Origin of the sequence: Pseudundibacterium arcticum (genome assembly GCF_042646465.1) — a bacterium.
Classification (GTDB): Bacteria; Pseudomonadota; Gammaproteobacteria; order Burkholderiales; family Burkholderiaceae_D; genus Undibacterium_A; species Undibacterium_A arcticum.
In genome coordinates this window covers 1-55651 of record NZ_JBHRTP010000055.1, presented here as the reverse complement: position 1 = coordinate 55651, position 55651 = coordinate 1, and the positions used below count along the sequence as shown (strand labels likewise).

Annotated in this window: 53 protein-coding genes and 3 pseudogenes (1 of these 56 cut by a window edge); 25 read left to right on the top strand and 31 right to left on the bottom strand. The window is 60.2% G+C overall.

Annotation, left to right across the window (positions count from 1 at the left end; translation table 11 throughout):
• On the top strand, positions 1 to 594 hold the 3' portion of the coding sequence (gene recG, locus ACFOFO_RS18020) for an ATP-dependent DNA helicase RecG (RefSeq protein ID WP_390322359.1). It extends 1644 nt beyond the left edge of the window; 594 of the gene's 2238 nt are visible here — the last part of the coding sequence; its start codon lies off the left edge, out of view; it ends in the stop codon at positions 592 to 594.
• A 341-nt stretch (positions 595 to 935) separates the two neighbouring features.
• Here the strand turns inward: recG and ACFOFO_RS18015 are convergent, their stop codons facing one another.
• The 3 genes from ACFOFO_RS18015 to ACFOFO_RS18005 form a co-directional block, all read right to left on the bottom strand.
• Positions 936 to 2072, bottom strand: a complete 1137-nt coding sequence (locus ACFOFO_RS18015; RefSeq protein WP_390322358.1) for an ABC transporter permease — start codon at positions 2070 to 2072, stop codon at positions 936 to 938.
• A complete protein-coding gene (locus ACFOFO_RS18010) occupies positions 2065 to 3048 on the bottom strand; it encodes an ABC transporter ATP-binding protein (RefSeq protein WP_390322357.1) in 984 nt (327 codons plus the stop codon). The genes ACFOFO_RS18015 and ACFOFO_RS18010 overlap by 8 nt, the downstream gene beginning before the upstream one ends.
• A gap of 83 nt (positions 3049 to 3131) precedes the next feature.
• On the bottom strand, positions 3132 to 4109 hold the full coding sequence (locus tag ACFOFO_RS18005) for an HlyD family secretion protein (protein WP_390322356.1): 978 nt from the start codon (positions 4107 to 4109) through the stop codon (positions 3132 to 3134).
• A gap of 338 nt (positions 4110 to 4447) precedes the next feature.
• Between ACFOFO_RS18005 and ACFOFO_RS18000 the strand changes: the two genes are divergently transcribed.
• From ACFOFO_RS18000 to ACFOFO_RS17980, 5 genes are all read left to right on the top strand, one after another.
• Complete coding sequence (locus ACFOFO_RS18000; RefSeq protein ID WP_390322355.1) at positions 4448 to 5401, top strand: LysR substrate-binding domain-containing protein; 954 nt, start codon at positions 4448 to 4450, stop codon at positions 5399 to 5401.
• Between the two features lie 88 nt (positions 5402 to 5489).
• Complete coding sequence (gene ubiA, locus ACFOFO_RS17995) at positions 5490 to 6344, top strand: 4-hydroxybenzoate octaprenyltransferase (RefSeq protein WP_390322354.1); 855 nt, start codon at positions 5490 to 5492, stop codon at positions 6342 to 6344.
• A 254-nt stretch (positions 6345 to 6598) separates the two neighbouring features.
• Complete coding sequence (locus ACFOFO_RS17990; RefSeq protein WP_390332263.1) at positions 6599 to 6916, top strand: ElaB/YgaM/YqjD family protein; 318 nt, start codon at positions 6599 to 6601, stop codon at positions 6914 to 6916.
• Positions 6917 to 6920: 4 nt separating this feature from the next.
• Complete coding sequence (locus ACFOFO_RS17985) at positions 6921 to 7283, top strand: phage holin family protein (RefSeq protein WP_390322351.1); 363 nt, start codon at positions 6921 to 6923, stop codon at positions 7281 to 7283.
• Between the two features lie 20 nt (positions 7284 to 7303).
• A complete protein-coding gene (locus ACFOFO_RS17980; protein ID WP_390322349.1) occupies positions 7304 to 7615 on the top strand; it encodes a YqjK family protein in 312 nt (103 codons plus the stop codon).
• Positions 7616 to 7840: 225 nt separating this feature from the next.
• Here the strand turns inward: ACFOFO_RS17980 and ACFOFO_RS17975 are convergent, their stop codons facing one another.
• The 4 genes from ACFOFO_RS17975 to ACFOFO_RS17960 all read right to left on the bottom strand — a co-directional run bounded on the left by ACFOFO_RS17975 (position 7841) and on the right by ACFOFO_RS17960 (position 10968).
• Positions 7841 to 8209, bottom strand: coding sequence for a YrdB family protein (locus ACFOFO_RS17975; protein ID WP_390332261.1), 369 nt, complete (start codon positions 8207 to 8209; stop codon positions 7841 to 7843).
• A 185-nt stretch (positions 8210 to 8394) separates the two neighbouring features.
• Positions 8395 to 9246, bottom strand: a complete 852-nt coding sequence (locus ACFOFO_RS17970) for an aldo/keto reductase (protein WP_390322347.1) — start codon at positions 9244 to 9246, stop codon at positions 8395 to 8397.
• 179 nt (positions 9247 to 9425) lie between these two features.
• The gene (gene proC, locus ACFOFO_RS17965) at positions 9426 to 10274 is read right to left on the bottom strand and encodes a pyrroline-5-carboxylate reductase (RefSeq protein ID WP_390322346.1); all 849 of its coding nucleotides are present in this window, start codon (positions 10272 to 10274) and stop codon (positions 9426 to 9428) included.
• A complete protein-coding gene (locus ACFOFO_RS17960) occupies positions 10264 to 10968 on the bottom strand; it encodes a YggS family pyridoxal phosphate-dependent enzyme (protein ID WP_390322345.1) in 705 nt (234 codons plus the stop codon). The genes proC and ACFOFO_RS17960 overlap by 11 nt, the downstream gene beginning before the upstream one ends.
• Before the next feature lie 69 nt (positions 10969 to 11037).
• Here ACFOFO_RS17960 and ACFOFO_RS17955 point away from each other — a divergent pair, with 69 nt between their 5' ends.
• The 4 genes from ACFOFO_RS17955 (at position 11038) to ACFOFO_RS17940 (ending at position 14945) form a co-directional block, all read left to right on the top strand.
• Positions 11038 to 12081, top strand: coding sequence for a type IV pilus twitching motility protein PilT (locus ACFOFO_RS17955; protein ID WP_390322343.1), 1044 nt, complete (start codon positions 11038 to 11040; stop codon positions 12079 to 12081).
• Positions 12082 to 12142: 61 nt separating this feature from the next.
• A complete protein-coding gene (locus tag ACFOFO_RS17950) occupies positions 12143 to 13279 on the top strand; it encodes a PilT/PilU family type 4a pilus ATPase (protein WP_390332259.1) in 1137 nt (378 codons plus the stop codon).
• Between the two features lie 18 nt (positions 13280 to 13297).
• Positions 13298 to 13783, top strand: coding sequence for a glutathione peroxidase (locus ACFOFO_RS17945; RefSeq protein WP_390322342.1), 486 nt, complete (start codon positions 13298 to 13300; stop codon positions 13781 to 13783).
• A 136-nt stretch (positions 13784 to 13919) separates the two neighbouring features.
• Positions 13920 to 14945: a LacI family DNA-binding transcriptional regulator gene (locus tag ACFOFO_RS17940; protein ID WP_390332256.1), complete on the top strand. Its 1026-nt coding sequence runs from the start codon at positions 13920 to 13922 to the stop codon at positions 14943 to 14945.
• A 19-nt stretch (positions 14946 to 14964) separates the two neighbouring features.
• Here ACFOFO_RS17940 and ACFOFO_RS17935 read toward each other — a convergent pair whose 3' ends face one another.
• From ACFOFO_RS17935 to ACFOFO_RS17920, 4 genes are all read right to left on the bottom strand, one after another.
• Positions 14965 to 15651, bottom strand: a complete 687-nt coding sequence (locus ACFOFO_RS17935; RefSeq protein WP_390327862.1) for a sulfite exporter TauE/SafE family protein — start codon at positions 15649 to 15651, stop codon at positions 14965 to 14967.
• A 26-nt stretch (positions 15652 to 15677) separates the two neighbouring features.
• Positions 15678 to 17126 carry an amidohydrolase family protein gene (locus ACFOFO_RS17930; RefSeq protein ID WP_390322339.1) on the bottom strand — a complete coding sequence of 483 codons (1449 nt, stop codon included), beginning with the start codon at positions 17124 to 17126 and terminating at the stop codon, positions 15678 to 15680.
• A 78-nt stretch (positions 17127 to 17204) separates the two neighbouring features.
• Positions 17205 to 18554 carry a uracil-xanthine permease family protein gene (locus ACFOFO_RS17925; RefSeq protein WP_390332254.1) on the bottom strand — a complete coding sequence of 450 codons (1350 nt, stop codon included), beginning with the start codon at positions 18552 to 18554 and terminating at the stop codon, positions 17205 to 17207.
• A gap of 142 nt (positions 18555 to 18696) precedes the next feature.
• On the bottom strand, positions 18697 to 19794 hold the full coding sequence (locus ACFOFO_RS17920; protein ID WP_390332252.1) for a porin: 1098 nt from the start codon (positions 19792 to 19794) through the stop codon (positions 18697 to 18699).
• Between the two features lie 212 nt (positions 19795 to 20006).
• Here ACFOFO_RS17920 and ACFOFO_RS17915 point away from each other — a divergent pair, with 212 nt between their 5' ends.
• The gene (locus ACFOFO_RS17915) at positions 20007 to 20192 is read left to right on the top strand and encodes a hypothetical protein (protein ID WP_390322337.1); all 186 of its coding nucleotides are present in this window, start codon (positions 20007 to 20009) and stop codon (positions 20190 to 20192) included.
• Between the two features lie 192 nt (positions 20193 to 20384).
• On the opposite strand, the gene glcF is transcribed toward ACFOFO_RS17915, so the two are convergent.
• The 3 genes from glcF to ACFOFO_RS17900 all read right to left on the bottom strand — a co-directional run bounded on the left by glcF (position 20385) and on the right by ACFOFO_RS17900 (position 24257).
• Complete coding sequence (gene glcF, locus ACFOFO_RS17910) at positions 20385 to 21626, bottom strand: glycolate oxidase subunit GlcF (RefSeq protein ID WP_390322336.1); 1242 nt, start codon at positions 21624 to 21626, stop codon at positions 20385 to 20387.
• 2 nt (positions 21627 to 21628) lie between these two features.
• Positions 21629 to 22705, bottom strand: coding sequence for a glycolate oxidase subunit GlcE (glcE, locus tag ACFOFO_RS17905; RefSeq protein WP_390322335.1), 1077 nt, complete (start codon positions 22703 to 22705; stop codon positions 21629 to 21631).
• A gap of 64 nt (positions 22706 to 22769) precedes the next feature.
• Positions 22770 to 24257 (bottom strand): FAD-linked oxidase C-terminal domain-containing protein, encoded by a 1488-nt coding sequence (locus ACFOFO_RS17900; RefSeq protein ID WP_390322333.1) that lies wholly within the window; start codon positions 24255 to 24257, stop codon positions 22770 to 22772.
• 388 nt (positions 24258 to 24645) lie between these two features.
• Between ACFOFO_RS17900 and ACFOFO_RS17895 the strand changes: the two genes are divergently transcribed.
• Positions 24646 to 25200: a cob(I)yrinic acid a,c-diamide adenosyltransferase gene (locus ACFOFO_RS17895; protein ID WP_390332249.1), complete on the top strand. Its 555-nt coding sequence runs from the start codon at positions 24646 to 24648 to the stop codon at positions 25198 to 25200.
• Between the two features lie 71 nt (positions 25201 to 25271).
• Here the strand turns inward: ACFOFO_RS17895 and ACFOFO_RS17890 are convergent, their stop codons facing one another.
• The 4 genes from ACFOFO_RS17890 to ACFOFO_RS17875 all read right to left on the bottom strand — a co-directional run bounded on the left by ACFOFO_RS17890 (position 25272) and on the right by ACFOFO_RS17875 (position 28855).
• Positions 25272 to 25553 carry a DUF2164 domain-containing protein gene (locus ACFOFO_RS17890; RefSeq protein ID WP_390322332.1) on the bottom strand — a complete coding sequence of 94 codons (282 nt, stop codon included), beginning with the start codon at positions 25551 to 25553 and terminating at the stop codon, positions 25272 to 25274.
• 179 nt (positions 25554 to 25732) lie between these two features.
• The gene (gene dxs, locus ACFOFO_RS17885) at positions 25733 to 27616 is read right to left on the bottom strand and encodes a 1-deoxy-D-xylulose-5-phosphate synthase (protein ID WP_390322331.1); all 1884 of its coding nucleotides are present in this window, start codon (positions 27614 to 27616) and stop codon (positions 25733 to 25735) included.
• 79 nt (positions 27617 to 27695) lie between these two features.
• Positions 27696 to 28613, bottom strand: coding sequence for a polyprenyl synthetase family protein (locus ACFOFO_RS17880; protein ID WP_390322330.1), 918 nt, complete (start codon positions 28611 to 28613; stop codon positions 27696 to 27698).
• Positions 28610 to 28855, bottom strand: a complete 246-nt coding sequence (locus tag ACFOFO_RS17875; RefSeq protein ID WP_390322329.1) for an exodeoxyribonuclease VII small subunit — start codon at positions 28853 to 28855, stop codon at positions 28610 to 28612. Before ACFOFO_RS17875 ends, ACFOFO_RS17880 begins: the two co-directional genes overlap by 4 nt.
• A 341-nt stretch (positions 28856 to 29196) precedes the next feature.
• Between ACFOFO_RS17875 and ACFOFO_RS17870 the strand changes: the two genes are divergently transcribed.
• The 3 genes from ACFOFO_RS17870 to ACFOFO_RS17860 all read left to right on the top strand — a co-directional run bounded on the left by ACFOFO_RS17870 (position 29197) and on the right by ACFOFO_RS17860 (position 32638).
• On the top strand, positions 29197 to 30297 hold the full coding sequence (locus tag ACFOFO_RS17870) for an aromatic ring-hydroxylating oxygenase subunit alpha (protein WP_390322328.1): 1101 nt from the start codon (positions 29197 to 29199) through the stop codon (positions 30295 to 30297).
• A 441-nt stretch (positions 30298 to 30738) separates the two neighbouring features.
• On the top strand, positions 30739 to 31710 hold the full coding sequence (locus ACFOFO_RS17865) for a DMT family transporter (protein ID WP_390322327.1): 972 nt from the start codon (positions 30739 to 30741) through the stop codon (positions 31708 to 31710).
• Between the two features lie 73 nt (positions 31711 to 31783).
• The gene (locus ACFOFO_RS17860) at positions 31784 to 32638 is read left to right on the top strand and encodes a sulfurtransferase (RefSeq protein WP_390332247.1); all 855 of its coding nucleotides are present in this window, start codon (positions 31784 to 31786) and stop codon (positions 32636 to 32638) included.
• Positions 32639 to 32665: 27 nt separating this feature from the next.
• Here the strand turns inward: ACFOFO_RS17860 and ACFOFO_RS17855 are convergent.
• The 4 genes and pseudogenes from ACFOFO_RS17855 to polA form a co-directional block, all read right to left on the bottom strand.
• Positions 32666 to 33118, bottom strand: a pseudogene (locus ACFOFO_RS17855) (ZIP family metal transporter); the annotation flags it as partial.
• Positions 33119 to 33238: 120 nt separating this feature from the next.
• Positions 33239 to 33373: pseudogene (locus ACFOFO_RS17850) on the bottom strand (ZIP family metal transporter); the annotation flags it as partial.
• 260 nt (positions 33374 to 33633) lie between these two features.
• Positions 33634 to 34518, bottom strand: coding sequence for a dienelactone hydrolase family protein (locus ACFOFO_RS17845; protein WP_390322324.1), 885 nt, complete (start codon positions 34516 to 34518; stop codon positions 33634 to 33636).
• Between the two features lie 310 nt (positions 34519 to 34828).
• Positions 34829 to 37609: a DNA polymerase I gene (gene polA / locus ACFOFO_RS17840; protein ID WP_390332244.1), complete on the bottom strand. Its 2781-nt coding sequence runs from the start codon at positions 37607 to 37609 to the stop codon at positions 34829 to 34831.
• Here polA and ACFOFO_RS17835 point away from each other — a divergent pair, their 5' ends adjacent.
• The 4 genes from ACFOFO_RS17835 (at position 37610) to ACFOFO_RS17820 (ending at position 40750) form a co-directional block, all read left to right on the top strand.
• On the top strand, positions 37610 to 38347 hold the full coding sequence (locus ACFOFO_RS17835; protein ID WP_390322323.1) for an LOG family protein: 738 nt from the start codon (positions 37610 to 37612) through the stop codon (positions 38345 to 38347).
• 67 nt (positions 38348 to 38414) lie between these two features.
• Positions 38415 to 38846 (top strand): DUF2782 domain-containing protein, encoded by a 432-nt coding sequence (locus ACFOFO_RS17830; protein ID WP_390332241.1) that lies wholly within the window; start codon positions 38415 to 38417, stop codon positions 38844 to 38846.
• 135 nt (positions 38847 to 38981) lie between these two features.
• Positions 38982 to 39938 carry a homoserine kinase gene (locus tag ACFOFO_RS17825; RefSeq protein WP_390322321.1) on the top strand — a complete coding sequence of 319 codons (957 nt, stop codon included), beginning with the start codon at positions 38982 to 38984 and terminating at the stop codon, positions 39936 to 39938.
• A complete protein-coding gene (locus ACFOFO_RS17820) occupies positions 39938 to 40750 on the top strand; it encodes a BPSS1780 family membrane protein (RefSeq protein ID WP_390322320.1) in 813 nt (270 codons plus the stop codon). The genes ACFOFO_RS17825 and ACFOFO_RS17820 overlap by 1 nt, the downstream gene beginning before the upstream one ends.
• A gap of 243 nt (positions 40751 to 40993) precedes the next feature.
• On the opposite strand, the gene ACFOFO_RS17815 is transcribed toward ACFOFO_RS17820, so the two are convergent.
• Positions 40994 to 43285, bottom strand: a complete 2292-nt coding sequence (locus ACFOFO_RS17815; protein WP_390332239.1) for a UvrD-helicase domain-containing protein — start codon at positions 43283 to 43285, stop codon at positions 40994 to 40996.
• A gap of 321 nt (positions 43286 to 43606) precedes the next feature.
• On the opposite strand from ACFOFO_RS17815, the gene ACFOFO_RS17810 reads away from it, so the two are divergent.
• Positions 43607 to 44821, top strand: coding sequence for a hypothetical protein (locus ACFOFO_RS17810; RefSeq protein WP_390332236.1), 1215 nt, complete (start codon positions 43607 to 43609; stop codon positions 44819 to 44821).
• 106 nt (positions 44822 to 44927) lie between these two features.
• Here the strand turns inward: ACFOFO_RS17810 and ACFOFO_RS17805 are convergent.
• A pseudogene (locus ACFOFO_RS17805) lies at positions 44928 to 45118 on the bottom strand (UvrD-helicase domain-containing protein); the annotation flags it as partial.
• Positions 45119 to 45726: 608 nt separating this feature from the next.
• Between ACFOFO_RS17805 and ACFOFO_RS17800 the strand changes: the two are divergent.
• From ACFOFO_RS17800 to ACFOFO_RS17780, 5 genes are all read left to right on the top strand, one after another.
• Positions 45727 to 46659 (top strand): hypothetical protein, encoded by a 933-nt coding sequence (locus ACFOFO_RS17800; protein WP_390332234.1) that lies wholly within the window; start codon positions 45727 to 45729, stop codon positions 46657 to 46659.
• A gap of 82 nt (positions 46660 to 46741) precedes the next feature.
• A complete protein-coding gene (locus tag ACFOFO_RS17795; RefSeq protein ID WP_390322316.1) occupies positions 46742 to 47269 on the top strand; it encodes a nuclear transport factor 2 family protein in 528 nt (175 codons plus the stop codon).
• 60 nt (positions 47270 to 47329) lie between these two features.
• Positions 47330 to 48292: a hypothetical protein gene (locus tag ACFOFO_RS17790; protein ID WP_390322315.1), complete on the top strand. Its 963-nt coding sequence runs from the start codon at positions 47330 to 47332 to the stop codon at positions 48290 to 48292.
• A 166-nt stretch (positions 48293 to 48458) separates the two neighbouring features.
• Positions 48459 to 49178, top strand: a complete 720-nt coding sequence (locus ACFOFO_RS17785) for a DsbC family protein (RefSeq protein ID WP_390322314.1) — start codon at positions 48459 to 48461, stop codon at positions 49176 to 49178.
• Between the two features lie 212 nt (positions 49179 to 49390).
• Positions 49391 to 50275 carry an amino acid ABC transporter substrate-binding protein gene (locus ACFOFO_RS17780; RefSeq protein ID WP_390332231.1) on the top strand — a complete coding sequence of 295 codons (885 nt, stop codon included), beginning with the start codon at positions 49391 to 49393 and terminating at the stop codon, positions 50273 to 50275.
• Between the two features lie 13 nt (positions 50276 to 50288).
• On the opposite strand, the gene fghA is transcribed toward ACFOFO_RS17780, so the two are convergent.
• The 7 genes from fghA to ACFOFO_RS17745 form a co-directional block, all read right to left on the bottom strand.
• Positions 50289 to 51137 (bottom strand): S-formylglutathione hydrolase, encoded by an 849-nt coding sequence (gene fghA / locus ACFOFO_RS17775; RefSeq protein WP_390322312.1) that lies wholly within the window; start codon positions 51135 to 51137, stop codon positions 50289 to 50291.
• Positions 51138 to 51295: 158 nt separating this feature from the next.
• On the bottom strand, positions 51296 to 52402 hold the full coding sequence (locus ACFOFO_RS17770; protein WP_390332229.1) for an S-(hydroxymethyl)glutathione dehydrogenase/class III alcohol dehydrogenase: 1107 nt from the start codon (positions 52400 to 52402) through the stop codon (positions 51296 to 51298).
• A 104-nt stretch (positions 52403 to 52506) separates the two neighbouring features.
• Positions 52507 to 53115 carry a thiamine phosphate synthase gene (gene thiE / locus ACFOFO_RS17765; RefSeq protein WP_390322311.1) on the bottom strand — a complete coding sequence of 203 codons (609 nt, stop codon included), beginning with the start codon at positions 53113 to 53115 and terminating at the stop codon, positions 52507 to 52509.
• Complete coding sequence (gene thiD, locus ACFOFO_RS17760; protein ID WP_390322310.1) at positions 53112 to 53951, bottom strand: bifunctional hydroxymethylpyrimidine kinase/phosphomethylpyrimidine kinase; 840 nt, start codon at positions 53949 to 53951, stop codon at positions 53112 to 53114. The genes thiE and thiD overlap by 4 nt, the downstream gene beginning before the upstream one ends.
• 11 nt (positions 53952 to 53962) lie before the next feature.
• Positions 53963 to 54760, bottom strand: a complete 798-nt coding sequence (locus tag ACFOFO_RS17755; protein WP_390322309.1) for a thiazole synthase — start codon at positions 54758 to 54760, stop codon at positions 53963 to 53965.
• A gap of 88 nt (positions 54761 to 54848) precedes the next feature.
• Entirely contained in the window at positions 54849 to 55052 is a 204-nt protein-coding gene (thiS, locus tag ACFOFO_RS17750; RefSeq protein WP_390322308.1) for a sulfur carrier protein ThiS, read from the bottom strand.
• Positions 55053 to 55068: 16 nt separating this feature from the next.
• On the bottom strand, positions 55069 to 55651 hold a 583-nt coding region (locus ACFOFO_RS17745; protein WP_390332226.1), incomplete at its 5' end, for a phosphomethylpyrimidine synthase ThiC.

The window sequence follows — 55651 nt, the reverse complement described above, 5'->3', positions numbered from 1 at the left end:
CTGCAAACCGCGACCGACACCCACGCAATGCTGGTGCAGGCGCTGCCCGACCTCGCGGTTGGACTGGTGCACGGGCGCATGAAGCCGGCCGAGAAACAAGCGGTGATGGATGCCTTCACCCGCAACGAGATCCAGCTGCTGGTCGCCACCACCGTGATCGAAGTCGGGGTCGATGTGCCGAACGCGTCGCTGATGGTGATCGAGCACGCCGAACGCTTCGGCCTGTCGCAACTGCACCAGCTGCGTGGCCGGGTCGGGCGCGGCTCCGCCGCCAGCGTCTGCCTGATGTTGTACCTGGGACCGCTGGGCGGCACCGCCAAACAGCGGCTGCTGACGATGCGCGAGACCACCGACGGCTTCGCGATCGCGCGCAAGGATCTGGAATTGCGCGGCCCCGGCGAATTCCTCGGCGCCCGCCAGTCCGGCCAGGCCATGCTGCGCTTCGCCGATCTGGAAACCGATCAATGGCTGGTCGAGCAGGCGCGCGACCTGGCGCAACGGCTGCTGCACGATGCCAGCGCAGCCAGCGCCGCGATCGTCAGCGCGCACCTGGCGCGCTGGCTGGGGCTGCGCGAGGATTTCTTGCGGGTCTAGCTCAGGTGTCGCGACAGCCTGAACGCCAGAAAACAGTAACTATTCAGCTCGCTATGTAGCCGGATTCGATCACGCTTGATATCCCCTCCTCCTTGCAGGAGGAGGGTTAGGGAGGGGGTAGAAAGCTTGATCGACCGCATCGATATTTTGACCATTCGATCCCCATCCCAGCCTTCCCCCTGCCAAGGGGAAGGAGCGTTCATAGCGATCTGAATAGCGACAGATAACATTGAGCTATTGGGAGTATGGCAAAAAACAGTACATCTAGCGCATGTATTTGAATGGCCTTTAAATATACTGCGTAGTGTATCCATTCAACATCCACAGGTTGATCTGGCCCATCAATCGAGCGTCTGCCGATACCGCAGCAAGGCCACGATCCCCGCCACCAGCATGAACAGCGCGATCGGCCACAGGTTGGGCACGATCTCTGCCCAGCCATTGCCTTTCAGCAGGATGCCGCGCACCACGCGCAGGAAGTGCGTCAGCGGCAGCGCCTCGCCGATCGCCTGGGCCCAGCCCGGCATGCCGCGAAACGGGAACATGAAGCCGGACAGCAGGAGCGAGGGCAGGAAAAAGAAGAAGGTCAGCTGCATCGCCTGCAACTGGTTCCTGGCGAAGGTGGAAAAGGTGAAGCCGACCGCCAGGTTGGCGGCCATGAACAGCATCAGCGCCAGCAATAGCAGGCCGAGGCTGCCGACCATCGGCACCGCGAACAGCAGGCGCGCCGCCAGCAGGATCACGCTGACCTGGACATAACCGATCAGGATGTAGGGCGTGATCTTGCCGACCATCACCTCCAGTGGCCGGGCCGGCGTTGCCAGCAGGTTTTCCATGGTGCCGCGCTCGCGTTCGCGCGTCATCGCCAGCGCGGTCATCATCACCATCGTCATGGTCAGGATCACGCCGATCAGGCCGGGCACGATGTTGTAGCGCGACAGGCCTTCCGGGTTGTAGCGCCGCTGCACCCGCAGCTCGAACGGCAGGTCGATCGGCGCCAAGCCGGCCAGCGCACCGCTCAAGTCGTGCGCCAGCGCCTGGCGACCGACGCTATTCAAGGCCGCCAGCGCATTGCCGCCGGCGGCCGGGTCGGTGGCGTCGGCCGCCAGCAGCAGCGCCGGCCGTTCGCCGCGAATCAGGCGGCGCGAAAAATCGGGCGGGATCACCAGTACGAACTGCACATCGCCGCGTTCCAGCAAGCGGTTGCCTTCCGCTTCGCTGGCCGGGCGCCGGGTGACGCGGAAGTAGCCGGAATTTTCCAGCCCGGCGATGAAGCTGCGCGAGAATTCGCTTTGGTCGCCCTGCACCACGGCCAGCGGCAGATGCTTGGGATCGGTGTTGATCGCGAAGCCGAACAGGATCAGCTGGAGGATCGGCACCCCGACCATCATCGCGAAGGTCAGGCGGTCGCGCCGGATCTGGCGAAATTCCTTCAGCAGGATCGCGACGAAGCGCGCCCAGTTGATCGCGTTAGTCATAGTTGTCCTTGACGCCCTGCATCAGCGCGATGAACACGTCTTCCAGATTGGGCTCGATGGCGGTGATCTGCAGCTGTTCGCTGCGCTGCACGTCCAACACTCGCAGCGCCGCCAACGCCGCATCGAGTTCCTGCTGCGAAGAAGCGCTGACATGCAGCGCGTTGCCGAACGAGGCGACGCTGCGGATCGCCGGCTGCTCGCGCAGCTGGTGTGCCAGCGCGATCAGGTCGGGGCCTTGGATCGCATAGGTGACCAGACCGGCGGCGGCGATCAGTTGCGCCGCCGTGCCCTGCGCCAGCAGGCGGCCATAGGAAATGTAGGCCAGCTCGTGACAGCGCTCGGCCTCGTCCATGTAGTGGGTCGACACCAGCACAGTCAGACCGGCCGCGGCCAGTTCGTGCAAATGGTCCCAGAACTCGCGCCGCGCCTTGGGATCGACGCCGGCGGTCGGCTCGTCCAGCAGCAGCAATTGCGGCTCGTGCAGCAGGCAGGCGGCCAGCGCCAGGCGCTGCTTCCAGCCGCCGGACAAGGCGCCGGCCAGCTGGTTGCGGCGGCTGGCCAGCCCCAGTTGCTGCAGCGTCGCCTCCACCTTGGCGGGGCGTTGCGGGACCTGATAGATGCGCGCAATGAAGTCGAGGTTTTCGGCGATGCTGAGATCTTCGTACAGGCCGAATTTTTGCGTCATGTAACCGACCTGGCGCTTGATCAGGCGCGACTCGCGCCGGATATCGTAGCCGAGGCAAGTACCCTCGCCCTCGTCCGGTGTCAGCAGTCCGCACAGCATGCGGATCGTGGTGGTCTTGCCGCTGCCGTTCGGTCCGAGGAAACCATAGATGCGCCCCTTCGGCACGCGCATGTCAAAGTGGTCGACCACCGCGCGGCCGCCATAACGCTTGGTCAGGCCGCGCACATCGATGACCGGTGGCGCGCCGGAATCGGTGCCGGTAGTGGTGGCGGGAGTGGCACCGATACTCATGCTGGCTGCCTCATGGCGGGGCGGCGACGGGGCGCTGTTTTTGCGCCGATGGTGGGTTCACTTGGTGCGCGCATGTTGTACGCTCACTGGCGCGCGGCGCCGGCGGGACGGATCTCTAACGGCTGGCCGGGATGCAGGCGCAGCGCATCGGTCGGCGCCGGCCGCGCTTCCAGCATGAAGACCAGGTTGGCGCGATTTTCCTTGCTGTAGATCAGCGGCGACGTGTATTCGGCTTCGCGCGCGATGAAGCTGATCCTGGCCGCAATCGGCGCGCCGCAGCCGTCACAGCGCAGCTCGACCGTCTGGCCCAGCTTGAGCTTGCCGAGCTCGGTTTCCGGCACAAAGAAGCGCGCCTTGATGTTTTGCGGCGGCAGCAGGCTCAGCACCGGACTGCCGGCGGCAACCCATTCGCCTTCGCGGTACAGCACGTCGGCCACTTCGGCCGCCTGCGGCACGCGCTGGGTTTTCTGCGCCAGCCGCCAGTCGGCCTGCGCCAGTTGCGCCTGCGCGGCTTTCAAATCCTGCTGGGCCGCTTCGATCTCGTCGCTACGAGCGCCGAGTCGGTTGATGCGCAATTGCGCCTGCAATTCGCTGACCCGCTCGCGGTCGCGCTGGGCCGCCGCGCGCGCCTGTTCCAGGCTCGATTGCGATACCGCGCCTCCTGCGATCAAGCTGGTCTGGCGCGCCAGTTCGGCGGCCGACGCGGTCGCAGTCGCCTGCGCCTGCCGCAACTGCGCGTCGACCGCCGCGATCTCGTCGGGACGCCGTCCTTTTTGCGCATCGGCCAGTTGCGCGGCAGCCCGCTGCAGCTGCGCCGCCGCCTGTTCGCGCGCGGCGCGTTCGCTGTCCTGCTCCAGCACGAAGGCCGGCGCGTTGGCGTCGGCATGATCGCCGCGCTGCAGATAGAGTTTGGCCAGGGTGCCGGCGATCGGGCTGGCGATGCGCACGTAGTCGGCTTCGGCATAACCGGAGTAATAATCGTTGGCCTGATCGGCGCAAGCGGCCAGCACCACCAGCGCAGTCGCGATGGATTGTTGCAACAATCGAGGGATACGCTTCATCTTGCCCTTTCGGCGCAATCGGTACCTCATATCATGCATGGCGAACCATGTCATGTCACCAACTATTGAGACTGCATCCGTACCTGCGCAAGACCGCATGCTGGCGGCTGGCATGGCGCCACCGCTTACCGCAAAGCCCCGCCGTTATCGGGAGTATAGGAAAAAATCACTACCTCGCCCCTTGATTTGATTGGCCATGGAAATATACATCCAGCAGTATATTTTTACCTTGCGGTGTCAGCTGCAGACAAATAGTGGCCGCGATGCCGGCATCGCACCACCGCGGTGGCGGCCGATGCCGTTGCGCCCAATCATCTTCGCTGTGCGAAAATGTCGTCATGACTCTGACTGAACTCAAATACATCGTCGCCGTCGCGCGGCACAAGCATTTTGGCCATGCCGCCGAATCCTGCCATGTCGCGCAACCGACGCTGTCGGTGGCGATCAAGAAGCTGGAGGACGAGCTGGGCGTGGCGATTTTCGAGCGTGGCGGGTCCGAGATTTCGGTGACGCCGATCGGCACGCAGATCGTGCAGCAGGCCGAACGGGTGCTGGAGCAGACTGCGGCGATCAAGGAAATCGCGAGCCAGAACAAGGACCCGCTGGCGGGCCCGCTGCGGCTGGGCATCATCTACACCATCGGCCCTTACCTGCTGCCGCCGCTGATCAAGACCATGATCGACCAGGTGCCGCAGATGCCCTTGATCCTGCAGGAAAATTTCACGCTGCGGCTGATGGAGATGCTGCGCCAGGGCGAGCTGGACGCGGCGATCATCGCGCTGCCGGTGCCGGATCAGGGCCTGATGCTGCAACCGCTGTATGACGAACCGTTCGTGGTGGCGGTGCCGCGCCAGCATCCGTGGGCGGCGCGCAGCGAGATCGGGCCGCAGGAGCTGAAGTCGGAAACCATGCTGCTGCTCGGTAACGGCCATTGCTTCCGCGACCAGGTGCTGGAAGTCTGCCCCGAGATGTCGCGCTATTCGACCACCGGCAACGGCATCGCGCGCACCTTTGAAGGTTCGTCGCTGGAAACCATACGCCACATGGTGGCGTCCGGCATCGGCATCACGGTGTTGCCGCAGGCGTCGGTGCCAGACATGGATGCCAAGGATGGCAAGGAAGGGATGCTGCGCTACCTGCCGTTCGCAGCGCCAGTGCCGACCCGGCGCGTGGTGATCGCGTGGCGCAAGAGCTTTACCCGGCACGCGGCGATCGAAGCGGTGCGGCAAGCGGTACTGGCCTGCGATCTGCATGGCGTGACCATGCTCGATGAGCCGGTTGCTGTGCAGTGATGGTTCTGACGCGTCGCCCTGCTCGTCCGCGCGACGCTGGTTTTCCGCCGCATTCTTGCCACCCAACGCGCCACCGATGACAGCATTGATGAACCGACTGAACCTGTATTTCCGCCTGATCCGGCTCGACAAGCCGATCGGGATCTTGCTGCTGTTGTGGCCGACGCTGATGGCGCTGTGGCTGGCATCCAACGGCAAGCCGGATTGGGCGCTGGTCGGCATCTTCACGCTCGGCACCGTGCTGATGCGCTCGGCCGGCTGCGCGATCAATGATTATGCGGACCGCGATTTCGACCGGCATGTGAAGCGCACCGCCGAGCGGCCGCTCACCAGCGGCAAGATTTCCGGTACCGAGGCCTTGCTGGTGGCGCTGGTGCTGGCGCTGCTCGCGTTCGCGCTGATCCTGCCGTTGAACAGCCTGACCAAGCAGCTGTCGCTGGCGGCGCTGCTGATTGCGGCCAGCTATCCCTATTTCAAGCGCTTCTTTGCGATTCCCCAGGCCTATCTGGGGATTGCGTTCGGCTTCGGCATCCCGATGGCCTGGGCCGCGATCACCGGTGCGGTGCCGGCGGCGGCCTGGTTGCTGTTGCTCGGCAATGTGTTCTGGGCGGTCGCCTATGACACCGAATACGCGATGGTCGACCGCGACGACGACCTGAAAATCGGCATCAAGACATCGGCCATCACCTTCGGCCGCCACGACGTGCTGGCAGTGATGCTGTGCTACGCGGTGACACTGGCGATCACGCTGTGGGTCGGCTGGCAGTATGGATTGCGCGGCTGGTTTGTCGCCGGCATGCTGCTGGCGGCGGCTTGTGCGTTGTATCACTACACCTTGATTCGCAGCCGCGACCGGATGCGCTGCTTCGCCGCTTTCCGCCACAACAACTGGCTGGGTGCCGCCGTGTTCGGCGGTATCGCGCTCGACTATGCGCTGCGCTGACACATGTTTTCCATGGAGTATTGCCTATTTAGCCAATATTTCAATGCGCAATCTCGCATTGATCGATGGAGTATATCTACACCCGCAGGTATTTCCGGCCGCTCTTGTCTGATATGCTAGAGTGAATGACAAGCTGCGCGGTGCGCTTCGCCGGCGCTGGCATTTGACGGCACGCAATATGTCTTGTTGCCAATTGTTTAGACTGACCGAGCATTATTCAGACTTTGAAATTCACCCCACTGAAGGATACGCAGATGGATATCACCGAAAAAAGCAATACAGCGCGGGACAAACTGATCGACGATTTGAAAACCGTGATCAAGGAAGCCGAGTCGTTGTTAAAGAACAGCGATCTGGCAGGCGGCGACAGTTTCAAGAACGCGAAGGCGAAGTTTGAATCGACGCTGTCGACCGTCAAGAACGAACTGGCCGATTGGGACGATGCGATCCGCACCACCACCCGCGACGCGGCCGACGCCACCGATCAGTACGTCAGGGATCACCCGTGGCAATCGGTAGGACTGGGCGCTGCGGTCGGCGTGATCTGCGGGCTGCTGATCAGTCGCCGCTAAGCTTATGGCGATCGCCGAATCGATAACCCGACTGGCCGCCAATTTTCTGGCGCTGCTGCAGACGCGGCTGGAACTTGTCGCAGTTGAGCTGGAAGAAGAATCGCTGCGCCTGTTCACCTACCTGATCGGCGCGCTGGCCGCGATGTTCTGTCTCGGCATCGCGATCCTGCTGGGGATCCTGCTGATCGTGGTGATTTACTGGGACACCCACCGGATCGGCGTACTGGTGTCGCTGATCGCCGTATTTGCGTTTGCCAGCGTACTGCTGGGATTCTGGGTGCGCGACAGTTATCAGCGCAAGCCCAGGCTGATGGCGCACACACTGACCGAGTTGGGCAGTGATATCGACACCCTGACGCCGGGCTGACCTCTAAAGTGAACGCCATCATGAGCAAGCATGCACAACATCTGGCACAGCGCAGGCAGGCGCTGATCGCGCGCAGCCAGCAGCAGCGCGCGATTATTTCGCTGCAGGCCCAGCAGCTGACCCGGTCGCTATCGATCGTCGACCTGGGCTTGGCGATGGTCGCCAAGGTCAAAGGCAATCCGCTGCTGTTGTCCGCAGTGCTCCTCGGCCTGTTGGTGATCAAGCCGCGTCGGGTACTATCCGTCCTGCGTACCGGACTGGTCGCGTTGCAGGCATGGCGCAGCGTGGGACCGGTCTTGCACCACCTGACCGCGCGACGCCGGACGGATTAAAAGAAGTATCCGAACTTCGTGATTGCTATGCGCATGACGTGGTGCGCACAAACATGCAGCGTCGAGTCCAATGGAACGTATCCAACGTCGGACTATGCTGGCATACTGGCGAGTGGAGAGGTGCGGCGATGTGCGCAACTGTTCCAGCGTCCTGGCGATTTGTTCGGAGCGATGCCAGCGCCCGCGGTAGATCTTCAACATCCCAGACAATGCCCGATCGAAGGATCAGGCACGCAAGAGCCACGCGATGCGGTCGTACGAGAGCGCATAGTGAACGACAACCGCGGCGCCAAAAATGAGGCCCAAGCTTGTGCCTCCTGTTTCGTATAGCGCCCTCGCGGCGAATGCAAAGAATGTCACCTCGATGCCGAGACGGAGCACCCCAGAGACTGCGATAGGTGCGGAACCGGAACGACTGGCATCACCCGGTACGGCAAACGCGCCCCATACCGCTGCGGCAGCGATAGGTACAACCAGCGCGCCGAAAAATTGCAATATACCGTCACCCAGCTGCCACCCCCAGAACCCCATCGCCACAAGTGCCGTCAGTTCGAGAAGAAAACGAATGATGAGATTAATGGGATGGAAACCCATTGCTGCCTTTCAGCTTAAAGTGCAGGTCGATGAAGTTTGTAGAAAATGGCGCGCCACTCAGTTCAGGTGAGAAGCACCATGTGCGCGGCTACGAGAGTAGATGCAGCCTGTCAATGACAGGTACACACAACGATCAGACGCCTCATATCCTTGGCTGGTCACGCCGGAATGCCTCTCGAATGAGCTTATCTCATCTCGAGCGGAGTATGCCGACGGGGCGGCGGGAATGCCTGGTCGAGTTCCGCCAGATCTTGAGCCGTGAGCATGATATCCAGTGATGCACGGTTCTCGCGGACATGCGCAGGATGGACGGCCTTTGGAATGGCGATGACGTGCTCCTGGCGCAGCAGCCATGCCAAGGCGATCTGCGCCGGGCTGGCCCCATGCCGTCGGGCGATCGACTTCAAGCGCGGGTTGTCCAGCATCCGCCGTTGCTCGTTCGTTACAGAAGATTCGAGCGGAGAATATGCCATCACGGGCACGGCGTGCTCACGGCACCAGGGCAGCAGGTCCCATTCGATGCCCCGCCGCATCAGGTTGTATAGCACCTGGTTGACCGCGATCTGTTCACCGCCGGGCAGTTCACTCGCCTCTTGCATATCGTTGCGGTCGAAATTGCTGACACCGAAATCGCGTATTTTCCCTGCCTGCTTGAGCGACTCGAACGCCTCAAGCGTTTCCGCGAGCGGAACGGCGCCGCGCCAGTGAAGCAGGTAGAGATCGATATAATCGGTACCGAGTCGCCGCAGGCTGCGCTCGCAGGCCGCCTGCGTGCCGCGTCGGTCGGCGTTGTGCGGGTACACCTTGCTGACCAGAAATACCTCGGCACGGCGTCCCGCGATTGCCTCACCCACGACTTCTTCGGCGCTGCCGTCGGCGTACATCTCCGCCGTGTCGATGAGGGTCATGCCGAGATCCATGCCCAGTCGAAGCGCGCCAATCTCCCGCTCTTTCTGACCCGGGTCTTCCCCCATGTACCATGTTCCCTGCCCCAATACGGAAATTGGCCTTCCCGAGGGTAAAAGCAAAGTCTTCATTGTCAGCTCCGCCCGAAAGAAAAAAGGGGCCTTAGGGTTGCATTAGGCGCTGGCGCTGCTAATCTTCAGTCCAGGTAGCCTGTTTGCTCTTTGAGCTTGACCTAGCGAGGTTGCGACACCCGATTGCGACATGCGCCGGCGACATGCGGCAGCGACCTGTCGCAGCAACGCCGGACCGATCAGTCGCGGCCCAGTTCTTCGCCCAATTCCTTGCCGCGCGCTGCCGCCGCCTGCATCGCCTTGACGATGGCCGCCTTCACGCCGCTCTGTTCCATGCTGGTCAGTGCGGCGTAAGTGGTACCGCCTTTTGACGTCACGCGCTCGCGCAACAGCGCGACCGGCTCGCTCGACTGCGCCGCCAGTTGCGAGGCGCCGACAAAGGTCGCCAGCGCCAGTTGCGTGCCCTGCTCTGCGCTCAACCCCATCTCCTGCGCGGCCTGCTGCATCGCCTCGATGAAATAGAACACATAGGCCGGTCCGCTGCCCGATACTGCGGTGACCGGGTCGATCAAGGCTTCGTCGTCGAGCCAGACCGTGGCGCCGACCGCGCGCATGATCGCATCGGCGGCCGCATGCTGCTGTGGTGACACCCCCGCCATCGCGACCATGCCGGTGATGCCCTGGCCGATCAGGGCCGGCGTGTTGGGCATGCAACGCACGATCGCCCGATGCCCATTCAGCCAGCGCGACAGATCGGCGGCGCGGATGCCGGCGGCGATCGACAACACCAGCGGCGGCTGTGCTTGCGCAGCCAGGTGCGGCAGCAGTTGCGCGGCCACCTGTTTCATCTGTTGCGGCTTGACGGCCAGCAGCACCACGTCGCAGGCAGCGACCTGGGCATCGATCTGCGGCGCTGTGCGCACGCCGAACTGCTGCGCCAGCTTCTGCAGCGCTTCAGGATTCGGGTCCACCACCCAGATATTGGTCGCCGCGGTCAGCTTGCCGGCCAGCCCGCCGATCAACGCGGAGGCCATATTGCCGCCGCCGATGAAGCTGATGTTCAATTGCTCATTCAAATTATTTTGCATAGTCCCTCTTTCCAAAAATGGCGCTGCCGATCCGCACGATCGTTGCGCCTTCGGCAATTGCCGCCGTCATATCGTTCGACATCCCCATCGACAGCGTGTCGAGGTCCAGGCCTTGCTCCCGCAAGGCCTGCCATAGCTGATGCAGGCGGTGAAACGGCAGGCGTTGCAACGCGACCGACTCGGCCGCCTCCGGGATCGCCATCAGGCCACGCAGACGCAAACGCGGCAGCGCGGCGATCGCCTGCGCCAGCTTTGGTGCCTGCTCCAAAGTCGCGCCGCTCTTGCTGGCTTCGCCGCTGATATTGATTTGCAAACAGATATTTAAGGGCGGCAGCGCCGACGGCCGCTGGTCCGACAGCCGCTGCGCGATCTTTTCGCGGTCGATCGCATGCACCCAGTCGAAATGCTCGGCAATCTGCCTGGTCTTGTTGCTCTGGATCGGCCCGATGAAATGCCATTCCAGCAACAGATCGGGTTGGGCCGCCTTGACCGCGGCCATCTTGTCGAGTGCTTCCTGCAGATAATTCTCGCCGAAAGCGCGCTGCCCGGCTTGTGCAGCCGCCACCACGGCGGCCGCGTCGAAGGTCTTGGAGACTGCCAGCAGCTGCACCGACTGCGGATCTCGCAACGCTATTCTGGCTGCGGCGGCGATACCGTCACGCACAACTTGCAAGTTTTGGGGGATTGCGGACATAATCAAAAGAATTAAAAAACTTGCATAGTTGCAACAAACATACCTCAACAGAGGGCTCAGGGATTATAAATGGACATTTCAGAACTGCTCGCGTTCTCGGTCAAAAATAACGCCTCGGACTTGCACCTGTCGTCCGGTCTGCCGCCGATGATCCGCGTGCACGGCGATGTGCGCCGCATCAATCTGCCGCCGCTGCAACACAAGGACGTGCACGGCATGATTTATGACATCATGAACGACGGACAGCGCAAGAATTACGAAGAAATGCTGGAAGTCGATTTTTCGTTTGCGATCCCTGGCCTGGCGCGTTTTCGCGTCAACGCCTTTAACCAGGAGCGCGGCGCGGCCGCAGTGCTGCGGACCATTCCGTCCAAGATCCTGAGCCTGGAAGACCTGAACTGCCCCAAAATTTTCGCCGATCTGTCGCTTAAGCCGCGCGGCCTGGTGCTGGTCACCGGCCCGACCGGTTCCGGCAAGTCGACTACGCTGGCAGCGATGGTCAACCATGTCAACGAAAACGAATACGCACACATCCTGACGATCGAAGACCCGATCGAATTCGTGCACGATTCCAAGAAATGCCTGATCAACCAGCGCGAAGTCGGCCCGCATACGCTGTCATTCAATAATGCGCTGCGCTCCGCGCTGCGCGAAGATCCTGACGTGGTGCTGGTCGGCGAATTGCGCGACCTGGAAACGATCCGGCTGGCGCTGACAGCGGCCGAAACCGGCCACCTGGTATTCGGCACGCTGCATACCTCGTCCGCCGCCAAGACCATCGACCGTATCGTCGACGTGTTCCCGTCCGATGAAAAGGAAATGGTGCGCGCGATGCTGTCGGAGTCGCTGCAAGCGGTCATCTCGCAAACCCTGCTCAAAACCAAGGACGGTGGCGGACGGGTCGCGGCGCACGAAATCATGATCGGCACGCCGGCCATCCGCAACCTGATTCGCGAGAGCAAGATCGCGCAGATGTATTCGGCGATCCAGACCGGCAGCAATGTCGGCATGCAGACGCTGGACCAGAACCTGACGGATCTGGTGCGGCGCAATGTGATCTCGGTCGGCACCGCGCGCGCCGCCGCCAAAACCCCGGATAACTTCCCCGGTTAGAATAGCTGAACCAGCTGCTCCAACTGCACCAGTTGCACATCCTCGACCTCTAGGAATCAAAATGGAACGCGATCAGGCCACCAAATTCATGTTTGACTTGCTGCGCCTGATGGTCAGCAAGAACGGCTCGGATCTGTTCATCACCGCGGATTTTCCGCCGGCGATCAAGATCGACGGCAAGCTGACGCCGGTATCGAACCAACCGCTGACCGCGACCCACACGGTCGAACTGGCGCGCGCGATCATGAACGACAAGCAGACCGCCGCGTTTGAAGTCAGCAAGGAATGCAATTTTGCGATTAGCCCGAGCGGGCTCGGTCGCTTTCGCGTGTCGGCCTTCGTGCAGCTCGGCCACGTCGGCATGGTATTGCGCACCATCACTACCGAGATTCCGAAAATGGACGCGCTCGGTTTGCCGGAAGTATTGAAAGAAGTGGTGATGACCAAGCGCGGCCTGGTGATCATGGTCGGCGCCACCGGCTCCGGCAAATCGACCACGCTGGCGGCGATGGTCGGGCATCGCAACGAAAACAGTTACGGTCATATCATCACGATTGAGGACCCGATCGAATTCGTCCATCCGCATAGGAACTGCATCATCACGCAGCGCGAGATCGGCGTCGACACCGAGGACTGGGGCGTCGCGCTGAAAAACACCCTGCGCCAGGCGCCGGACGTGATCCAGATCGGCGAGATCCGCGACCGTGAAACCATGGACCATGCGATCGCGTTTGCCGAAACCGGCCACTTGTGTCTGGCGACGCTGCACGCGAACAGCTCGAACCAGGCGCTGGACCGGATCATCAACTTCTTCCCCGAAGAGCGCCGCGCGCAATTGCTGATGGACTTGTCGCTGAACCTGAAAGGCATGATTTCACAGCGGCTGGTCCCGCTGCGCGACACCAAGGGTCGCTGCGTCGCGATCGAGATCATGCTGAACTCGCCGTACATTTCCGACCTGATCTTCAAGGGCAATGTGCACGAGATCAAGGAGGCGATGAAAAAATCGCGTGAATTGGGGATGCAGACTTTCGACCAGGCGCTGTTCGACCTGTACGAAGCCGACAAGATCAGCTATGAAGATGCGCTGCGCAACGCCGACTCGATCAACGACCTGCGTCTGATGATCAAGTTGCACGGCAAGGATGCCAAGAACCGCGACCTGGCGGCGGGCACGTCCCACCTGGGTATCGTTTAATTTTTTTGAAGGAAGATCATGGGAAATGTCTACGATTTCACGGCCGACAGTCTGACCGGCGCACCGGTCGACCTGAAAAGCTATCAGGGCAAGGTATTGCTGATCGTCAATACCGCCAGCAACTGCGGCTTTACGCCGCAATACAAGGGACTGGAAGCGGTCTATCAGCAGTTCAAGGACAAGGGTGCCCTGGTACTCGGCTTTCCATGCAACCAGTTCGGTGCGCAGGAACCGGGTAGCGCGGACGAGATCGGTGCGTTTTGCGAAAAGAATTACGGCGTGAATTTTCCGCTATTCGCGAAAATCGATGTCAACGGTGAGCAAGCGCACCCGCTGTTCAAGTATCTGAAAAACGCTGCCACCGGTGTGCTCGGCAGCGAAGCGATCAAGTGGAATTTCACCAAGTTTCTGGTGAAGAAGGACGGCACCGTGTACAAGCGCTATGCGTCACTGACCAAGCCGGAGGAACTGATCGGCGATATCGACAAGCTGCTGGCAGAATAGTGCTGGACGAGGTACTGGCATGCGCAGTCACTGGACCGGATTTTCATCCTGAAATATTCCCGCCCAAAGAAATGTCCCGCCCACGTCTGCAATTTACGCCCCCCCAAGGTCGATGAGTAAAAAGAACGCCATATCAGTGCCTGCAACGACTGAACTACGTCGCCTGACCATTCGCGATGTGGCGCGCGAGGCTGGCGTGTCGCTTACCACCGTATCGCACTCGTTGAACGACCGTGGGTATGTCGATCCTGCCACGCGCGCCAAGGTAAAGCGTATTGCCGAGCAGCTAGGCTATCGTCCGAATTTGCGCGCACAAAGACTAAGGACAGGCAGAGCGAATTGCATTGCGCTTTTTTCGTCGATGCCGTTTGCCGTTGCCGGCGGCACCTCGCGTCTCGGGTTCATGATGGAGATCGCTGCGATTGCGGCGGAAGCCGCGCTGGCGAAGGGCCTGGCACTCATGCTGGTGCCCTCGTTGGAAAGCTCCAGGGAATTGCTCGACGGATTGGATATCGACGGCGCTCTGGTCATCGAACCGGTGGCGGACGATCCGCAAATTTTGCGATTAAAGGAACGCGGTGTCAGCATCGTCTGCATCGGCCGACAGCTCAGTACAACAACCCCGCTCCCCTACGTCGATTTACAGCCCGCCTTGACCGGTCGGCTGCTACTCGAGCATTTATATGCACAGGGCGCACGCCGCATATCGCTGTTGATCGGAGCGCAATCCCGTTACTCCTACCTTGAAGTCGAGCGCGTCTACCAGGAATTTGTGCGCGACAAAAATTTGCCGTGCTTTATTTCGAAGGCCGATGAATCTGGCGGCGAAGAATCGGGCCGCCTCACCTGCATGCAGCTGATGGCCGATCATCCGGAGATCGATGCGATTTGCGTACCAGTCGACGCCTTCGCCACGGGGGCCCTCAGAGCATTGCGCGCATTGGAAAAACGGGTACCGGATGATGTCATGCTCGTCACCCGCTACGACGGCTTGCGTGCACGCAATAGCGAACCACCGATGACTGCGGTGAATCTGCATTTGGAGGAAGTAGCTTCTTTAGCGGTGGAACTGCTGTTCGAGCATATCTGCGCCGACCGCAGACGCGATGTGGTGATGGGACCGACACCCCAGATTATCGCAAGAAAATCCACGATGCGGTGACGCCACTCTCAGCGGTGCCTTAGCCATGTAGCAGAATGAATATCCCGGAAACGATCGCGAAGACGAGGACTGCACTACGCAGTAACCGCGAATTGATCTTCTGGTGAATCACATGGCTGGCGAAGATACCGATTGCCAGTACCGGAATCAGCTCAAGCGCCTGCGTCAGATGCGCCATCACAATACGGCCGTTGAACGCCAGCACTGTTAATGAAATAATCTCCCCGATAAGAAAGCATAACGCAATCGACGAGCGTACCGTTGCGACCGGCATATGCTGATACACCAAGGCCAGCGGCGGACCGCCAATGCCGGTTGCCGTTTCGGTTATTCCAGTAAAAAAGCCGGTCGACACAAAAGCTTTTTTGCCAGGGGAAAATGCCGGCACCAGCAAGCTGACCAGCGCAGCTAAAATCGTGGTGCCGCCAATCAGCGCATTCAGATAAGCCAATGGGATGGCGATCAGCACCCAAAGCCCGCCAAAGGTGCCGGCTACCCGTCCTGCCGTGATCCATTTGGTCCCGTTAAAATCGATCGCGCCACGCTCCCGCCAAGCAATATAGGCATTCAGCGGCAACATCAAAATAAGCAGGCAACCGGGAATCAGTCTCGGTTCCAAAATGCCGATGACCGGCGCCACGATGAGCGCAAAACCCATCCCGGTTGTGCCTTGTATGAATGCGCCGATCAATACCGCCAACCCCATCCACACCAGCACCATTAAACTCATGCTCATACTCGCGCCCCCATCCCTGTTCCACCATTTCTATTGCTGGCTTGCTGCGTCAGATGCTGCCGCCGATGCACTGAACTAAACTCATGCACCTTTGTGATCGGAGCTTGCGCGACGACCGTCTTTGCCACCTCAATGTATTGCCGCATCAGCGCATCGGCGTCCCAATCGATCGGCCAACCCTGCCACAAACGCAGCTTGCCAGCCACGAACACCGCCGTAATTTGATCTCGGTTCGCCAGGCGAACCAGTTCCCAGGTTAGGTCCCACGACGGCAACATTTCCGGCACCTGAAGATCGAGCAGCAGGAAATCGGCACTCTTCCCGACCGCAATCTCACCGATCTGATTACCGAGCCCCAACACGTCGGCGCCACCGTGAGTGGCGAGATCGCACCACAACCAGCCAGCGCCGCAGGAGGAATCACCGCCCCCCATACCGAAGGCAAAGCGCTGCGCTGCTTCCGCATAATCCATCAAGCGGAAGCCGTCGCCTCGGGTGCCATCGGTGCCGAGGCCCAAGCGGATCCCGAAGGTAGACATCAGGTGTGCCGGTGCCACTGCGTTCCCTTTCCAGGCGCTGGCGACCGGGTTATAACTGACTGCCGTATCCGTATCGCACAGCATTTTCAGTTCGGTCGGCGTGACCAACGTCGCATGCGCCAATAGCGTCTGCGGCCCGAGTGCACCGACCCGCTGCAGCAGTTCGATCGGACGCAGCTGGCGTGACACCATTGAACGCTCTACCGCGACCAGATGTTCGTTGGCATGCGTTTGAAATATCCGGCCAGCTTCCGCGCACAGGCGTGAAACGCGATGCAACATCATGTCGGAACCCACTTCCGGGATCGAGATCGCCAGCGACGGGGAAATCAATGCGTTAGCTTCGTAATGCGCCAGATGACGTTGCGCCCGCTGCAGTATCTCGTCAGGCGGTGCGGCATTGGCGGTACCGCCCAAGTCGTTGCAGATCAGGCCCAGCACACACCGCATGCCGACATCGATGACTGCCTTGGCGATCGCATTCAAACCGGCATCGGAACGTGTACCGGCGTCGCACACGGTGGTGAACCCGCCCCGCAACGCTTCCAGCGCTGCCATTTTGGAGGCTAAATACAGATGTTCGTCATTGAGGGTTGCCTCCAACGGCACCCAGACCCGACGAAAGATTTCAGACGGTTCGCCAAACACCAGGGATTTGCCAAAGGTCTGGGTCAAGTGATGATGCGTATCGATCAATCCAGGCATCAGCAAGCTGTCGTTGAGCATGACGGTAGGGAGCCCGGCAAACTGCTGCTGCAACTCCGTGGCAAGACCGACAGCGACAAATTTTCCATCCGATATCACGACGGCGTGTTCGCGTACCGGGCCGGTTTTCAGTAGCAGCCATTCCGGGATAATCAGCGTCATCTCATGCTTGAGTGCCTCTGGAATACGGGTGGATTTCATGTTTACTTTCAAGCTGTAGATAAGGATTCGGACTTCGTACCGCGGTTCGCGCGAATCAAGATGCGCGACCGCGATTTCTCATGAAGCGGAGGATTGGTGTGGCTCAGAATTTTTCGTCTCCGGCTGCCGGCGACCGACGTGAAAAAAGAGGCAATTCATGAGTGCTGCGGTAATCGCGCCCATGGCGACACCGTTTCCCAAGAGGATTCGTACATTCGGGGAGAACTGGCCGTACATGCCTGGAATCAAAATCGGCAACAAGCCAATACAAAGCGCGACGGCGACGATGTACATGTTCGCGTGTTCACGCAGGTCGACACGTCTTAACATGTCGATCCCCATCGTTCCGACAATGGCAAACACGATCAACCCAGTACCCCCCACCACCGCTTCGGGGATGGCGCTAATCAGTTTCGATATCGGCACGCATAGTCCGAACAGGACCAGCACGATGCCAGAGGTTGCCGTGACAAAGCGCGACCGGACACCGGTAGCCCGGATAATGCCGATATTTTCACCACTGGTGATAATCAGCGAGGTGCCAAGAAAGCCGCCAATCAGGGATGCGAGTGCATCGCCGCGGATCGTCTTTGGTACATCGCGTTGCTTATCAATATCCTTGCCGACTGCTTCGCCGATGGCGATCGTCTGCCCAGTGGCTTCCACCATCGAAATCACACTGAACAGCAACAGCGGGATCGCCGCAAGAAGGTCGAACTTGGGCATCCCAAAAGGGAGAAAGGACGGTGCGCTGACCAGTGGCGAGAGGGAAAGTTGATCGAAGTGAAATGCCCCGATGCTGGCGGCGACGATCGCGCCGCCCACTAGTCCGAGAAGAATGGACAACTGCCTTGCCATTCCGGTGAGCACTCTCGCGAAAATGACGGTCAACCCGATTGTCACAAACGCCAGCATCAGGTTGGCAGGATTGCCAAATCCGGGAGAACCGGGATTGCCAGTAATTAATTTGCCCGATACTTGCGCCAGGTTGATGGACACCAGCAATAGCATGGTCCCCACCACCACCATCGGAAAAAATCGCAGGCAGCGCCTGAATATTGGCAACAGCAAGAAATAAAATATGCCGGTGAGAATGACTGCTCCTGCCGCAGTCTGTAAGTCGGTTTGCTGTGCAATCAGGATGAACAGCACAATCGGCGCGCCGCCGGGAAGCATGATGAATGGCAAACGTGCGCCAATACCGCGCGGGCCAAACGATTGTAACAAGGTACCCAGTCCGCAAATGATGAATGTCGCACTGAGCAAGTTAATCGCAAGTGCCGGCGAAAATCCGAGCGCCTTGCTCATTAAAAAAACCGATGCAATCGGTGATGCAGCCATGACGAGGACGTGTTGCATACCAAACGCGAGCAGCTTGCGTAATGGCAGTATTTCGTCGACCGCGGCGATGAAAGAATTGTTAGACATGTCGATCTCTCTTGTGAGCTGAGGCGTTGCGCCGGTCGTACGCGATGACCGGCGCAATAACCATGCTGGCGGCACTCGCACTGTTGTCGCGTAGTGCTTGGCAGTGCCGCCCGTAGTTGAGCAATTGCGCTATCAGATTCGGCTAAAAACCATGATGCATGCCGAGCCGGAACGCGCTCTGGTGCTTGTGGCCGACCCCAGCCGGACCAAGCCCCCAGATCGCCGCTTGCGTCGCATCGCCAGAAGCGATTTGATCGGTTAGCCGCGCATAAATCTCGGTGCGCTTCGACAGGCTGTGCACCGCACTCAGGCTGAGCTGTGTCCACTTCCTCGTGCCAAGTTCGGTCTGTGACACGCCGACGATACCGGTGGTAGTCGGGGTATATCGATAATTCAATCCCGCTTCCGCCGACCGATAACTTTCGGAATTTCCGCCGGATTCCATGCGCACATGGGTCAGTGCTCCATGCAGCAATATGTTCTTGAACTGATAGCTGGCCCCTGCGGCCACGGTACTGACAGCATCGGTTTTCAACAGCGTCATTGCGGACAAGCCGGTTTGCCCCAACAAGTCGGTGATGCCCAGTGCGGCGAGGTTGTATTGGCGCTTGTTGTAACGGGAATAGGCGAGGCCGGTGGAGAGCGGCCCGCGCGCATAATTGACGGAATAGGACGACGCGCGCACCGGGCCTGACTCTGGCACACGATAACTGGCGCGCGCTTTGACACCGTTGATATCGATCGACTCGAACTTGATGGAATTGGCAAACACCGCCGGGTCGAATGCATTGGGCGGCGCGATTGCCAGATTATCGAGATTGCCCGGGTGATATTCGTTAAAGCCGCCGCTCAAGGCTGCATTGGTCAGCGTGGCACCGATCGCAGGCAGTAAATTATCGAGTTGATTGCCCATGGTGAGGACCCCAAAAGGTCCAGCGATGCCGACATAGGCCTGACGGTCAAACAAACTTTGCGACCATCGCATTGCACCGGTATCTGAAAAAAAGCCATTTTCCAATAGGAAAATAGCCCGATAGCCCTGCCCCAGGTCTTCGCTTCCGCGGAAGCCAATCCGGTCAGGCGCCATGTTACCGGCATCCAACAAAACCACCGAATGCCCTGCTTTACTGCTCACCCTGGTCACGCCGGCATCGATGCTGCCGTAGATCGTGACCGCCGATTGCGCGATTGCACCGATAGGGCACAAGCCCAAGATCAATCCCATCCTTGTGAATCTCACGTCGTCTCCTCCAATGTATGTGTGTACCTTTGGTTTTCGGCAATTTCCCGCATGTGCGCCCCGGACTGCAAAGACACATGTCGCTTATTGCCTGTTTTTATTCGCTTTTTTTGTGTGCGCTAGCATCACTACCAAAACGATTTGGGGAGTGTAATTGAAATTATTTTTAATTTCAAGTTAACGGATAAAGAATCAATTTTGTTGTTAAAAGGATGACTTTAGGTAATCCAAATCGTTTTGCTATCTTTCGTGAGATGCGCTGTTTTGAGCGCAAGAAATGGCAGCGTTGGAAAGCGATAGAGGTGGATTGGGAACTGTTTCGATTGACTATCGAAAACGGAGATTTGATAGCTGCAACAAAAACTTGGCCGCAGTATGCGGATCTTGTCAGCGATTGATCCGCGAGTGTAAAGTGTGTGGGCGTCATGCGGCGTGCCAAGGTTGGCAATGAGCTGCGCCCCACGCGGGTCACCTGTTGTGACGCTGATCTTTGATGGATTTGGCGCGCCAATGGGCACTGGCGATGAGCGGCGCGCCGCACTTTTTCAAGCGCGCCGATTCACAGACTTTAAACTCCCTTTTGGCTTGCTTTACGCGGCCAATAAAGCGCTATCAATCAACTCGATCCAGTGCTTGACCGGCGTCTCGGTGCCCGACTGCAGATGCGTCAGGCAACCGATATTGGCCGACACGATCATGTCGGGTTTGCTTTCCAGCAGATTGGCCAGCTTGTTGTCGCGCAGCTGGTACGACAATTCCGGCTGCAGCACCGAATAGGTACCGGCCGAGCCGCAGCACAGGTGGCTGTCGGCGCACAGCTTCACATCGACACCGGCGGCGCGCAACACGCCCTCGACCTTGCCGCGGATTTGCTGGCCATGCTGCAGCGTACACGGCGGATGCCAGGCCACGCGCTTGCTGATCCTCCCCTTCAGCTTTTGTGCGAGCTGCGCTTCAAACTGCGGCAAAACCTCGCTCAAATCCTTGCTCAGTTCCGATATCCGTTGTGCTTTGACGGCATAGGCCGGATCGGCCGCCAGCGAGTGGCCGTAATCCTTGACGGTGACGCCGCAGCCGGATGCGGTCAGCACGATCGCCTCGACCCCGGCTTCGACCAGCGGCCACCAGGCGTCGATGTTCCTGCGCATGTCGGCCAGTGCGCCGTCCTGATCATTCAGGTGAAAACGGATAGCACCGCAGCAACCGGCCTTCGGCGCGACGACCAGCTGCACACCTAGCGCATCGAGTACGCGCGCAGTGGCGGCGTTGATGTTGGGCGCCATCGCCGGCTGTACGCAGCCATCGAGCAGCAGCATCTTGCGCGCGTGTTCGCGGCGCGGCCAGCGCCCTGATTTCTGGCGCGCCGGGACCTTGTTGAGCAAGCTCTCGGGGAGAAACCAGCGCAGCATCTGTGCGGTTTTCAGGGCCGGCGAAAACAGCCAGCGGCGCGGCAGCACCTCTTTCAGCACGGCACGCTGCAGCCGTTGTGCCAGCGGACGGCCACCTTGCTGATCGACCTGTTGTTCCACGATATTGCGGCCGATGTCGAGCAAACGGCCGTATTCGACGCCGGACGGGCAAGTCGTCTCGCAGTTGCGGCAGGTGAGGCAACGGTCCAGATGCAGCTGGGTTTTGCGGGTCGCCGGTTGCCCTTCCAGCACCTGCTTGATCAGGTAGATGCGTCCGCGCGGACCATCGAGCTCGTCGCCCAGCAATTGATAGGTCGGGCAGGTGGCGGTGCAAAAACCGCAATGCACGCAGCTGCGCAGAATGGCATCGGCCTCCTGGCCTTCACGGGTGTGCTTGATGAAGTCGGCGAGATTGGTTTGCATGGTTAAAGCCCAGGATACATCCGGCCCGGATTGAAGATGCCGGCCGGATCGAAAGCGTTTTTCAGATTGCGATGGATGCGCGCGACCGCTGGTGCCAGCGGCTGGAACACGCCGACGCTCTTGTCGCCGCCCCGGAATAGGCAGGCATGACCGGCGGCGGCGGCCACCGATGCACGAATGCCAGCGGCATCCGAATTGGCATCCGAACTGGTTTTGAGCCAGCGTTGCGCGCCACCCCATTCGATCATTTGTTCGCCGCCGAGCACGAGTTGCGGTGCATGGGACGGCAGCGACAAGCGCCACAGATCCTTGCCGTCACGGAAAAACGGCAGCGCGTGTTCGCGCAACGCGAGCCAGAATGCCGCGCCATCGTCAACCGACTCGCCACCCAGCTTTCTGGCGGCCGCCTTGACCGCCGCATCGGCACCCGACAGGCGCAGCGTCAGCACCCCGTCATGCCAGGCGCTGGCCGAGATCGGCAGCGGTTGCGCGCCCCACTCGTTCAGCCGCCACAAGGCCTCGTGCTGCGGCATCGCGAAGCGTCGCGTAGTTTCGGCAAACGGCTTCGGCAACACTTTGAGCGACACCTCCAGGATCAGGCCGAGCGACCCGAGCGAACCGGCCAGCAGGCGCGACACGTCGTAACCGGCGACGTTCTTCATCACTTGGCCGCCGAAATGCAGCACCTCGCCCTTGCCATCCATCAGCACCGCGCCCAGCATGAAGTCGCGCACCGCGCCGGCGGCCTGGCGCCGCGGGCCGGACAGGCCGCTGGCGACCACGCCGCCGATCGTCGCGCCGGCACCGAAGTGCGGCGGCTCGAACGCCAGCATCTGGTTGCGCTCCGCCAGCGCGGCCTCGATCACGGCTAGCGGCGTGCCGCAACGCGCCGTGATCACCAGTTCGGTCGGCTCGTAATCGACGATGCCGTCGTAGGCGCGGGTATCGAGCAATTCGCCGTGCAGCGCCTGACCGTACCAGTCCTTGCTGCCGCCGCCATGGATGCGTAGCGCGGTGTTGCCGGCGCTGGCGGCCAGGATGCGTTCCCTGAATTGCGCTTGAACTTGTTCGGTAGTCATCGTGTGTCCGTGGTGGGCATGATCGGGTTCATGATCGGGTTCATGATCGGCTTCATGATCGGCTTCAGAAGCGCGGCAGATCGGCGAACTTCAGCTGGCCGCGCTTGACGTGCATCTTGCCGTATTCGGCGCAGCGCACCAAGGTCGGGATCGCCTTGTCCGGATTGAGCAGGAACGCCGTATCGAAGGCGCGCTTGACGCCGAAGAAGGCCTCGCGCTCTTCCGGCGAAAACTGGATGCACATCGAGTTGATCTTCTCGATGCCGACCCCGTGTTCGCCGGTGATGGTGCCGCCGACTTCGACGCACAGCTCCAGAATCTCGGCGCCGAACAGTTCGGCGCGATGAAATTCGCCCTCCTGGTTGGCATCGAACAGGATTAGCGGATGCAGGTTGCCGTCGCCGGCATGAAACACATTGGCGCAGCGCAGCCCGTACCTGGTTTCCATGTCGGCGATACCGAGCAGCACCTTGGCCAGATGCTTGCGCGGTATGGTGCCGTCCATGCAGTAATAGTCGGGCGAGATGCGGCCCGCCGCCGGAAATGCGTTCTTGCGGCCGGACCAGAATTTCAACCGTTCGGCCTCCGATTGCGATACCGCAATGGCGGTCGCGCCGGCGTGATTGAGCACCGCGATCATGCGGCCGATTTCTTCTTCGACCTCTTCCGTCGTGCCATCCGATTCGCACAGCAGGATCGCGGCGGCATCGATGTCGTAGCCGGCCTTCACGAACGGCTCGACCATGCGCACGCTGGTCTTGTCCATCATCTCCAGCCCGGCCGGAATGATGCCGGCCGCGATGATGTTGGCGACCGCGTTGCCGCCCTTCACCACGTCGTCGAACGATGCCATGATCACGCGCGCGCATTGCGGCTTCGGCACCAGCTTGACCGTGACTTCGGTGACCACGCCGAGCATGCCCTCGGAACCGATGAATACCGCCAGCAGATCGAGGCCGGGCGCATCGAGCGCCTCGCTGCCGAGTTCGACGACGTCACCGTCGATCGTCACCATCCGCACCCGCAACACATTGTGTACCGTGAGGCCATACTTCAGACAGTGCACGCCGCCCGAGTTTTCGGCCACGTTGCCGCCGATGCTGCAGGCGATCTGCGACGACGGATCGGGTGCGTAATACAGCCCCAGCGGACCGGCGGCATCCGAGATCGCCAGATTGCGCACACCGGGCTGCACCACCGCGGTACGCGAATAGGCATCGATCCTGACGATCTTGTTCAGCTTGGCAGTCGACAGCACCACCCCATCGACAATCGGCAGCGCGCCGCCGGACAGCCCGGTGCCGGCGCCGCGCGGCACGATCGGCACCTGCAGATCGCGGCAGGTTTTCAGGATCGCCACCACCTGCGCTTCGTCTTCCGGCAATGCGACCACCATCGGCAACTGGCGGTAGGCCGGCAGTCCGTCGCATTCATAGGGCCGCGTGTCCTCTTCATTGAACAACACGCAATGCGCCGGCAATCGCGCGCGCAAGGCTGCCACCACTGCACGCTGGCGCGCGATCAACAGTTGCGGATCGGTCACTGTATTCATATTCACTTTCGATGACAGCAGGGGGCGCGTTATGGAGGAGTCGGCGCACGGCCCAATGCTGCGACAGTATATGCAATTTCCCATTACTAAATACACGGCGAAAACACGTATGACAAGGAGTATCTTGACGGGGCTTACGCAAAATACGTAATTTCGAAGGATGGGTGCAACCCATCATTGCGCACCAAGGAAGAAAGATGGGTTGCACCCATCCTACTTTCTTTCTCGTTTGCACAAGTCTAGTCTTGTTATTTTTACATCCAGTCCGTGTTATCGCACCCATCGCAGCGGTCGGTTGCCACCATCGGCGATGTCCCAGTCCAGCATACGCCAGACCCGGCATTTTTGCCGTATCCTGACTGGTTTCGGACTTTGAATCGAGCAAAAAATGGGCAACAGACTTTCGAAGATCGCCACCCGCACCGGCGACAAGGGCACCACCGGACTCGGGGACGGTAGCCGGACCGACAAGGACAGCTTGCGGGTGCACGCGATGGGTGACGTCGATGAACTCAATTCGCAGATCGGCCTGATGCTGTGCGAAGAACTGCCGCCCGCATTGCGCGAGGAGCTGATCTCGATCCAGCATGACCTGTTCGACATGGGCGGCGAGTTGTGCATCCCCGGTTACACCATGATCACCGATGCGCAGGTCGCGCGCCTCGATGCGCTGCTGGAAAAATACAATGCGGATTTGCCGCCGCTCAAGGATTTCATCCTGCCGGCTGGCTCGCGCGCCGCGTCGCAATCACATGTCTGCCGCACGATCTGTCGCCGTGCCGAACGCGCCATCGTCAGCCTCGGCAAATCCGAGACCATCAACGCTGCGCCACGACAATACATGAACCGCTTGTCCGACCTGCTGTTCGTGCTGTCGCGCGTGCTGAACCGGTTTGCCGGCGGCTCGGATGTGTTGTGGGAGAAAGAACGCGAGCGGGTATAACAAGCTTGCAGAGGCAGTTGCAGATAGTTGCAGCCTCAGGTGCAGCCGCAACAATCGGTCTGGAAATCGTTTTACTTCTTGCCGCGCTGCGCCGTGTTTCTGGCTGATTTATGCCAGTAGTCGAATTCAGGCGCATGGCAACTGATTTCCAGATCCTGTACCTTTTCCAGCATATACGCCTGCGCATCTGCGATGGCCTGGTTGTAAATGCTGGGGCCGATTTCTTCGACAACATAGTGCAGCAGCATGCTGGCTTGCAGCTCGCCGATATCGCCATCCATGTTCCGCGCGAAGTAGCGCTGGATCGACCCGATCAGTTGTTGCTCGACTTCTTTTTTTAATTTGATTTCCAACACCTTCTCCTGACTGCGCTCGCACGCAGCTGTCAGTACAACAATATAACCATCGGCGCCATGCGCCAATGCCGGTCAGATAAGCCCGTGGCCTGAATAGCGCATCAAAGGACTTGCCTGCACCATACAGTCAGGCCGCGCGCCGCAGCCTGACTGTATGGTGCAGGATAGATTGCTTATTAACAGGCGGCTTTGACCACCAGATGCGGCGCGTCGGTGCCGAAGCGCTGCCTGATCGCAGCGGCGATACCAGCAGCATCCAGACCGTTCAATGCGAGCAGCCGTGCCGCATCGCCATGGTCGATAAACTTGTCCGGCAAGCCCAGTATCAGCAGCGGCTTGACGATCCCGGCGGCGGCCAGCGTCTCGGCTACCGCGGCGCCGGCACCGCCCATCGTCGCGCCCTCTTCGACCGTGACCAGCGCATCGTGGCTGTGCGCCAGCTGTGCTACCAGCTCAGCATCCAGCGGCTTGATGAAGCGCATGTTGGCAACCGTGGCGTCGATGCCTTCGGCCGCCGTCAGGCTCGGCGCCACCATGGTGCCGAACGCCAGGATCGCGATGCCCTTGCCTTGGCGCTTGATTTCGCCCTTGCCGAGCGGGATCGTGTCGAGTTGCTTGCCGACCGCGGCACCGATACCGGCGCCGCGCGGGTAACGCACTGCCGCCGGCCCCGGATACTGGTAGGCGGTCGACAGCATCTGGCGGCATTCGTTTTCATCCGAGGCCGCCATCACGACCATGTTCGGAATGCAGCGCAGGAAGGCCATGTCGTAATTGCCGGCATGGGTCGCGCCATCGGCACCGACCAGCCCGGCGCGATCCAGCGCGAAGGTGACGTCCAGATTTTGCAATGCGACGTCGTGGATCAGCTGATCGTAGGCGCGTTGCAGGAAGGTCGAATAAATCGCGACCACCGGCTTCAGTCCCTCGCAGGCGAGGCCAGCGGCGAACGTCACCGCATGTTGCTCGGCGATGCCGACGTCGAAATAACGGTCCGGGAACTGCTGCTCGAAGCGCACCATGCCGGAGCCCTCGCGCATGGCCGGCGTGATGCCGATCAATTTTTTGTCCTGCGCCGCCATATCGCACAGCCAGTCGCCGAACACCTGGGTATAGGTAGTCTTGCCGGCAGCCGCGGGCTTGATGCCTTCGGCCGGGTTGAATTTTCCCGGGCCGTGGTACAGCACCGGATCGGCCTCGGCCAGCTTGTAGCCTTGCCCTTTCTTGGTCACGACGTGCAGGAACTGCGGCCCTTTCAGATGCTTCAGGTTCTGCAGGGTCGGGATCAGCGAATCGAGGTCGTGGCCGTCGATCGGACCGATGTAGTTGAAGCCGAATTCCTCGAACATCGTGGCCGGCACGATCATGCCCTTGGCGTGTTCCTCGAAGCGCTTGGCGAGCTCACGCATCGGCGCCGGCAACATCGATTTGCCGACCTGCTTGGCAGCGGCATAAAACTGGCCGGACATCAGTCGCGCTAGATAACGGTTCAGTGCGCCGACCGGCGGCGAGATCGACATGTCGTTATCGTTCAGAATCACCAGCAGGTTGATGTCTTCGACCACGCCGGCGTTATTCATCGCCTCGAACACCATACCGGCCGTCATCGAGCCATCGCCGATCACCGCAATCGCGTGCGGACCGTCTGGTCCGGTCTGGCCTTTAATCTTGGCAGCCAGTGCCATGCCAAGCGCCGCCGAGATCGAGGTCGACGAATGCGCGGTGCCGAAAGTGTCGTACTCGCTTTCGTCGCGGCGCGGGAAACCCGATATGCCGTTTAACTGACGCAGCGTATGCATCTGATCACGGCGACCGGTCAGGATCTTGTGCGGATAGGTCTGGTGACCGACGTCCCATACGATGCGATCGCGCGGCGTGTTGAACACGTAGTGCAGCGCGATGGTCAGCTCGACGGTGCCGAGATTGGACGACAGATGACCGCCGGTCTTCGACACCGAATCGAGCACGTAGGCGCGCAATTCATCGGCCAGCGGCTTCAGCTGCGCACGCGACAGCAGGCGCAAATCGGCCGGGTCATTGATCTTGTTTAACAAATCCATATTGCAACTCATTTCATAAAAACAGCGTGCGCGAACGTCCGATGCGTGATGTTAACCGGATGCAGGTCGAGGTCTACCTCTAGGCCTTGCGCTGCACGATCAGGTCCGCCAACTGGCGCAGGCGCTGCGCTTTGTCACCGAACGACTGGATCGCCTGATGCGCATCGTCGCGCAATTTTTCTGCCAGCAGCCTGGACGGCTCCAGGCCCAGAATCGACACATAGGTCGGTTTATTGTCGGCAGCGTCCTTGCCCGCGGTCTTGCCCAAAGTGGCGGAATCGGCGGTCGCATCAAGCACGTCGTCGACCACCTGAAACGCCAGCCCGACCGCCGTCGCATAGGCATCGAGCGCGGCCGTTTGGTCGGCATTCAGGTGCTGGCCGGCCATCGCACCGAGCAACACCGACGCCCGCAGCAAGGCACCTGTCTTCAGCTGATGCATCTGCTCCAGCTGGGCCAGGCTCAGGCTGACGCCGACACTGGCCAGATCGATCGCCTGGCCGCCGCACATGCCGTTGGATCCGGCCGCATGCGCCAGCAGCCGCAGCATCGGCAGCGTGGTTACAGGGCTCGCCGCAGTTTCCGACAGCACCAGAAACGCCTGGGCCTGCAAGGCATCGCCGACCAGCAATGCGGTCGCCTCGTCGTATTGCACGTGCACGGTCGGTTTGCCGCGGCGCAGCGCGTCGTCGTCCATGCACGGCATGTCGTCATGCACCAGCGAATAGGCATGGATCATTTCCAGCGCCGCGGCGGCGCGCGTCATCGTGTCGACCGGCGCATCGAACAAGGCACCGGCGCCAAATACCAGGAGCGGCCGAACCCGCTTGCCGCCGTCCAGCACTGCGTAGTGCATCGCTTCATGCAAGCGCTGCGGCGCCTGTGTCACGGGCGGCAGAAAGCCTTGCAATGCGACTTCAATCGCGGCCTGCACCGATTTCATCCAGCCATCGAAGGCCGCCTGCGTCTGCGCCAGTGGCTGCGGCAGCGCACTCATGACGGCTCCTCGTCGACGGCAAACGGCTTCAGCATCTCGCCTTCCAGCACCTTGACCTGGCTCTCGACCTTGTCCAGTTGCTGGGCGCAATACTTGACCAGTTCAGAACCGCGCTTGTAGGCGGCGACCGAGGCTTCCAGCGGCAATTCGCCGCCTTCCATGTCGGCGACCAGACGATCAAGCTCGGCCATCGCCTCTTCGAACGAAGCTGGCTGCTGCGGATCGGATTGTTTCTTTGGCATGGGCATCCCAGTCGTGCAGAGTTCAGTGTAACCCGTCATTTTAGTGCAAACCATCGCATTGGGCTAAGGCAAAGCGTCGAATCCGCGCGGTTCGGGCTGAAATCGGACGATCGTGCCTGCCCGACATTTTTTTATGGTCGATTTGGCATCCATTTGCGGCTTGCCGACACAAACTCGCGGTTCAATTGCCCACGCAACGACATTTCTCAAGCTGGCGGCTTGCAAATGCTCTAGGGTATAATCGCCGGTTCTGTCCAAAATTGCCGTTTCATATTATTTGAAATCTGGTCTTTGCGGATTCTTTCTCTCTTTGGTTGGTGTAACACATTAGGGGGGTGGGGATGTCCGACCTGGCTAATCTCGCCAAACTCGCGCGCTCTGACGCGCAACTTCCGGTCCACGTTTACTTTGATGACGCGCTGTTGCAGCGCGAAACCGAGCAATTGTTCAAGCAGGGTCCGCGCTACGCCGGCCATGAGTTGCAGGTGCCCAATGTCGGCGACTTTGCCACCTTGCCGTGGGAAAACGAAGGCCGCATGCTGGTGCGCAATGCCCACGGCATCGAATTGCTGTCCAATGTCTGCCGCCACCGTCAGGCCCTGATGTTCAATGGCCGCGGCAATGCGCACAACATCGTCTGCCCGTTGCACCGCTGGACTTACGACCTGAAGGGTGAATTGATCGGCGCGCCGCATTTCAGCGAAACGCCCTGCCTGAACCTGTCCAAGAGCCAGCTGCAGAACTGGAACGGCCTGCTGTTCGAGCAGAACGGCTATGACGTGATGCAGAAAATGGCGCAACTCGGCGCCACCAGGGACCTCGATTTCTCCGGCTACATGTTCGACCACGTCGAAATCCACGAGTGCGACTACAACTGGAAGACCTTCATCGAAGTCTATCTGGAGGATTACCACGTCGAACCGTTTCATCCCGGCCTTGGCAGCTTTGTCAGCTGCGACGACTTGCGCTGGGAATTCGGCGACGGCTACAGCGTGCAGACCGTCGGCGTCCATCAAGGCCTGCAGAAATCCGGCTCGGCCGCCTATCAGAAATGGCAGGAGCAGGTGCTCAAGTTCCGCAACGGCGACGCGCCGCCGTATGGCGCGATCTGGCTGACGCTGTACCCGAACATCATGGTCGAGTGGTACCCGCACGTGCTGGTGGTGTCGACGCTTTGGCCGGACGGCCCGCAGAAAACCAGAAACGTGGTCGAGTTTTACTACCCCGAAGAAATCGTGCTGTTCGAGCGCGAATTCATCGCGGCGGAACGCGCCGCCTATATGGAAACCTGCGACGAGGACGACGAGATTGCGCTGCGCATGGACGCCGGCCGCAATATCCTGATGCAACGCGGCGTCAATGAAGTCGGGCCCTACCAGTCGCCGATGGAAGACGGGATGCAGCATTTCCATGAGTGGTATCGGAAACAGATTGCGGTGTAAGCGCTGACTTGGCTAACTTTTAGATGAAATTCCGTCGGCTGGTGGCATAGTGCGCGGCTACACAACCTCAGTCGTCCCAGCGCACGCTGGGACCCAGTGTCTTATCCGACCGCCGGTTGACGATTCAGAAACATTGCGCAGATTGATTTCGACTGAGCGCAACGAACGCCGCTGGATCCCAGTGTGGCCGCAGGCCAGTTTATCCTGAGCCCGCCGAAGGGCTGGGATGACCGCGTTGTTAGCCACTCCGTAACCAGTGCCGACAGCCGAATCACCATGTACATCGACAAAATAACGGGAGTATGCCTTAAAATATACCGCCTCCCGCTTATTCTATAAGCGGTGTTATCATATACACCGTGCAGTATTTTTTCACGCCTGAGCACCAAAGTAACACGTCGTCCGACCAATTTTAATCCCCCACCCCACCCATTCCAATCCATGCAATCGCTCTGGATGCTATTCGCCAGCTTCGTGTTCGCCATCATGGGGGTGTGCGTCAAGCTCGCCTCCGATCTGTATTCCACGTCCGAAATCGTGATGTATCGCGGCATCGTCGGCGCGATCATGATGTTTTGCCTGGTCAAGGTCCAGCGCGGCACGTTCAGGACGCCGCTGCCGATGCAGCATCTGTGGCGCGGCGCGATCGGCGTCACCGCGCTGTGGCTATGGTTTTACTCATTCACCAAGTTGCCGCTGGCGACTGCGATGACGCTCAATTACATGTCGCCGATCTGGATTGCGACAATCCTGTTTGCGGTCGGTTGGTGGCGCGGCAAGAGTCGCTTTGAATGGGGATTGACGGCGGCGATTGTGTTCAGCTTCGTCGGCGTCACGCTGCTGTTGCGGCCGTCGATGCACGCCGATCAATGGTTCGGCGGCGCGGTGGCGCTGGTGTCGGGCATGCTGTCGGCGCTGGCCTATCTGCAGGTGCGCCATCTGGGGCAACAGGGCGAGCCGGAGTACCGCGTGGTGTTCTATTTTTCGGTGGCCGGTCTGGTCGCCGGCCTGTGCGGCACGCTGCTGCCGGCGTTCAGCCACGGCACCGCGCCCGGCGCGATCCAAGGCAGCGCAGCGCCGATCTGGCACAGCCACAGCGCCAAAGGGATTCTGCTGTTGTTGGCGATCGGCGTCAGCGCGACATCGGCGCAGATGGCGATGACGCGCGCCTACCGGCTCGGCAAGACGCTGGTGACCGCCAATCTGCAATACACCGGCATCGTGTTTTCCAGTGTCTGGGGCTTTCTGGTCTGGGGCGACGTGTTTGGAGGCATGGGCTGGATCGGCATGGGCGTGATCCTGTTGAGCGGAATTGCGGCGACGTTCTACAATACCCGTAACGCTACCGCTGCGCCGGTGGTTGCGCGGCGCGAAGCCGATGTCGTGACTGACCCGATCGCGGCCGAAGTTTAGCAGCCTGATGCCAAGCCTCGCCGGAAACGGTCTGTTGCAAACCATCACTACAACTGTTGATATGGAGTCCATCATGCGCTTCACCACCCTGATTTCCGCCGTCAATCTGGCGCAGCACCTGGCCGACGACGACTGGATCGTGCTCGATTGCCGGCATGATCTGGCCGCCCCGGCGGCGGGCCGCGACGCCTATGACCAGGGCCACATCCCGGGTGCCCAGTTCGCCAATCTGGACCGCGACCTGTCGTCAGCCAAAGTCGGCCGCGACGGCGTTTTCCGTGGCCGCCATCCGCTGCCCGAGCGCGCCGCCTTCATCGCGACCCTGCGGCGCTGGGGCATCAGTGACAGCACCCAAGTGGTGGCCTACGATGCCCACGGCGGCGTGTACGCGGCGCGGCTGTGGTGGATGCTGCGCTGGGTCGGGCACGAGGCGGTGGCGGTGCTCGATGGCGGCCTGCCGGCATGGCAGGCGCAACACTTCGGCCTGTCTACGTCGGAAGCCGAGGCTGCGCCCGGCAATCTGAGCGAGCGGCCGCCGCTGGCGCACACGGTCGATGTCGGCACCGTGCTGGCGAACCTGAGCAGCCAGACCCGCACCGTGCTCGATGCGCGCGCACCGGACCGCTTCCGCGGCGAGAATGAAACCCTGGATCCGGTCGGCGGCCATATCCCGGGCGCCAAGAATCGCTTTTTCAAAGACAACTTGCAAACCGATGGCCGCTTCAAGCCGGGCCATACGCTGCACGAGGAGTTCAGTCCCTTGGTCAGCGATCCGGCCAAGGCCATCAGCCAGTGCGGCTCGGGCGTGACCGCCTGCCACAACCTGCTGGCGCTGGAAATAGCCGGCCTGCACGGCGCGGCGCTGTATCCGGGCTCGTGGAGCGAATGGTGCGCCGACCCGGCGCGGCCGGTGGCGACGGGGCAGTAACAGTTGATCTGGCGGGCGCGGCGCGGCCTAGCGATGCGCGTGCCCGGTCAAAAAGAACACGATCGCGACACCGGCCGCAATTAACAACACTTGCGGGATCGTCTCGCGCAGGGTCGCCCGGCGTTGCATCTGCGGCATCAGGTCGCTGACTGCAATGTAAATGAAACCCGACGACGCAAACACCAGCACGAATGGAATCACACCGGTCGCGCGCTCCAGCGTTACATAACCAAGTATCCCGCCGACCACCGCCATCAGGCTGCAAATCAGGTTGTACAGGTAAGCGCGGCGGCGCGTGAAACCGGCGTTCAACAGCACGATGAAGTCGCCGATTTCCTGCGGGATCTCGTGCGCGATGATCGCCAGGCCGGTGACGATGCCCAGTTTCGGATTGGCCAGAAAGGCGGCGGCGATCAGGATGCCGTCGGTGAAGTTGTGCAAGCCGTCGCCGACCAGGATCATCCAGCCGGCCTTGCCGGCCTCGGCCTTGTCGTGGCCATGATGATGGTGATGGCCGTCGCCCTCGTGATGGTGCGAGTGGCGCAGGATCGCCAGCTTTTCCAGCAGGAAAAAGGCCAACAGCCCGGCCAGCAAGGTGGCAAACAGGTTGTGCGCATCGGCCTGCGACTCGAACGCCTCGGGCAGCGCGTGCAGCAGCGAGGTCGACAGCATGATGCCGACCGACAGGCTGACCATCCGTTCGACCACCTTGGACAGCAGTGCAAACGAGAAAATGGCCGCGGCGGTAATACTGAAGACGCCGGCGATGGTGGTGGCCAGCAGGATGGATACGAGTGTGGAATTAATTTTGGACCTCTGTTTTTAGCGGACTTGTTGCAAGGTTTGCGCATCGGGCAGCAATGCTATTGCAACTTTTACGCGGCCTATATGCAACTCAGTTGCAAATTAAAACACAAGCTGTGCTTTTCAGCAAATTTCTATAAAAAACGCGACGGCCGGCGTCGCGTTTTTGATCCAGCGTCCAGCGCAACCGATCACGCTACCCCGTGCGCCTTGAACCAGGCCAGCGCCCGCTTCCAGCCATCCTTGGCGTCGGCCTCGACATAGCTGGGCCGGTAATCGGCGTGGAATGCGTGGCCGGAATTGGGATACACGACAAACTCGGATTGATTGCCGCCCTTGGCCAGCGCCGCCTTCATCGCCACGATCGACTCCTGCGAAATGCCGCCATCCTTGGCGCCATACAGACCCAGCACCGGCGTCTTCAGGGTCGGCGCGATATCGATTGGATTTTGCGGATTGTTGCCATTCTTGGCGCCGATCAGCCGGCCATACCAGGCCACCGCCGCCTTGACGCCGGGGTTGTGCGCCGCGTACAACCAGGTGATGCGACCGCCCCAGCAAAAGCCGGTGATGCCGAGCCGGTCGGTATCGCCGCCATTGGCCTTGGCCCACGCCACGCAAGCGTCGAGATCACCCAACACCTGCTGGTCCGAGGCCTTCGACACCACCTTGTCGATCAACTCGGCGATCGATGCGTAGCTGCGCGGATCGCCCTGACGTGCGAACAACTCTGGCGCCAGCGCCAGATAACCTTGTTTCGCGAAGCGGCGCGCCACGTCGGCGATATGCTCATGCACCCCGAACACCTCGGACACCACCAGGATCACCGGCAGCTTGCGCTTGCCTTCCGGCTGCGCGCGGTAGACCGGCACCTGCTGGCCGTCGACCGTGATCGTCACCACGCCGGCGGTGAGGCCGGCGGTATCGGTGTGGACTACGGTTTGCGCGACCACCGGCATGACGGCGGCGGCGAAACCGGTACCGATTGCCGTCTTCAGGAAGCCCCGGCGATCGATGCCACCGGACAATGCCGTTTCGGCAACCAGACTATCGAAATCTTCCTTCAGATGATGCATGGCAATTCTCCTGATGGTCGATGAGTGATGTTGGTTCGATATTATCGAACCAACATCATAATAAGAGCTGGATAAGAACTGGACAATGTCTGCGGTGCCCGCGATGACCGCTCAGGACACCCCAATATTTGTGCCGGCAAAAAACCCGCGTCGTGCCAGCGAACGCTGGCACCCAGTGTCGTTAATTTTGGCAGAACGGATTCCCAAAAACACGCACGGTGCGGATGCCATTGCTACACAACGGACGCCGCTGGGTCCCAGCTTTCGCTGGGACGACCAAGTTTGCATCATCGGCCCACAGATCAGAAAATCAGTGCGCCTCGTCCCAGTTCTTGCCGATGCCGACTTCCGCCGTCAGCGGCACTTTGAGCTGGGCCACGCCCGCCATCAATGCCGGCAGATTTTCCGTGACCAGGGCCAACTCGGACTCCGGCACCTGCAACACCAATTCATCGTGCACCTGCATGATCATCTTCGATTGCAGGTTTTCCCGCTCCAGCCAGTCCTGCACCGCGATCATCGACAGCTTGATCAGGTCGGCCGCGGTGCCCTGCATCGGTGCGTTGATCGCGGCGCGTTCGGCACCTTGGCGGCGCGGCCCGTTCGGCGAGTTGATTTCAGGCAACCACAGCCGGCGGCCGAATACGGTTTCGACATAGCCGCGCGCCTTGGCCTGCGCGCGCGTGTCGGCCATGTACTGCGCGACGCCGGAAAAGCGGGCGAAATATTTGTCGATGTAGTTTTGCGCGGCGGCCCGTTCGATACCGAGATTGCCGGCCAGGCCGAATGCGCTCATGCCGTAGATCAGGCCGAAATTGATCACCTTCGCGTAGCGCCGCTGCTCGCTGCTGACATCGGACGCGGCGACGCCGAAGATCTCGGCGGCGGTCGCGCGGTGGATGTCGATGCCGTCGGCGAACGCGCGCAGCATGTTGGCGTCGCCGGAGATATGCGCCATGATGCGCAGTTCGATCTGCGAATAGTCGGCCGACATGATCACGCCGTCCGGCGGCGCGATGAAGGCTTCGCGGATGCGGCGGCCTTCGGCGGTGCGGATCGGGATGTTCTGCAGGTTCGGCTCATTCGACGACAGCCGGCCGGTCACCGCGACCGCTTGTGCGTAATTGGTATGGACGCGGCCGGTGGCCGGATTCACCATCTTCGGCAACTTGTCGGTGTAGGTCGACTTCAGCTTGGACAGGCCGCGATATTCGAGCAGTATTTTCGGCAGCGGGTAGTCCTCTGCCAATTTTTGCAGCACGTCTTCGTCGGTCGATGGCGCGCCGGATGGCGTCTTTTTGATCACCGGTAACTTGAGTCGATCGAAGAATATTTCGCCGATCTGCTTGGGTGAATTCAGGTTGAACGGCTGTTCGGCCAGCGTATAAGCCTGTTGTTCCAGCGCCAGCAGCCGGGTGCCGAGTTCGTGCGATTGCACGCTCAGCAACGCGCGATCGATCGATACGCCATTGCGCTCGATCTTCTGCAGCACGACCGAGGTCGGGATTTCTATTTTTTCGTAGACATGCGTGAGCCCGGCGTCCTTCCTGATCTCCGGCCACATTGCGTAATGCAGTTGCAGCGTGATGTCGGCATCTTCGGCTGCATACTCGGTTGCGCGCTCGATCGCGACCTGATCGAAACAGATCTGGCCGGCGCCCTTGCCGCACACCTCTTCAAATGTGATGGTCTTGAGACCCAGATGGCGCAGCGCCAGACTGTCCATGTTGTGACTCTTGTGCGATTCGAATACATAGGATTCGAGCAAGGTGTCGTGCACAATGCCGCGCAGCGCGACGTCGTGATTGGCAAAAATATGCGCGTCGTATTTCAGGTTCTGACCGACCTTGGCCTTGGTCGGATCTTCCAGCCACGGTTTCAGCACGGTCAGCACCCGATCGCGCGACAGCTGCGGCGGCGCGTCCTGATACCGATGCGCGAGCGGGATGTAGGCCGCCACGCCCGGCTCGCTGCACAGCGAAATCCCGACCATCTGCGCCGTCATCGGATCGAGCGCGGTGGTCTCGGTATCGATCGAGGTCAGGTCGGCCTGGTCGATGCGTGCCAGCCAGGCGCTCAGCTGGGCTTCGGTCAGTACCGTTTCATATTGGCGCAGTGGCGGATGCGTGGCTGCCTGCGCGTCGGCGCCGTGCTCGAACAGCCCGGCCTGCACCGCCGCGGTCGCGGCGTGCGCCGGCGCGGCTGGCAGCGGGCGCGCACCGGCGGTGGGGTTGCCGGTCAGTTCACGCAACCAGCTCTTGAAGCCGTAGCGCGTGAAAAAATCGACCATCGCCGCCTGGTCTTCCGGCTTTTGGGTCAGCGATTCCGGAATCGAGGCCATGTGGCTGGCCAGATCACAATCGGTCTTCACTGTGATCAGCGTGCGCGCCTGCGGCAGCCAGTCGAGCGCCTGGCGCAAGTTCTCGCCGACCGCACCGCCAATATTGGCGGCGTTGGCGATCACGCCGTCCAGCGTGTCGTATTGGGTCAGCCATTTGACCGCAGTCTTGGGGCCGACCTTGGCCACACCGGGCACGTTGTCGACGGTGTCGCCGACCAGGGTCAGGTAATCGATGATGCGCTCCGGCGGTACGCCGAACTTGGCGATCACGCCGTCGCGGTCGAGCTTTTCGTTGCTCATGGTGTTGATCAGCATGACGTAAGGGTTGACCAGTTGCGCCAGGTCCTTGTCGCCGGTCGAGATCACCGTGCTCATCTCGTGCTTGACGGCATCGACCGCCAGCGTGCCGATCACGTCGTCGGCTTCGACCCCGTCGACCATCAGGATCGGCCAGCCCATGATGCGGACCGCCTCGTGGATCGGTTCGATTTGCAGCCGCAGGTCGTCCGGCATCGATGCGCGCTGCGCCTTGTACTGCGGATACAGATCGTCGCGGAAAGTCTTGCCTTTTGCGTCGAATACGCAGGCCATGTATGCTGCCGGGTAATCGTGACGCAAGCGACGTAGCATATTGATCATGCCGTAGATCGCGCCGGTTGGCGCCCCGTCCGGACTGCGCAGATCGGGCAAGGCATGGAACGCGCGATACAGGTAACTGGACCCATCGACTAACAACAAGGTTTTTTGCATATGGAAGAATCGGGTAAAAATGTGCCGCGGTTGCGGCAGATTATCGACAGGGAGCGCGCGACGTCGCTCAAGGCACGCGAGTCGTGGCATATGTTCACGATTATGGCAGAGTTTATCGAGTCGACCGAGCGTCTTTCCGAGCTGCATCCTGCGGTCTCGATCTTCGGTTCGGCCCGCATCAAGCCCGACAACCCGTATTACACGCTGTGCGTCGATCTCGCCCGGCGGCTGTCGGACGCCGGCTTTGCGGTGATCTCCGGCGGCGGGCCGGGCGTCATGGACGCCGCCAACAAGGGTGCGTTCGAAGGCAAATCGCCGTCGGTGGGCCTGAACATCGAGCTGCCGCACGAACAACAATCCAATACCTGGCAAAACATCTCGATCAGTTTCCGCCACTTTTTTGCACGCAAGGTTGCCTTCGTCAAATATGCGGACGCGTACATCGTGTTCCCCGGTGGCTTCGGCACACTCGATGAAATGACCGAGGCGCTGACCCTGATCCAGACCGGCAAATCGCGCCGGATTCCGGTGATCCTGGTCGGCAGCGCATTCTGGCGCGGCCTGCTCGACTGGTTCCATGCGCAGCTGGTGGGCAACGGCATGATCGCCGCGCAAGACCTGGACTTGATCCAGCTCATCGACGAACCGGCCAATATCGTCGATGCTATCTTCGCATTCTATGAAGCGCGCGATATCGCACCGTCGGACGAGGAACGGCACAAGATGCTGTATCTGTAACGATGACCGGTGCTGTTTGCTACAATGAACCATCACTAATTAGCTCAAATCAAGGCAAACACCCATCATGCGCACCTCCACGTTGTTGCACATCGCCGCCGTCTGCGTCGCAGTTCAGCTGCTGCCGGCCTATGCGCAGGCACCGGCCAAAAACGTGGCGCCGCCGCCACCCAAGCTGGAAAAGATGGAAGAGGGTGAGCAGCCCGCCATCACGATCGCGCCACCCGACAGCGGCACCAAGATCACCGAGAAGCGCCAGCAGGGCAAGGTCACCGAAGTGAAGGTAAAAAGCGGCAAGAGCACCTATTACCTGAAGCCGAACGAGCCGGCCGGCAGCGCCGCGCCGGGCGATGTCCAGAGCAACCAGATTCGTGCCGCAGAGTGGCCGATCCTGGAGTTTGACCTGGGCCGCAAGAAAACCAACCCCAAAGAGGCAGAGCCACCGCAAACCCTGCAGCCGGCCGGGGCGCAACCGACCGCATCGGCACCCAAAAAATAGGCGCCTATAATTCCCGATCGCGACACCGTACTAGTGGTGTTGCGATCGTGCTGCGGCCGTTGGCCGCGGTTCTGGACAAGCTTGCGGCGCAACTATCCTGGCCTCAACTCCGTTTCAACCTTACTCGATCAGCTCATGGCAGTTTTCACCCCGGTCACACTGGATGACCTCAATCAGTGGATCACGCAATTTCCACTTGGCAAAGCAGTCGCGATCAAGGGCATCGCTTCTGGCATCGAAAACAGCAATTTCTTCATCACGACCGAATCTGGCGAGTACGTGCTGACGGTATTCGAGGTGCTGACGTTTGCGCAATTGCCGTTTTACCTGCAACTGATGCGCCATCTGGCCGAGCGCGACGTGCTGGTGCCGGCGCCGGTCGCCAATCGCGACGGCGAGATCCTCCACACGCTGCACGGCAAACCGGCCGCCATCGTCAGCAAACTGGCGGGCAGCCACCAGATGGCGCCCCAGCCGCTGCACTGCGGCGCGGTTGGCGCCATGCTGGCCAGGATGCACCTGGCGGCGCAGGACTTCCCGCTGCATCAGCCCAATCTGCGCGGGCTGGACTGGTGGCGCACCACCACGCCGATCGTGCTGCCTTACCTGTCACCGCACAATCGCGATTTGCTGCTGGCCGAAATGACGTTTCAGCAAGCGTTCGCCGGCACGGATGCCGCCCGCCGATTGCCGCATGGCCCGATTCACGCCGACCTGTTTCGCAATAATGTGATGTTTGACGGCGAGCAGTTGACCGGCTTCTTCGACTTTTATTTCGCCGGCTGCGATAGCTGGCTGTTTGATCTGGCGGTGACGGTCAATGACTGGTGCATCGATCTCGACAGCGGTCGGCTCGACGTGGCGCGGGTCCGGGGGCTGCTCGATGCCTACCATGCGGTACGCCCATTCAGCGCGGACGAGCGCGCCGCCTGGCAGCCGATGCTGCGCGGCGCTGCGCTGCGTTTCTGGCTATCCCGGCTGTACGATTTCCACCTGCCGCGCGAGGCCGAGATGCTGACGCCGCACGATCCGACACACTTCGAGCGTATCCTGCGCGACCGCATCGCCCACCCCGCACCGGATTTGTTTTGATGGCCAACTCAAGTAATAACTCCAGCAACAAGCTCCCCGCACAAACAGGCTGGCTCTGGGTCAAGCAGGGCTTTGCACTATTCCGCAAACAGCCGGCGGAAATGTCGACCTTGTTCCTCAGTTACATGTTCATCATGTTTGGCATCGGCATCATCCCGGTCATCGGCCAGCTGTTGCCGCTGATCCTGGTCCCGGTATTTTCGATGGGTTTCATGCAAGCCTGCGTCGAGATCGAGCAAGGCAGGCGGGTTTATCCCAACCTGCTGCTGACCGGCTTTCGCTCGCCCGCCTTCTTCACCTTGCTGAAGCTGGGCGGCCTGTACCTGCTGGCGGCGGTGCTGGCGGTAGCCGCCTCCAGCGTGATCGATGGCGGCGTTTTCTGGCAAGTGATGAGCGGGCAGATCGAATTGAAGGAGGAAACCATCGCTGGTTCCAATATGTCGGCGGCGATCCTGGTGACCGCCGCACTGTACGTGCCGGCCGCAATGGCGTTCTGGTATGCGGCACCGCTGGCGATGTGGCAAAAGATGGGGCTCTTCAAAGCCGTGTTCTACAGCTTTTTTGCGGTCCATCGCGCCGGCAAGGCCTTCCTGGTGTACGGACTGGCATGGGCCGCGCTGGGCGTGGTACTGCCGACCATCGTCAGCATCCTGTTCGCCGCCATCGTCGGCAAGGCCGGCGCCGCAATGCTGCTGATGCTGCCGCTGTCGATCGTGCTGACGGTCGTGATGTATTGCTCTTTCTACCCCACCTATACCGGTATTTTCGGCCGCCCGGAGCTGCCCTCAGCGGATCAGGAATTGCAAAAATAGTGGGGAGTATGCGCAAGAATTATGCGCTCGCCCGCTATTTCATTGCGGGACATCAATATACTGACCATAGTATTATTCGCGCGGCCCGATCTCACCCAGAACGCCGATCGACGTCGAGCAGTCATCTTGGCGAATTTCACGAACCGGGCTCAACCAAGGGGCGCGGGCGGAATGGTGGGCCGACGTTGCGCCTGGCGCGCAGACGCCGGCACGCCGGACCAATGTCAACTCCGTCATCCGGCTTCAGCCGAGTTTTTCCAGCTTCGCCACACCCAGATCCAGCAACTTCATCCCGTGCCGCCCAAAATTGATGTGCGCGCGCGCATTACCGCCGCCGCCTTCGATATCGACGATCACCCCTTCGCCGAATTTCTGATGCGCGACCGACTCGCCGATGCGCCAGCCGATATCCTTGTGGCCGATCTGGCGCGCGACCTTGTTATGATTTGCGCCTGCTTCCGGCACGTCGTCCCATGCCGATTTTTGCGCGGCCGACCAGTGATGCGCGATCTTCGGCGACAGCCACTTCAGCGCCGCTTCCGGCAGCTCGTCGAAGAAGCGCGAGCGCAGGTGGTAACGGGTCTGACCGTGCAGCATCCGGGTCTGCGCAAAGCACATGTACAGACGCTGCCTGGCGCGCGTTATCGCCACATACATCAGGCGCCGCTCCTCCTCGACACCGCCCTCGGCCAGCGCGCTGTTCTCATGCGGGAACAGGCCCTCTTCCAGCCCGGTGATAAAGACCGCGTCGAACTCCAGCCCCTTGGACGCATGCACCGTCATCAGCTGCAGCGCGTCCTGCCCGGCCTGGGCCTGATTGTCGCCGGCCTCCAGCGACGCGTGCGACAGGAAGGCCGACAGCGGCGACATCACAGTCGCCAGCGGCGCGTCGGCATCGACGATCTCAATCCCATCACCACTGACGATCGCACTGCCGGCAGCCTGTGCCTTGGGCCCGAGAAAGGCCGGCGCATCGCGGCCGAAGCCTTCTTCCGAAACGAACAGTGTGGCGGCGCTGACCAGCTGTTCCAGGTTCTCGATCCGGTCGGCGCCCTCTTTTTCATTCTGGTAATGCGTCAGGAGCGTGCTGGCATCGAGCACCACCTGCACCATTTCCGCCAGTGGCAGATGCTGGCTCTCGAAGCGCGCGCCCTCGATCAGGCGCACGAATCCGTTCAGCGTCGAGCCGGCCTTGCCGGCCACGTAGGGCACTGCCGCATACAGCGAGATGCGATGCTGCTGGGCCGCGTCCTGTAACTGTTCCAACGCACGCGCACCGATACCACGGGTCGGGAAATTGACCACCCGCAGGAAAGCTGAATCGTTGTGCGGATTGTCCATCAGCTGCAGATAGGCGATCGCATGCTTGACCTCGGCGCGCTGAAAATAGCGTTGGCCGCCGTACACATGGTAAGGAATCCCGGCCGAAAACAGCGCATGCTCGATCACCCGCGACTGTGCGTTGGATCGGTACAGCACCGCGATCTCGTTGCGCGCCGCGCCTTCTGCGATCAGGCTCTTGCTCTCCTCGATGATCCATTGCGCCTCCTGCAAGTCGCTGCTGGCCTCGTAGATCCGCACCGGCTCTCCGTGGCCGGCATCGGTCCGCAGATTCTTGCCCAGGCGCTTGCTGTTGTTCGCGATCAGCGTATTGGCACTATCCAGGATGTGGCCGTGCGAGCGGTAATTCTGTTCCAGCTTGATCAGGTTCTGTACCGCGAATTCGCGTTCGAATGCGCCCATGTTGCCGACGTTGGCGCCGCGGAACGCGTAGATGCTCTGATCGTCGTCGCCGACCGCAAACACCGCGGCGCCGTTTTCTCGCCCTTGGCCGGACATCAGCTTGAGCCATTTGTATTGCAGGTCGTTGGTATCCTGGAACTCGTCGACCAGAACATGGCGGAAACGCGCCTGATAATGTTCGCGCAGCGGTTGGTTGCGACTCAGCAGCTCGTAGCTGCGCAACAGCAGCTCGGCAAAATCGACCACACCTTCGCGCTGGCATTGACCATCGTAGATATCGTACAACTCGACCAGCTTGCGGTTGTAATCGTCATACGCCTCGACAGCCTGCGCGCGCAGGCCCTGATCCTTGGCGCCGTTGATGAAGTACATCACGTTTTTCGGCGGATATTTTTCATCGTCGACATTGAGCGTCTTCAGCATCCGCTTGATCATCGACAACTGGTCTTGCGAGTCCAGGATCTGGAAGGTCTGCGGCAAACCGGCATCGCGGTAATGCGCGCGCAACAAGCGATTGCACAAGCCATGAAAGGTGCCGATCCACATGCCGCGCGTATTGATCGGCAGCATGGCCGACAGGCGCGCCATCATTTCTTTCGACGCTTTGTTGGTAAAGGTGACGGCCAGGATGCCGGACGGTGACACCTGTCCGGTCTGGATCAGCCAGGCGATCCGCGTCGTCAGGACACGGGTTTTGCCGGACCCGGCGCCGGCCAGGATCAACGCGGATTGCGACGGTAGAGTGACGGCGGCGAGCTGTTCCGGATTGAGATTGTGAAGGAGGTTTTGCATCCTGCGATTATAGCCGGGTGGCGGTCATGACCGAAGCGGTCCACCCGGCGCGGTACGGATAACGCGCTGTGAGCAGTGGCAAACGCACGCGGCAAACGCGGGGGCAATTGCATTCTGGAAATGCTCCGTAGCATCGTAAAAATAATTGATCTTTGTCAATGAATACAATTGCATTTTTTTCAATTTGCGGAGTAGACTTTTGAGCAATAAAAGGTCCGTCACCGTCCCCCGCGACGGCAAGAACAGGTAACAACAGGCAATATCAGGACCGCCCGAGCCGCCTGCCCGAACGACAGCATAGGCATTCCATCAGGAGGAAGCATGATGTCCAGCCACAACCGCTTCGTCCGATTTCGCAGCATCCTGGCCGCGCGCCCTCCTGCCATCCAGCTGATTCCCACGCTAGCACCACCGCCGCATCTCGATCCCGCTCTTGTAATGCTCGGGATCGCTATAGGCGATGTATCGCCCGGCACTTTTGCACCGGTCGATGTAGCGCCGACACCCGAGAAAGTCGATCACTATCAAGGGTGGCAGTCACTGAACCAGCCTGCGTTGAACACATCGACCGGGTCACTCTATAGCCATAAACGGAGAGAAATAATGAAACTGAATCGCAATTTGATGCTGCTGGCGGTTTCATGCGCCTTTGCCAGCGTTGCCAGCGCCGGCGCCGTGCGCGAATCGTCCGACTCGATGTACAAGCCGACCGGCAAAGGCTGGGGAGAACTCGATCTCGACACCCAGAGCCATCCGCAAAAAGCTGCCACGCTGAAAGCCCAGCGTCGCAGAAGCGATCTGAGTTACCAGGGCGGTCCGGTGATGACAGCGCCGAAAAAGGTTTATTACATCTGGTACGGCGCCAACTGGGACACGGAGTCCAAAAAAGTCTTGAACAATCTGGCGCAAAGCATCGGCGGCTCGCCTTATTTCAACATCAACTCGACCTATCACGACAAAGCCGGCACGCCCGTCCAGAACGTGGTTACCTACGCCGGCGAATTCATAGACAACGGCTCGTTAGGCCCACAATTGTCTGATGCGAATATCCAAAGTATCGTCTCAAGCGCGATCACCTCCCACGCCTTGCCGTCCGATGCGGATGGCGTATACATGGTGCTGACCGATAAGTACACCACTGCAACCTCTGGCTTCTGTACCCAGTATTGCGGCTGGCATACCCACGCAACGATCGGCGGCAAGGACATCAAGTACGCCTTCATCGGCAATCCTGAAACGCAATGCCCGGCCGGTTGCGGCGTCAACAATCCAACGCTGAACGGCACGCCCGGTGCCGATGCCATGGCCAGCGTCCTTGCCCACGAACTGGAAGAGGCGGTCACCGATCCCGATCTGAACGCTTGGTATTCCCTGCAAAGCGGGATGGAAAACGCCGATAAATGCGCATGGAATTTCGGCACCACTTCCACCTCCAATGGCGCTGCCTACAATCAGACTTTCGGTACCATGAAATATCTGATCCAGCAAAACTGGACGCTCCTGCCTAGCCAAGCCTGCGCCCAGCACTATCCCTGATAGTTCAAGACCGCTTGATTAGAGCGAAGCCGTCGCAGAGCGCTCTGCGACGGCTTTTTACATGTCGCAGATGGTTGTTCGCATCGCAGTAAATTCACTATATTCAGCCGATCCACATGCCGCGGGTATTAATCGGCAGCATGGCCGACAGGCGCGCCAACATTTCTCTCGACGCTGTGTTGGCAAAGGTGACGGCCTGGATGCCGGACGGTGACACGGCCCGGTCCGGATCAGCCAGGCGACCCGCGTGCTCAGCACATGGGTTTTGCCGGCCCGGGCGCGCACCGCATGACGCACTTCGCATGATCCAACGCAGCCACCAGCCGATACACGGCACGTTGTTTTTCAGCCTAAAAAAAAGCCAAGTCATTGATTTTACTGAAGAGCAATAAATGTTCAGACTGACAATTACTGAAGAGTAATAAATGTTCAGACTGACAATAAATGTAGTTGCTTATTTCCAATATTGCGGCGTACACTGTTCGCTGCCAATTGAACAAGACTTTACCGTCGCGATTGCCAGAGAACAGAAATGCTGCACCAGAGCCATCGATTGATCGACTTATCGGCTCCCAAGACAGCACATCCGAATTCCGCCAGGAGGAATCACATGATGTCACGCACCAGCCGCATCCCGCTGCTCAACCGTCACGCGACGTCACGACCTCCCGCGCCGCCCAATCTTCCCTAAGCCTCGCTGCACCACCGAATTTCAGCCCGGACGCATGATGCAAACGTCCGGGTTGTTATAGGCGTATTTGTCGTCCCGCCATGCTGCACGGCTGGCCGAATCAAGTCGCCGACTCTCGACGAAGACAAAATCTTTTGAGGGAGACCGAAACCGTCCGATCCTCGCTAAAGGTTCGGCCGGATCAACTCATTTTTACAAAAACATGGAGAGAAGAATGGCATTGAATCGCAAATTAATGTTGTTGGCAGTTTCCTGCGCCTTCGCTAGCGTAGCGACTGCCGGGACCGTACGTGACACCGGTGACTCGGTCTACAAACCGACAGGTAAAGGCTGGGGCGAACTCGACCTCGACGCGCAGACCCACGCCCAAAAGGCCGCGACGCTCAAGGCACAGCGGACCGCCAACCTGACTCTGCAAAGCGGTCCGGTGATGACAGCGCCGAAGAACGTCTACTACATCTGGTACGGTGCCAACTGGGACGCAGCCTCGAAAAACGTCCTGACCAACGCTGGTCAGAACATCGGCGGCTCGCCTTATTTCAACATCAACTCGACCTATTACGACCATGCTGGCACCCACGTCCAGAACGTCGTCACCTACGCTGGTACTGCCACTGACAACGGCTCATTAGGCACACAATTGTCTGACGTAAATATTCAGACCATCGTGTCCAATGCGATCGGCTCCGGCGCCCTGCCATCGGATACCAATGGTATCTACTTTGTCATGACCGACAAGAACACCACTGCGACCTCGGGCTTCTGTACTCAGTATTGCGGCTGGCATACCAATGCAACGATCGGCGGCAAGGACATCAAGTACTCGTTCGTCGGCAATCCTGAGACGCAATGCCCGGCTGGCTGCGGCGCCAGTACACCTAGTCCTAACAACACGCCTGGTGCCGACGCGATGGCCAGCATCTTTGCCCATGAACTGGAAGAAGCCACCACCGATCCAGACGGCAACGCTTGGTACGCACTGAGCAACGGCATGGAAAATGGCGACAAATGTGCCTGGAATTTCGGCACTACGTCAACCGCCTCCAATGGTGCAAAATACAATCAGACCTTCGGCACAATGAAATATCTGATTCAGCAAAACTGGACGCTGCTGCCGGCACAAGCCTGCGCTCAGCATTATCCTTAATAGCTATACTGTTGTAATCTAAGCAGACCAGCCGTCGCAGAGCAATCTGCGACGGCTCATTTCACCGCATAGACAGATATCAATGAAAAAACTTGCCAGCCTATTCACGCTGTTGATGACCGTCTCGCTGTTGAGCGTCGCAGCCGAACCGCCCGCGACCGTGCAGCGGGTCGTTCCAACCGTCACCCGTACGGTACAACTCTTCAGTACGCTGGAAAATGACTGGATCGATGCGGTACAGAGCCGCGATACCGCGACCATCAAGAAAATCCTGTCCGACAATTTTGAATTGCGCACTTCGGCCGTTCCCGGCCAGCCGACACCGCGCGATGAATCAATCCGCCGCTCACTGACCGATGCACCATTTGCTTCGACCATCGAACAGATGGCAGCGCATGAATACGGCAACGTGATTGTGGTGAGTTTTTTGTGGAAGCTCGACGTTCCGCCATCGAGTCCGCTGCCGCAGCGGATCTTTGTGGTCGACACCTGGAAGCAGGTTGACGGCAACTGGCAGGTCAGCACACGCTATGCTTCACCGGTTGACGCACCGGCAAAGAAAGTCCCCGGCGCAGACGTGACGGAACCAGTCATCAAGAAGAAGATTTGATCCCGTCTGCATTGACCGCTGAAGACGCCCACCGATACCCGATCATATGGGCGACCGCGCATGCCTATCCTAATCATTAACAGACGTCTGGTTGTATTGGCGTGTGCCGCCATCATCATCGGCATCGCGCTCTATGCGCGGCAGCCGGACGCTGAACCAAGCACGACTGCGGTGACCGAAGTGCCTGCAGCGCCAGTCGCACGCTACGGGCCCGGTGCGTGGACGGAACCGACCAGGCCGCCCTCAATTCAGGCTGGCAGCGAGTACGGCACGGCGCCGCCGGCCGGCCTTGCAGCCGCCGCTGATCAGCAACTGGTCGTCAACCTCGCGCTGCGCGACGTATTCGATCATTTTTTGCTGAGCGGGCCAGACGGCGACAGTGCGTCGCGCCAAAGCGAATTGATCGCCTACCTAAGAAGCAAATTACCCGCACGCGCCTGCGACGAAGCCGCCCCCATCCTGCAGCACTATCTGGCGTATATGACCGCTCACGACAATCTGCTGGCGCGGCAGCAACTCGCTGCGCCGGTGGCAGGCACCACCATGTCGCCCCAGGACATCGGGCGCATGAATACATGGGTGGAACAACGCGCCAGGCTCAGGCAAAACATGCTGGGACCCGACGTCGCGCGTGCCTGGTATCAGGACGAGGAGATGCAGCTGCAACAAATCCTGGCTGACCTGCAGCAGCGCAACGACGGTACGGCGCCAGGCGATGCCAGTGCGCAGGAGCGCGACGGCAACGCCATGCACAACATGCATATTTACGGGGTCAATCAAGCCGCACGACTGGAACGTCAGCGCCAAGAAGCGATCGACAAGGCCCGCCAGAGTTTTGCGACACGGGCGCGCGAAGAACGTGAGTGGTCTATCCGCTATGCGAACTTCCGTCACGCCGCCGAGCTAATCATGCGGCAAGACGGCATCAGCGCAGTCGAACGCCAGACCAGGGTTGAGACGTTACGCGCACAGTTTTTTGCGAGCGATGCCGAGCGGCTGCGCTCGATGGGCATGGGCATCTAGTGATCGGCAGCGAGTTGACGTGCAGCAGCATGATGTCGGGACAGATTCAGCAGTTTCACCGATTGGGTAGACGACTGCGATCTTAGGCATGCCACTAGGGTCGATTGCAACAACACCATTCTTTACACCGTCCCCGAGTAACGATTTAAAAAACGACAGGCACAACATGAACTGGACCAACAAGCTGGCACTCGCGATCTTAAGTATGGCCGCCGCCATCGCATCGGCCGAGACAGCCCAAGAAGCGCAGATCAAAAAATTGATCGAACCCAAGATGGGTATCAATATCAAGGTCGATTCGGTCACCAAGACGCCCTACGGCAGCCTGTTTGAAATCCGCACCAACGGCGACATCTTCTACACCGATGAAAATGCGGAATACCTGATCGTCGGCAAGGTGATCGATACCACGACCTACAAGGACCTGACCCAGGCGCGGGTCGATGAGATCGCAACGATCAATTTTGCCGAGCTGCCACTCGATGCTGCGATCAAGACGGTAAAAGGCAATGGCAAGCGCGTCATGGCGGTGTTCGAAGACCCGAATTGCCCTTACTGCAAAAAGCTGCATCACACCTTGCAAGGTATCGACAACGTGACGGTATATACCTTCCTGCTCAATATCCTGTCGGACGATTCCGCGGTTAAGTCGAAAAATATCTGGTGCTCGGCCGATCGCAGCAAGGCATGGAGCGACTGGATACTGAACGGCAAGCCGGCACCGACAGTCGCGGCGAACTGCCCGACACCGAACGACAAGGTGCTGGCGCTCGGCAAGAAGCTGCGGATCGCCGGCACGCCCACTGTCTACTTTTCTGATGGCAGCCGCACCGGCAGCGCGCTCGATGCCAAATCGCTGGAGGACAAGCTGGCATCGATCAGGTAAGACCCGCTCCAGCTGCGCGACGACATGGTCCCGCACCCACCCAATAACGTCGCAAATTTGTCACACCTGCCAAAAAAAACCGCACTGACTGGAAGTCCTGATATATTGGCGCCGGGCAAATTTTATCCCGGTTAAATTTCCGGTCACCTTATTTTGCGGCGCCCAGGCGCCCGCAGAGCGGCGACCGGCAGCGACTCATTGGAGCTTCTTTTATGCGTGGTGTGACCAAGCATGGTTTGACCTTGCTATGTATTCTGGCGCCGCTGGCCGCAACGGCAGGCGACACCCTGGGCAAGATTCGCGACAGTCAGAGCATCACGCTCGCGTATCGACAGACCGCCCCGTTTTCCTACACCAATGAAAACAAGCAGATCGTCGGCTATTCAATCGACATGTGCCTGAAAATCGCCGAAGCGGTCAAACGCGAACTAAAGCTGCCGAACTTGAAAGTGGCGTATCTGCCGGTCGATTCGGCCACCCGTTTCTCCAGCATCATCGAAGGCAAGGCCGATCTGGAATGTGGATCGACCACCAATAACGCCGACCGCCGTACCCGGGTCGGCTTTACCGTGCCGCACTTCTTTTCCAGCGTACGAATGCTGGTGAAGAACAACAAGGGCATAAAGAACTGGTCGGACCTGAAGGACAAGACCATCGTCATTACCAAGAGCACCACCACCATTGATCTGGTCAATGACCGCAGCAATGTGCGCGCGCTCAATATCAAGGTGTTGGAAAGTCAGGACGACGGCGAAGCATTCGCATTCATCGAGCAGGGCAAGGCCGATGCCTTCCCGATGGACGACGTGCTGCTGTACAGCCTGCGCTCGACTGCAAAGAATCCTGCCACCTTTACCGTACTCGGCGATCCGCTGTCAGTCGAACCGTACTCGCTGATGTTGCGCAAGGACGATCCGGCCTTCAAAAAGCTGGTCGATCGCGAGATGGTACGCCTGATCAATGAAGGTGAATTCCAGAAAATGTATAGCTACTGGTTCACTCAGCCGACCGGCCCCAAAGGCACCAATATGAGCATGCCGATGGGTTATCTGCTGCGCGATTCATTGCGCTATCCGTCCGACAAGACCGGCGAATAATGGCCAGCCCCTGTCAGGCAGCGCTCAGCTGGGCCTGATGAAACGCGATGTGGTCCTCGATAAAGGACGCGATGAAGTAATAGCCGTGATCGTAGCCGACGTGGCGGCGTAGCGTCAGCGGCTGCTGCGCCGCGTTGCACGCTGACTCGAACTGTTCGGGCATTAATTGCACCTGCAGGAACTTGTCGCTCAACCCCTGGTCGATCAGTATTCCTCGCGGAAACGGCGCTTGCCGCTTCCGCATCAGCTCGCTGGCATCGTATTGCTGCCAGGTCGTCGTGTCGTCGCCCAAATATCGGCTGAATGCCTTCTGCCCCCACGAACACCGCATCGGCGCGCAGATCGGCGCAAATGCCGACACCGAACGAAACAGATCCGGATGCCGCAGCGCCAGCACCAGTGCGCCATGGCCACCCATCGAATGACCAAACAGGCCCAGCCTGTCTGGCTGCGCCGGAAATTGATCGAGGATTAGCTGGCGCAACTCATGCACGATGTACGACTCCATCCGGAAATGTGCCGACCACGGTGCGGCCGTTGCATCCAGATAGAAGCCGGCGCCGGTGCCGAAGTCCCAGTTGTCGGCCTCGCCGGAGATGCCGGTCTGACGCGGGCTGGTGTCGGGCGCAACCAGCATGATGCCGTGCTGCGCAGCAAAGCGCTGGGCGCCCGCCTTGATCATGAAGGTTTCTTCGGTACAGGTCAGACCGGCCAGATAGAACAGCACCGGCACCGGACCGTGCTGCGCCTGCGGCGGTTGGTACACCGAGAACTGCATCGGCAAGCCAATCTGTGACGATGTGTGGCGGTAAAAACCTTGCAGGCCGCCGAAGCAGGCATGTTCGCTGAGTCGTTCTAGCATGTTCATCCATTCGTCCGAGCTACTCGATCAGCATCTTCTTGATCGGGACTTTCGCAAAATGCATAATTTCGTAGGATGGGTGAAACCCATCATTGAGCGCGCAGAGAAAAAGATGGGTTGCGCCCATCCTACAGACTCTCTCGTTTGCGTAAGTCCCGTTAGTAAATCACCACCGAGCGGATCGACTCGCCGCGCTTCATCAGATCGAAGCCTTCGTTGATCCGCTCCAGCGGCAGCCTGTGCGTGATCAGGTCGTCGATATTGAGCTTGCCTTCCATATACCAGTCGACAATCTTCGGCACATCGGTGCGGCCACGCGCGCCACCAAAGGCCGAGCCTTTCCAGACCCGGCCGGTGACCAGCTGGAACGGGCGCGTGCTGATTTCTGCTCCGCCCGGTGCGACGCCAATGATGATCGACTGGCCCCAACCCTTGTGACAGCATTCCAGCGCCTGGCGCATAGTGTCGACGTTGCCGATACATTCGAAGCTGTAATCGGCGCCGCCATCGGTCAGGCCGATGATCGCATCGACCACGTTGTCGATTGCACTCGGATTGATGAAATCGGTCATGCCGAATTTGCGCGCCATTGCCTCGCGCCCCGGATTGATGTCGACACCGATGATCTTGTTGGCACCAACCATGCGCGCCGCCTGGATCACGTTCAGCCCGATGCCGCCGAGTCCGAACACAACGACGTTGGCACCGGCTTCCACTTTCGCGGTAAACAGCACCGCGCCGACGCCGGTGGTGACGCCGCAACCGATATAGCACACCTTGTCGAACGGCGCATCGCTACGGATTTTTGCCAGTGCGATTTCAGGCACCACGATGTAATTCGAAAACGTCGACGTGCCCATGTAGTGAAAGATCGGCTTGCCGTCGATCGAAAACCGACTGGTCGCGTCCGGCATCAGACCGCGGCCCTGGGTCGAACGGATCGACTGGCACAGATTGGTCTTTTGCGACAGGCAGAATTTACACTGGCGACATTCAGGCGTATATAACGGGATCACGTGATCGTCCTTTTTCAGGCTCTTCACATCCGGTCCGACGTCGACCACCACGCCCGCGCCTTCATGCCCCAGGATCGCCGGGAAGATGCCTTCCGGATCGGCACCGGACAGGGTGTAGTAGTCGGTATGACAAATCCCGGCGGCCTTGATTTCGACCAGCACTTCGCCGGCCTTGGGACCGCCTAACTCGACTTCTTCTATCGTCAGCGGCTGACCCGCCTTCCATGCAATTGCTGCCTTGGTTTTCATTTGCGTCCTCGCTCAGATTGCGATTCAGGAGCGCCGCCCAATTGAACGGCATCTTGCAGTAATGCCCGAATAATTATTAGCACGCCATCTCGCAGTGGAAAAGGCTAGCGGAACAGCTCTGCAAAACCGCGAGCCGCAGCCTCGGGGTCGTCCGCCAAATAAACGCTGCTGATCGCCGCCACCATGTCGGCGCCATAGGCCACCAGCGGCGCGGCATTTTCCTGGGTCATGCCGCCTATCACCACGTTCGGCAATGGAATCTGCGCCTTTGCCTGGCTAACGATATCAAACGGCGTGGTGACCGGATATTTTTTCACACGCGACGGATAGAAGCCGCCAAACGCGACATAGCTAGCACCCGCGCGATGCGCGTCATGCGCCAGCTGCAGGCTGCCGTAGCAGGAGGCGCCGACGATCTTGTCGGTGCCAAGGGCGGCGCGCACTTGCGCCACTGTTGCATCAGTGCCGCCGACGTGCACGCCATCGGCATCGAGCGCGACGCATAGTTCAACGAAATCATTGATGATCAGGGGCCTTTGAAAACGACGGCACAGCGCTAGTAGCGCTTGTGCCTGCTCGTGCCGCAATGCATCGCTGGCGGTCTTGTGCCGATATTGCAGCAGCGCCGCACCGCCGCGCAGGGCTGCTTCGGTCGTTGCCAATAATTTTCCCGTGTCATCCCAGTCGGGTGTGACCAGATACAGTCCGTTCATCGGTGTTCCTGTGTAATAAATGTGGCCGAACGGTCGGGCATGCGCTGGCCGTCGGCGATGCTATACGAAGTTGCCAAGGCATGATGGCAATAGTCCTGGGCCGCCGCGATCGCATCGGCCATCGACTCGCCGCACGCCAGACGCGCAGCGATTGCCGACGCCAGCGTGCAACCGCTACCATGGAAGCTGCCGGGCAGCCGCCGCCATTGCCAGCTATTGGCGCTCTTGGCGCTATTGGTGCCATCGAAGCCGACGCCGTCGGCATACCAGTGATTGCGTACGATGTCGTCGCTGCCGTGTCCGCCCTTGATCAACACATTGCCGCAACCGCATTGCAGCAGCGCGCGTGCCTGCGCCTGTTGCGTCAAGCCGGCGCCACACAATTTTGCCGCTTCCGGCAAATTAGGTGTGATCAGGGTCGCCAGCGGTAACAGCGGCGCGATCGCCTGCACCGCGTCATCGGTGGTCAGCGTATCGCCGTGGCCGCTGGCGAGCACCGGATCGAGCACCACCGGCAGCGACGGATTGACCTGGCGCAAGGCGCCGATCAGATCAGCAATGGCAGCGGCATTGGCGCGATTGCCGACGATGCCGATCTTGACTGCGGCAATCCCGATCTTGGCGATCAGCGCTTCGGCCTGCTGGCGCAGCAATTCGGCGGACACCGGCTGCACGGCAAACACGCGGTCGTTGTCCTGCACCGTCAGCGCCGTGATGACCGTCAAAGGATGGGCGCCATTCGCCGCGATCGCCTGGATATCTGCTGTGATGCCGGCGCCGCCGCTGGGGTCGGCGCCGGCGAATACCAGCACGCAAGGGCGTCGCAAGTGGTCCATCACACCTGCCGTCAAGCCACGCGGCCTGCCATCGGCGACGACGGCGAGGCGGCAAAGCGTTTCGGAATCCGGCCCGCCAGGAACGCATCGCGCCCGGCTTCAACCGCCAGCTTCATCGCACGCGCCATCCGGACCGGGTCCCGCGCGCCGGCGATCGCGGTGTTCATCAACACGCCGTCGCAACCGAGCTCCATCGCAATCGCCGCATCCGACGCGGTGCCGACGCCGGCATCGACGATCACCGGTACGCTGGCCTGTTCGATGATCAGCGACAGGTTCCACGGATTCAGGATGCCCATGCCGGAGCCGATCAGCGACGCCAACGGCATGATCGCGACGCAGCCGATCTGTTCCAGCATCCGGGCCTGGATCGGATCGTCACTGCAATACACCATCACGTCGAAGCCGTCCGCCACCAGCGTCTCGGCCGCCTTCAAGGTCTCCGGCATGTTGGGAAACAGCGTCTTCTCGTCGCCCAGCACCTCGAGCTTGACCAGCTTGTGGCCGTTGAGTAATTCACGTGCCAATTGCAGCGTGTAGACCGCATCCTTGGCGTTGTAGCAGCCGGCTGTGTTTGGCAGGATCGTGAATTCGGACGGCGGCACCACTTCCAGCAGACTCGGCGCATTCGGGTCCTGCCCAATGTTGACGCGCCGGATCGCCACCGTGATGATGTCGGCGCCGCTGGCCAGGGTCGCTTCGCGCGTTTGCGCCAGATCCTTGTATTTGCCACTGCCAACCAGCAACCGCGAACGGTAGGTGGTGCCCGCGATGGTCAGCTTATGGTCGTTTGCATAGTTGTCGAACATTTTCATCTCCACAAAAACGGCGTATCTGGTCGTCGCGCCTGGTGATATTTCGTAGATCGAGCATCAGCTCGAGCTACAGACAGGACGATCAACCGCCGCCAATCGCCCGCACGATATCGACCCGATCCTGCGGTTGCAAGCTGCGTTGCGGCCATTGCTGGCGCGGCACAACTTGCCTGTTGATGGCCACAGCGACGCCTTTCCCGGCCAAGTCCAGCGACGCGATCAGCGCCTCCAGACTGTGCGGGGCTGGCACCGGATGCGGCACACCATTGAGTTCAATCGTTATCATTGCGCCCCCGCATCCGTCACTGCTTGCGATAGATTTCCGCGCCGCTCTTGATGAACTCGACCGACTTCACTTCCATCCCCTGCTTGAGCGCAGCAATCTCGCTGATGCCCTGCTTGGCCGCGTATTCGCGCACTTCCTGCGTGATCTTCATCGAGCAGAAATGCGGGCCGCACATCGAGCAGAAATGGGCCACCTTGGCCGAATCCTTGGGCAAGGTTTCGTCGTGGAATTCGCGCGCCTTGTCCGGATCGAGACCGATATTGAATTGATCGTCCCAGCGGAATTCAAAACGTGCCTTCGACAGCGCATTGTCGCGAATCTGGGCGCCGGGGTGACCCTTGGCCAGATCGGCGGCGTGGGCCGCGATCTTGTAGGTGATGATGCCGTCCTTGACGTCGACCTTGTTCGGCAGCCCCAGATGCTCTTTCGGCGTGACATAGCACAGCATCGCGGTGCCGTACCAGCCGATCTGGGCGGCGCCGATGCCGGACGTGATGTGGTCGTAGCCCGGTGCGATGTCGGTGGTCAGGGGGCCCAGCGTGTAGAACGGCGCCTCGTGGCATTGTTCCAGTTGCAGGTCCATGTTTTCCTTGATCAGG

What these genes read in the sequence shown, in the direction of transcription:
- ACFOFO_RS18015 (WP_390322358.1), bottom strand. Translation starts at nt 2,072, where the DNA reads ATGACTAACGCGATCAACTGGGCGCGCTTCGTCGCGATCCTGCTGAAG.
- ACFOFO_RS18010 (WP_390322357.1), bottom strand. Translation starts at nt 3,048, where the DNA reads ATGAGTATCGGTGCCACTCCCGCCACCACTACCGGCACCGATTCCGGC.
- ACFOFO_RS18005 (WP_390322356.1), bottom strand. Translation starts at nt 4,109, where the DNA reads ATGAAGCGTATCCCTCGATTGTTGCAACAATCCATCGCGACTGCGCTG.
- ACFOFO_RS18000 (WP_390322355.1), top strand. Translation starts at nt 4,448, where the DNA reads ATGACTCTGACTGAACTCAAATACATCGTCGCCGTCGCGCGGCACAAG.
- ubiA (WP_390322354.1), top strand. Translation starts at nt 5,490, where the DNA reads ATGAACCGACTGAACCTGTATTTCCGCCTGATCCGGCTCGACAAGCCG.
- ACFOFO_RS17990 (WP_390332263.1), top strand. Translation starts at nt 6,599, where the DNA reads ATGGATATCACCGAAAAAAGCAATACAGCGCGGGACAAACTGATCGAC.
- ACFOFO_RS17985 (WP_390322351.1), top strand. Translation starts at nt 6,921, where the DNA reads ATGGCGATCGCCGAATCGATAACCCGACTGGCCGCCAATTTTCTGGCG.
- ACFOFO_RS17980 (WP_390322349.1), top strand. Translation starts at nt 7,304, where the DNA reads ATGAGCAAGCATGCACAACATCTGGCACAGCGCAGGCAGGCGCTGATC.
- ACFOFO_RS17975 (WP_390332261.1), bottom strand. Translation starts at nt 8,209, where the DNA reads ATGGGTTTCCATCCCATTAATCTCATCATTCGTTTTCTTCTCGAACTG.
- ACFOFO_RS17970 (WP_390322347.1), bottom strand. Translation starts at nt 9,246, where the DNA reads ATGAAGACTTTGCTTTTACCCTCGGGAAGGCCAATTTCCGTATTGGGG.
- proC (WP_390322346.1), bottom strand. Translation starts at nt 10,274, where the DNA reads ATGCAAAATAATTTGAATGAGCAATTGAACATCAGCTTCATCGGCGGC.
- ACFOFO_RS17960 (WP_390322345.1), bottom strand. Translation starts at nt 10,968, where the DNA reads ATGTCCGCAATCCCCCAAAACTTGCAAGTTGTGCGTGACGGTATCGCC.
- ACFOFO_RS17955 (WP_390322343.1), top strand. Translation starts at nt 11,038, where the DNA reads ATGGACATTTCAGAACTGCTCGCGTTCTCGGTCAAAAATAACGCCTCG.
- ACFOFO_RS17950 (WP_390332259.1), top strand. Translation starts at nt 12,143, where the DNA reads ATGGAACGCGATCAGGCCACCAAATTCATGTTTGACTTGCTGCGCCTG.
- ACFOFO_RS17945 (WP_390322342.1), top strand. Translation starts at nt 13,298, where the DNA reads ATGGGAAATGTCTACGATTTCACGGCCGACAGTCTGACCGGCGCACCG.
- ACFOFO_RS17935 (WP_390327862.1), bottom strand. Translation starts at nt 15,651, where the DNA reads ATGGGGTTGGCGGTATTGATCGGCGCATTCATACAAGGCACAACCGGG.
- ACFOFO_RS17930 (WP_390322339.1), bottom strand. Translation starts at nt 17,126, where the DNA reads ATGAAATCCACCCGTATTCCAGAGGCACTCAAGCATGAGATGACGCTG.
- ACFOFO_RS17925 (WP_390332254.1), bottom strand. Translation starts at nt 18,554, where the DNA reads ATGTCTAACAATTCTTTCATCGCCGCGGTCGACGAAATACTGCCATTA.
- ACFOFO_RS17915 (WP_390322337.1), top strand. Translation starts at nt 20,007, where the DNA reads ATGACTTTAGGTAATCCAAATCGTTTTGCTATCTTTCGTGAGATGCGC.
- glcF (WP_390322336.1), bottom strand. Translation starts at nt 21,626, where the DNA reads ATGCAAACCAATCTCGCCGACTTCATCAAGCACACCCGTGAAGGCCAG.
- glcE (WP_390322335.1), bottom strand. Translation starts at nt 22,705, where the DNA reads ATGACTACCGAACAAGTTCAAGCGCAATTCAGGGAACGCATCCTGGCC.
- ACFOFO_RS17900 (WP_390322333.1), bottom strand. Translation starts at nt 24,257, where the DNA reads ATGAATACAGTGACCGATCCGCAACTGTTGATCGCGCGCCAGCGTGCA.
- ACFOFO_RS17895 (WP_390332249.1), top strand. Translation starts at nt 24,646, where the DNA reads ATGGGCAACAGACTTTCGAAGATCGCCACCCGCACCGGCGACAAGGGC.
- dxs (WP_390322331.1), bottom strand. Translation starts at nt 27,616, where the DNA reads ATGGATTTGTTAAACAAGATCAATGACCCGGCCGATTTGCGCCTGCTG.
- ACFOFO_RS17880 (WP_390322330.1), bottom strand. Translation starts at nt 28,613, where the DNA reads ATGAGTGCGCTGCCGCAGCCACTGGCGCAGACGCAGGCGGCCTTCGAT.
- ACFOFO_RS17875 (WP_390322329.1), bottom strand. Translation starts at nt 28,855, where the DNA reads ATGCCAAAGAAACAATCCGATCCGCAGCAGCCAGCTTCGTTCGAAGAG.
- ACFOFO_RS17870 (WP_390322328.1), top strand. Translation starts at nt 29,197, where the DNA reads ATGTCCGACCTGGCTAATCTCGCCAAACTCGCGCGCTCTGACGCGCAA.
- ACFOFO_RS17865 (WP_390322327.1), top strand. Translation starts at nt 30,739, where the DNA reads ATGCAATCGCTCTGGATGCTATTCGCCAGCTTCGTGTTCGCCATCATG.
- ACFOFO_RS17860 (WP_390332247.1), top strand. Translation starts at nt 31,784, where the DNA reads ATGCGCTTCACCACCCTGATTTCCGCCGTCAATCTGGCGCAGCACCTG.
- ACFOFO_RS17845 (WP_390322324.1), bottom strand. Translation starts at nt 34,518, where the DNA reads ATGCATCATCTGAAGGAAGATTTCGATAGTCTGGTTGCCGAAACGGCA.
- polA (WP_390332244.1), bottom strand. Translation starts at nt 37,609, where the DNA reads ATGCAAAAAACCTTGTTGTTAGTCGATGGGTCCAGTTACCTGTATCGC.
- ACFOFO_RS17835 (WP_390322323.1), top strand. Translation starts at nt 37,610, where the DNA reads ATGGAAGAATCGGGTAAAAATGTGCCGCGGTTGCGGCAGATTATCGAC.
- ACFOFO_RS17830 (WP_390332241.1), top strand. Translation starts at nt 38,415, where the DNA reads ATGCGCACCTCCACGTTGTTGCACATCGCCGCCGTCTGCGTCGCAGTT.
- ACFOFO_RS17825 (WP_390322321.1), top strand. Translation starts at nt 38,982, where the DNA reads ATGGCAGTTTTCACCCCGGTCACACTGGATGACCTCAATCAGTGGATC.
- ACFOFO_RS17820 (WP_390322320.1), top strand. Translation starts at nt 39,938, where the DNA reads ATGGCCAACTCAAGTAATAACTCCAGCAACAAGCTCCCCGCACAAACA.
- ACFOFO_RS17815 (WP_390332239.1), bottom strand. Translation starts at nt 43,285, where the DNA reads ATGCAAAACCTCCTTCACAATCTCAATCCGGAACAGCTCGCCGCCGTC.
- ACFOFO_RS17810 (WP_390332236.1), top strand. Translation starts at nt 43,607, where the DNA reads ATGATGTCCAGCCACAACCGCTTCGTCCGATTTCGCAGCATCCTGGCC.
- ACFOFO_RS17800 (WP_390332234.1), top strand. Translation starts at nt 45,727, where the DNA reads ATGGCATTGAATCGCAAATTAATGTTGTTGGCAGTTTCCTGCGCCTTC.
- ACFOFO_RS17795 (WP_390322316.1), top strand. Translation starts at nt 46,742, where the DNA reads ATGAAAAAACTTGCCAGCCTATTCACGCTGTTGATGACCGTCTCGCTG.
- ACFOFO_RS17790 (WP_390322315.1), top strand. Translation starts at nt 47,330, where the DNA reads ATGCCTATCCTAATCATTAACAGACGTCTGGTTGTATTGGCGTGTGCC.
- ACFOFO_RS17785 (WP_390322314.1), top strand. Translation starts at nt 48,459, where the DNA reads ATGAACTGGACCAACAAGCTGGCACTCGCGATCTTAAGTATGGCCGCC.
- ACFOFO_RS17780 (WP_390332231.1), top strand. Translation starts at nt 49,391, where the DNA reads ATGCGTGGTGTGACCAAGCATGGTTTGACCTTGCTATGTATTCTGGCG.
- fghA (WP_390322312.1), bottom strand. Translation starts at nt 51,137, where the DNA reads ATGCTAGAACGACTCAGCGAACATGCCTGCTTCGGCGGCCTGCAAGGT.
- ACFOFO_RS17770 (WP_390332229.1), bottom strand. Translation starts at nt 52,402, where the DNA reads ATGAAAACCAAGGCAGCAATTGCATGGAAGGCGGGTCAGCCGCTGACG.
- thiE (WP_390322311.1), bottom strand. Translation starts at nt 53,115, where the DNA reads ATGAACGGACTGTATCTGGTCACACCCGACTGGGATGACACGGGAAAA.
- thiD (WP_390322310.1), bottom strand. Translation starts at nt 53,951, where the DNA reads ATGGACCACTTGCGACGCCCTTGCGTGCTGGTATTCGCCGGCGCCGAC.
- ACFOFO_RS17755 (WP_390322309.1), bottom strand. Translation starts at nt 54,760, where the DNA reads ATGTTCGACAACTATGCAAACGACCATAAGCTGACCATCGCGGGCACC.
- thiS (WP_390322308.1), bottom strand. Translation starts at nt 55,052, where the DNA reads ATGATAACGATTGAACTCAATGGTGTGCCGCATCCGGTGCCAGCCCCG.